The following is a 57,671-nucleotide window of genomic DNA, read 5'->3' as shown; positions in this document are numbered from 1 at the left end:
GCCCGCCTGGTCAACAGCCATTACTATAGCGCTGATAAAGACGACGAGGGCGGTGAACAGCTGAAGCGAATGCGCCGCCTGCTCGCCACTATGAAGCGTCAACTACGGAAGCGCCAATTGCGCAGATCAAGGACCCGGACAGGAAGACCTCGTGACTGATATTGCCCAAGACATGCCCTGGCTCAGCCGCGCCTGGCAAACCGTCCAGAGCCGGGTAGCAGAAGACAGGCTCCCGCACGCCCTTATCCTTGCGGGGGAGCGTGGTGTGGGTAAGCGTGCCTGGGCCGGGGCGGTCGGCGGATTGTTGCTGTGTGATAACCGTCTGAACCGGGATTCTGGCCAGCCAATCGCCTGTGGCCATTGTAAGCAGTGCGAGCTCCTGGCCGCTGCCAGCCACCCCGATATCCGGGTTTATACGCCGGAAAAATCCCGCATGGTGAAGGTAGACCAGGTGAGGGCGCTGTCGTCGTTTGCGGTGGCGTCTCCCCAGCTGGCACACCACAAAGTGGCGATCATTGATCGTGCGGATCAATTGAATATCAATGCGGCGAATGCGTTACTCAAAACGCTGGAAGAGCCGCTGCCGGACGTGACCCTGATCCTGTTGCAGGAAAGCGGGCGTCCGGTCCTGCCCACCATTCGGTCCCGATGCCAGACATTGACTGTGCCGGTGCCCGCTAACAGCGAAGCGAACCAGTGGCTCGCGAGCCGTGTTCGGGAACTGCCCGAGGATGCGCAACCGTCTTCGGAGGTTCTGGCCAAAGCCCTGATGCTGGCGGGGAATGCGCCGAGGCTGGCTCTCGACTATGCCACCGGCGATTTCATTGGTCTGCGGGATACGGCGCTGGAACGGTTCAAGGAATTCATGAAATCCCGGATTCCGGTGGGTGAAGCCGCCAAGGCGTTCAAGGCGATGGGCCTGGAGGACACCCTGTGGTTGTTCGAAACCTGGGCAGCGGATCTGGCCCGCCTGATTGTTGGCGGCAATGCGCGGGACACCGATGCGGCCGATATGCTCGGCTTCCTTGCCAGGACCACTTCCGCCTGGCGGGCCCATGAACTGCTTGATATGGTAAAGGACTCTAGGGCGGCAAGTGTTTATAACGCCAGCCCGGAGCTGGAAGCGAGCCGGCTTCTGATTGCCTGGCAAAAGCTGATGCCGGTCAAACGGCCGGCAGCTTAGTTGCCCGGCCTCCGCCGGATTGCGCCTTTGGTGCCAACAGCTGCTATGATTCCGGAATGAAAGGGATTTTCAGATCCCGAAAATTATTCAAAACGATCTATTAGAAAGGTGTCAGTTATGGGGCCAGGATTTGGCGCGCGCAGTGGCATTCTTACCCTGACGATTAAAGACAAAGCGGTACTTTACGCTGCGTACATGCCTTATATCCGTCAGGGTGGTCTGTTCATCCCCACCCAGAAACAGTACCAACTGGGCGACGAGGTTTTCCTGCTTCTCAATCTGATGGATGAGCCGGAAAAGATACCGGTCGCCGGCAAAGTAATATGGATAACACCCAAGGGTGCCCAGGGTAATCGGGCGGCGGGGATCGGCGTCCAGTTCAACGGGGATGACGAAACCGCCCGTACCAAGATTGAATCCTACCTGGCAGGCTCGCTGAGTTCGGATCGACCAACCCACACGATGTAAGGGTGAAGCCTGCATGAATGATATGGCGATGCTCACGGAAGCTTCGGAAGGCCAGGCAGGGAGAGAACTCACTGGGAAAACCTCTCAGGCCTTCAGGGAGTCTGAGTGGAAACTCAGGCACATCACCCTGGCCGGCCTTAGCTGGCCTGCCGCTACTGATGCCCAAGATAATACACCGATCATAATGCTGCATGGTTGGCTCGATAACAGCCTTACCTTTGTGAAGCTCGCACCGGAGCTGGCGCGACTCGGGCCCGTCTACGCGCTGGACTTCGCCGGGCATGGCCATTCCGGGCACCGGCCAGAGGGGCAGAGTTACCTCTTGATGGACTATGTGGCGGATCTTGCCGAGCTGGTTGAACGCTATTTCCAGGAAACACCGGATGGCAGGATCAACCTGGTCGGGCACTCGCTTGGGGGGATTGTCGGAGCGCTCTACGCGGCCGCCTTTCCGGAGCGAATTCGAAACCTTGTCATGATCGACAGCCTGGGCGCACTGAGCCGTCCGGTTAAGGAAACCATTCCCCAGCTCCGGAAAGCTGTGAAAAAACGCATTGCCGGCTCTGGCCGCCAGGTTGTCTATCCGGATATCGCCACGGCCGCCAAAGCACGGGAGGGCGGGCTGAGCCCGCTCAGCCCCGAGGCCGCGCTGACACTCATTCCGCGCAATATGAAACCCGAGGGAGAGGGCTACGTCTGGCAGACCGATCCCAGGTTACGGCACCCGTCTCCATTGATGATGACCGAAGAGCAGGTGCTGGCTTCGCTGTCTGCTATCGAAACCCATGTGCTTTTTGTCAGAGCCGATGCAGGACTTCTTTCGTACAGAAAGGATCTGGATAAACGCGCTGACGCTATCGCCAACCTCCAGATCGTAAACGTGCCGGGAGGTCACCATTGCCATCTGGATGGCGAGACCGGGCCGGCTGCAATAGCCATCAGACAATTCCTGGAAAATGAGTAATCGCTTGCTGAAATTACTGTTCACACGTTTCTTGGTACCGATCCTCGGATTATTGGCACTGTCTTCCGGTGTGCAGTCTGCTCCGGAGGATATGCCCGAGGCCTATCAACAGTCGACGCTTGAAGATACGGTCTCGATTCAGTCGTCGGGACACCTGGTATTGTTCAGCCCCGTGCGGGAAGTCAATAACGAGATTCGCTCCGAAACCCTGGCCCGCTTGCCCGTGACTGGGGAAGGGCGCCTGTACCGGATTGCCCGAGACTCAAGTCGCGAGGAAGCGCGGGACCACTACCTGGGTCTGTTGCGCCAGAGAAACGCCCAGATTCTGTTCGAGTGCTCCAGTATCCGTTGTGGAAGAAGCAACGTATGGGCGAACCAGATCTTTAATCAGGCCGTTCTCTATGGCCGTGATGCAACCCAGGATTATCTGGTGGCGGGCACCGTTGCCGAGGACGGCGCCCGTTGGCTGACCCTCATTTACACGGTGACTCGCGGCAACCTTCGGGAGTATGTTTGGGTGGAGCACCTGCGGGTTGAATCCGGCGCGACCATTCCCGGCTTTGGCACCATGGCCAACCGCGTCGAAGGGCCGATTATTGTTCCCTGGCAAGGCGGTGTAACCTACCGGTTCGATTGGCAGGCAACGGATCGTAGGCGGGTGAATGATCTGGCCCGTGAAGAGGGTACGGTGGTTGCACTGGTGGGCTATTCTGTATTGGAGACTGATGAGTCCTTCAGTGATGCGATGGAGCGTGCCCGCCTGGCTACCGAATCGTTGTCGGAGGTCCTGTCCAAAACGGGTGTCTCCCGGGCTCAACAGGAGATAATCGTTGTGGGGCCGGCAGGTGTCTTCAGTGATCCAGACAGGCAGGGCGACCGGGTAGAAGTGGTGGTGATCTCGAGGTAATGATTATGGGCACATCAAAGGATGACGATCAGGATCCAAAGGACAAGCCCTCAGAGAAAGATCCGCAGGACAACGTCTCGAAGGTCCTGAGCAGCTCGGATGTCTCCGCTACCCGTGCTCCGGCAAATCCGGAAAAAGGCAAAGACCGGAACAAACCGCGCAAGACCGTGGCTCTGACGCTGGGAAGTGGTGGGGCCAGAGGGTATGCCCACATCGGCGCCATCGAAGTTCTGGTGGAGCGTGGCTACGACATCGTTGCTATCTCCGGCTGTTCCATGGGGGCCCTCATCGGCGGTATGTTCGGAGCGGGCAAGATGCAGGACTACAAGGACTGGGTTACCGGTCTGGGCCAGTTCGATGTCCTCAAGCTCCTGGATGTAACGTTCAATTCCGTGGGCGCTATTCGTGGCGAGAAGATTTTTTCGGTTGTAAGGGAAATGCTGGGGGATACCAGGATCGAAAACCTGCCCATTGCCTTTACGGCCGTGGCGACAGATCTGCTCGCCCACAAGGAAATCTGGTTTCAGGAAGGGCCTCTGGATCAGGCTATCCGCGCTTCGGTGGCGATTCCAAGTGTTGTCACACCTCTCGTTCTCAATGGCAGAGTCCTCGTGGACGGTGCCTTGCTCAATCCTTTGCCGATCATCCCGACCATTTCCTCCCACGCTGACATCATCGTTGCGGTCAATCTCAGTGGCGAGGATGACCGCCGCCGACGGATTCCGGACGCTGCGTTTACTCCGGGCGAGGCTGAAAACACGGATATGGACGAGTGGGTGGATACCATCCGTGAGAAGGCCTCGCGCTGGTTTGATTGGGATGCCCTGAAATCCCTGACTGCCCGGAAGCCGGACAACGGTGACAGCCCGGAAGAAAAGATCAGCCGGGCAGTGCACAAGAAAGAGCATCAAAAGCAGACGGATAAGAAGCCGGCTGACAAGAAGAGCCAGGAGGAGCACGAAACCATCGACTGGGACAAGCTCGGGATCGGCAAATTCGATGTGATGAACCTCACCATCGAGACCATGCAGAGTGCGCTTGTGCAGTACAAGATCGCGGGCTACCCGCCGGATTTGCTGGTGAATATCCCGAAGAATGCCTGTCGGAGCTACGATTATCACAAGGCCCCGGAATTGATTCAGCTGGGCCGTGAGCGGATGGCTGCTGCGCTGGATCGCTTTGAAGAAAGCCGGAACAGCTCCGGGCCTCTGGCTATCTGAACAATTTGTTGGCGGGGGCGGGCTGCAGTCGAGCGGGTAAACAGCGTATAATCCCGCGCTAACACGCTCTTGCACAGGATGTACGTTAGTGACCAGCCCTATTGACGACCTTCACAGCGTTCGGGATTACCTCCGCTACGCCTCCTCTCGGTTTGCTGCTTCGCCGCTGTTTTTCGGGCATGGCACGGACAATGTCTGGGATGAAGCCGTTCAGCTGGTTATGCGTAGCCTGCACCTTCCCCTTGAAAACAACACTCTGTTCCTGGATGCCCGTCTAACGCGGGAAGAGCGGGAGCTGGTACTGGAAAGAATCGCCCGGCGCGTGGAAGAGCGCGTACCTCTGGCGTATCTGCTCGGTGAAGCCTGGTTTATGGGCATGCCCTTTCATGTTGACGAACGGGTGTTGGTGCCGCGTTCCCCCATTGGTGAACTGATCGAGAATGGCTTTCAGCCGTGGCTCGGAGACAAGCCGGTGGAACGCATCCTTGATCTTTGCACCGGGAGCGGGTGCATTGGCATTGGTGCGGCATCTGTTTTCGGCGAGGCGGAAGTCGATCTGTCGGACATTTCTCCGGATGCACTTGAAGTGGCTGAATCCAATATCGACCTGCACGGAGTCCGCGAGCGGGTCCGTACCGTACAATCCGATGTCTTTGACAATATTGAAGGTCGCTACGACGTCATCGTTAGCAACCCGCCCTATGTGGATGCAGACGATCTCTCCAGCATGCCGGATGAGTACCGCCACGAACCTGAGCTGGGCCTTGCCGCCGGTAAAGACGGGCTCGACATCGCTCACAGAATCATTGCCAAAGCGGCCGAACATCTTACTCCTGGTGGACTACTGGTCGTGGAAGTCGGTAACAGCTGGGTTGCAATGGATGAGGCGTATCCGGATCTGCCACTAACCTGGCTGGAGTTCGAGAATGGGGGCGATGGCGTCTTTCTGATCACCGAGCCGGACCTGCGTCAGTGGCAGGCTTCCAGTTAAACTGAATTCTCATAAAAGCTGAACAAGATACTGAATTATGTCGGGAAACTCTTTCGGAAAACTGTTTACGGTTACCTCATTCGGCGAGAGCCACGGGCCTGCGCTGGGGTGCATCATTGATGGCTGCCCTCCGGGACTTGAGCTTTCGGAAGCGGACATGCAGCGGGACCTGGATCGCCGAAAGCCAGGCACATCCCGGCACACAACCCAGCGTCGTGAAGCCGACGAGGTGAGAATCCTCTCAGGCGTTTTCGAGGGTAAGACCACCGGAACGCCGATTGGCCTGCTGATTGAAAACACCGATCAGCGGTCCAAGGATTACTCAAAGATCTCCGAACAGTTTCGGCCGGCTCACGCTGATTACACCTACATGCACAAGTATGGTGTTCGCGACTATCGCGGCGGTGGTCGTTCGTCTGCCCGTGAGACCGCCATGCGGGTTGCTGCGGGTGCTGTTGCGAGAAAGTTCCTAGAACAGCGCCTGGGTATCAGGATTCGCGGCTATCTGTCGCAACTGGGGCCCATCAAGGCCGAGAAACTGGATTGGGATCAGGTTCACCAGAACCCGTTCTTCTGCCCGGATGCGGACAAGGTTCCCGAAATGGAAGCTTATATGGATGCCCTGCGCAAGGAGGGTGATTCCATCGGTGCCCGGATCAACGTGGTTGCCGAAGGCGTGCCACCGGGTCTCGGCGAGCCGATCTTTGACCGCTTGGATGCGGATCTGGCTCATGCACTGATGAGCATCAATGCGGTGAAGGGCGTCGAGATTGGCGCCGGTTTTGACTGCGTCGACCAGAAGGGCACCGAGCATCGTGACGAGATGACGCCGGAAGGGTTCCTTTCGAATAATGCCGGTGGTGTGCTTGGAGGTATTTCCTCAGGGCAACCGATCGTGGCCAGTATCGCATTGAAGCCCACGTCGAGTTTGCGCTTGTCGGGTCGCAGTATTGATGTGAACGGCGATCCCTGTGAAGTTATTACCACCGGGCGGCACGATCCATGTGTCGGTATCCGGGCGACGCCGATTGCGGAGGCGATGATGGCCATTGTGTTGATGGACCATTACCTGCGGCATCGTGGGCAGAATGCGGATGTTTCTGTTTCTACGCCGGTGATTGGGCAGCTCTGATTTTGTTTGTCAGGCTTGGTGAAGCTGCTTCGGCGGCACTCACTGCCCAAAAAAAGCCCGTGAATACTTCCCTGTAGGGCTTGGTCGCGCCATCCTTGGCGCTCCACATTTTTGGGCAGTGAGTCCCGCCAAAACAGCCGGACTTGCGGGGTATTTCTATCTACTGGCGCCTCTCTAACCTCTATTTCTGGTTCTTCGCCCTCCTTGGCGGGCTCTTGCCGTATTGGTCCCTCTACCTTGAGGGCCAGGGCTTTTCCTACCTCCAGATCGCCACGCTCATGGCGACCATTCAGCTCACCAAAATCGTTGCTCCCAGCGTCTGGGGCTGGCTAGGGGACAGAACCGGCCAGCGTGTGCGTTTGGTGCGGTTCGGTGCCATTACCGGTTCGCTGTTTTTTGCCGGTGTGTTCATGGAGCCGGGGTTCTATGGCCTGCTGCTGGTCATGCTGGCGTTCACGTTTTTCTGGAATGCGATCTTGCCGCTGTATGAGGTGATCACGCTTCGAACCCTGGGCGAGCAGAAAGAGAAATACGGGCGGGTTCGGCTCTGGGGTTCGGTGGGGTTCATCGGAGCGGTTGCGCTGGTCGGCGGTTTGCTGGAACTGGTGCCGATTCAGAATCTCCCGTGGTTGTTGCTTCCGGTGTTTGCGGGCATTGCCGTATCCGCATTTCTGGTGCCTGCGGAGCGGGGTGAGCGAAAGGCGCCGGCTCCGAAAGGCAGTTTAAAGGCCATCGTCACGCACCCGGCAGTGGTGACGTTTTTTCTGATGAATTTCCTGCTGCAGGTTTCGCACGGAGCTTACTACACGTTCTTCAGTATCCATCTGGAGCAGCACGGGTACGGCAAGCTGTCGATTGGTTTGCTGTGGTCGCTGGGTGTTTTTGCGGAGATCGCACTGTTTCTGGTGATGCACCGGTTAACGCGCAATTTCACGGTTCGCCAGATTGCGATCGGCGCGCTTACGCTCACCATGATTCGATGGGTACTGATCGCGGAGCTGACGGATGTTGTCCTCGTCCTGCTGTTCGCCCAGCTGCTGCATGCAGCATCTTACGGTGCGCTGCATGCAATCTCTGTCCAGTACATCCAGGGCTTTTTTGGCAAGCACCATCACGGGCAGGGGCAGGCCCTCTACAGCGGCCTCACCTTCGGTGCTGGCGGTGCGCTTGGGGCCTGGTTGTCGGGGTTCCTGGTGGATGGGTTCAGTACCTCGGCGGCTTTCTGGGGTGGTGCGGCCGCCATGGCCGTCGCAATCGTGATCACCTGGCGAGGCCTTCGGCCGCCGCCAGCCCATGGCGAGGGTTAAACCTCAGGCGCTTTCCTCTTCCTGCACGATGGTGAGTAACGCTTTGGCCGCGTTGCTGAGCTGCCGCCCGGATAACCCGATCCCCCCGAGGACACGAGAAACTGGCTTGCCCACATCCAGTACCCTAAGGCTGTCGTCAATCATGCGCAGGGGCAGCACACTCCAGCCCAGGCCCACACTGGTCATCATCTTGATGGTTTCCAGGTAGTTGGTTGGCATTTGCGGGTTCAGGTGCAGATTCGCCTCCAGAAACAACCGGCTCACAACCCGATAGGTTGCGGTGCTGGTGTCGGGCAATAGTGCCGGGTGGTCTGCTAGGTCTGTAAGCCTCGGATTTTCGAGTGACGCCAGGGGGTGCTCGGCGCCCACCACAAACACCATCTGGTCCGGCCATTGGGCAAACACATGAAAGCTCGGTTCCATGCTGTCACTCAGCGTCACGAATGCCAGCTCCGCATTACGTTTACGCATCTGCTCGTAGGCGGCATCGGATTCCATGAACTGCAGGTTGATGGACACCTGAGGGTATTCCCGTTTGAACCGTCGTAGCCAATTTGGCAAATGATGCAGACCGATGTGATGGCTGGCGATGATTTGCAGCTCGCCCTGGACTTGTCCAGAGTCCGGCGACAACGCCACCCGGGCGTTGTGAATTTCATCGAGGATCCGACGTGCATGGGGAAGCAAACGACTGCCGGCATCGGTCAGACGAATCTGGCGGTGGCTACGATCGATCAGGCTGGTGCCAAGCTGGTTTTCCAGGGCAGCCAAACGTTTCGATATGGCCGGCTGTGTCAGGTGCAGGATTTCCGCGGCTTCTGAGAAGGAGCCCTGATCGACAATGGTCAGAAAAGCTTTTAATGCGTTTGAATCCATGCTTTCGTTCCTGATTTTCAATTTGGGCGAAGGTCCCGAGTTGGAACAGCGTTTTCAAAACACGCCAACAAGCACGTCCATGTGGGCTCGAATCGGGCCATCCCTGGCCCTCTACGGTTTTGAAAACGCTGTTCCAACTCGCTCCCCGAAGTCTGTTGAAAATCGCAGAGTCTGGGGAGCATGTAGGAGGCTGACTCCCAAAACCGTGGAGCGCCAGGGATGGCGCGACCGAGCCCTACAGGGATGTATTCACGGGCGTGTTTTGGTAGTCAGCCTGCTACATGCGACCTTCATCAAAGTATAACCAAAACGGATGCCAAAGATAAAAAACATGAATTGAGGTTATCCACTCCAAAGCGGTAAGATGTCGGCATCAAACGTCAGAACCAAAAACCCCCAGAGAGTGAGAGAGAACCATGGCGGGCAAAACCTTATACGACAAATTGTGGGACGATCATCTCGTCAAACAGCGCGACGACGGCTCCGCGTTGATTTATATCGATCGTCAGTTACTGCACGAAGTGACATCACCCCAGGCATTTGAAGGCCTGCGTCTGGCGGGGCGGAAGCCGTGGCGGATTGATGCCAACATTGCGACGCCGGACCACAACGTGCCTACCACGGATCGTGATCGTGGTGTCGAAGGTATTGTTGATCCGGTTTCCCGGATCCAGGTGGAAACACTGGACAAGAACTGCGACGAGTTCGGAATTCTTGAATTCAAGATCAAGGATCAACGCCAGGGCATCGTGCACGTTATCGGGCCCGAGCAGGGCGCAACGTTGCCGGGCATGAGTATTGTTTGTGGGGATTCCCATACATCGACCCACGGTGCTTTCGGTTGCCTGGCTCATGGTATTGGCACCAGTGAAGTTGAGCATGTGCTGGCTACCCAGTGCCTGGTGCAGCAGAAAATGAAAAACATGCTGGTGAAGGTCAATGGCAAGCTGGGGCCGGGCGTTACCGGCAAGGATGTTGTGCTGGCCATCATTGGCAAGATCGGGACTGCCGGTGGTACCGGGCACGCCATTGAGTTTGGGGGCGAAGCCATCCAGGGCCTGAGCATGGAAGGGCGGATGACCATCTGCAACATGTCCATCGAAGCCGGTGCGCGGGTTGGTATGGTAGCGGTTGATGACACCACCATCGAATACGTTCGCAATCGTCCGTTTGGGCCCAAGGGCGAGCAGTGGGATGCTGCAGTTGAATACTGGCGCACCTTGCATAGCGATAGCGATGCAGTCTTCGACAAGGTTGTTGAGCTCGAAGGCTCGGAAATCCAGCCGCAGGTGAGCTGGGGTACGTCGCCTGAAATGGTGGCCGGAATTGATGGCAAGGTGCCCGATCCGGAACAGGAAGCCGATCCGATCAAGCGTGAAGGCATTGTTCGCGCTCTCAAGTACATGGGTTTGCAGCCCAATATGGCGATTACCGATATCAAGCTGGATCGTGTGTTCATTGGCTCCTGTACCAACAGCCGCATTGAGGATCTGCGCGAGGCCGCGGCCGTGGTGAAAGGGCGGAAGGTGTCGCCGATTCTGAAGCAGGCCATGGTGGTACCCGGTTCCGGTCTGGTGAAAGCCCAGGCGGAGCAGGAAGGTCTGGACAAGATCTTTATCGAAGCCGGTCTTGAATGGCGCGACCCGGGCTGTTCGATGTGTCTGGCCATGAACGCCGACAAGCTGGGGCAGGGGGAGCATTGTGCTTCCACGTCGAACCGGAACTTCGAGGGCCGTCAGGGCTTTGGCGGGCGTACCCATCTGGTGAGCCCGGCCATGGCTGCTGCTGCCGCAGTGACCGGTCATTTCGTTGATGTCCGTGAGCTGATGAACTGATCCACAGGAGAGAACCATGCGCGCATTGAAGCAACACCAGGGCGTTGTCGCCCCCATGGACCGTTCCAACGTGGATACGGACATGATCATTCCCAAGCAGTTTCTGAAGTCCATCAAGCGCACGGGCTTCGGCCCGAACCTGTTTGATGAGTTGCGGTATATGGATGAAGGCAAACCGGATCAGGATTGTTCCACCCGTCCGATTAATCCGGATTTTGTCCTGAATCAGGACCGCTACAAGAACGCCAGTGTATTGTTGGCGCGACGTAACTTTGGCTGTGGTTCAAGCCGGGAGCACGCACCCTGGGCTCTGGAGGATTTCGGGTTCCGGGTGATTATTGCTCCGAGTTTTGCCGATATTTTCTATAATAACTGCTTTAAGAACGGGTTGTTACCCATTATTCTTCCAGAGGAAATTGTCGATCGTTTATTCCGGGAAGTGGAGCAGAGTGAAGGCTATCAGTTGGCAGTCGACCTGGAAGCCAGGACTGTAACTACCCCATCCGGCGAAACCTTTACCTTTGAGGTGGATGATTTCCGTCGTCATTGCCTGCTGAACGGCCTGGATGATATTGGCGTGACGCTGGAAGATGCTGAGCTGATCCGGTCTTACGAAGATAGCCGCCGTAAAACTGCGCCCTGGCTGTTTGGTGCTGGGCGGTAATAGGCAGTCCGATTACGCTGGCTCTAATTCGACCTAAAGGAATGGAACAAGGAAAAAACATGCCCAGAACTATCCTGATGCTTCCCGGCGACGGTATCGGTCCGGAAATTGTCGCTGAAGCGGAAAAAGTGCTCAACAAGATCAATGATCAGTTCAGTCTCGGCCTGAATTTCGAGTCCGGCCTCGTGGGCGGTGCGGCGATTGATGAAACCGACACACCGCTGCCGGATGAAACCCTCGAAAAGGCCACCAGAGCCGACGCGATCCTTCTGGGTGCCGTGGGCGGTCCTCAGTGGGACAGTCTGCCGATGGCCAAGCGCCCGGAGAAGGGGTTGCTGGGGTTGCGCTCTAACCTGGAGCTGTTTGCAAACCTGCGCCCGGCAATTCTTTATCCGCAACTGGCGTCCGCCTCTTCTCTGAAGCCGGAAGTTGTTTCCGGGCTGGATATCATGATTGTCCGTGAACTGACTGGCGGCATCTATTTTGGTCAGCCGCGCGGTGTGCGCGAACTTGAGAGCGGAGAGCGCCAGGGTTACAACACCTACGCCTACACAGAATCGGAAATTCGTCGTATCGGGCGGGTGGCTTTTGAGGCCGCGCAGCAGCGGGGCAAAAAGCTGTGCTCCGTGGACAAAGCCAACGTGCTGGAAGTGACTGTTCTATGGCGGGAAATCATGAACGATCTCCGCCGGGAATATCCGGACGTGGAGCTGTCTCATATGTACGTGGACAATGCCGCCATGCAGCTGGTCCGTGCCCCCAAGCAGTTTGACGTGATTGTGACTGGCAACATGTTTGGTGATATTCTTTCGGACGAAGCGGCTATGCTCACCGGCTCGATCGGCATGTTGCCATCGGCGTCGCTGAACTCCGAAAAGCAGGGCATGTATGAGCCCTGCCACGGGTCTGCGCCGGATATTGCCGGGCAGGGCATTGCCAATCCGCTGGCCACCATCCTCAGTGCTGCCATGATGCTGCGGTACAGCCTGAATGAGGAAAAAGCTGCTGAAGCCATTGAAGCGGCGGTCAGCAAGGTCCTGGATCAGGGTCTGCGAACAGCGGACATCATGTCTGAGGGCGCAAAGAAAGTGTCCACCCGGGAAATGGGGGAGGCGGTTCTGGCTGCACTGTAAAGAGGCCAGGCCCTGACAGGCGTATTTGAGACCCGACGGCAACGCGATGCAGTTGCCGCGGGATCACCCATCCTGTCCCTGCCAGCGATAAAGGCATGGGGCGGGCATAAAACGAGGTCTGAAGATCGCACATGAAGCGAGTTGGACTTGTAGGTTGGCGTGGCATGGTGGGCTCGGTCCTCATGCAACGCATGCGTGAAGAAAACGATTTCGCCGATATCGAACCGGTGTTTTTCACCACATCCCAGGCTGGCAAGCCTGCGCCGGACGTGGGAAAAGACGACGTTCCTCCTCTGCAGGACGCGTTTGACGTCGAGATTCTGAAAACCATGGATGTCATCGTGACCTGTCAGGGTGGCGACTACACCGGCGCGGTTTATCAGAAGCTCCGTGACGCGGGCTGGGAAGGTTACTGGATTGATGCAGCCTCCACCCTGCGGATGGTCGACCACTCGGTGATTGTTCTGGATCCGGTCAACCGAAACGTGATTGACGCCGCGCTTGAGAAAGGCGTCAAGGACTACATCGGTGGTAACTGCACCGTGAGCCTGATGATGCTGGCTTTGGGTGGCCTGCTTGAGCAGGATCTGATCGAGTGGGTGTCGCCCATGACCTATCAGGCGGCTTCCGGTTCTGGCGCTCAGAACATGCGCGAGCTGTTGAACCAGATGGGCGAGCTCAACAAAAGCGTCCAGTCTGAGCTGGACGATCCTTCCTCCGCGATTCTGGAGATTGACCGCAAGGTAACCGAAACCATGCGTTCGGACGGCTTCCCGACCGAGCACTTCCAGGTGCCCCTGGCCGGCAGTCTTATCCCGTTCATCGACAAGCAGCTCGACAACGGCATGAGTAAGGAAGAGTGGAAGGCGGGGGTCGAGACCAACAAAATTCTCGGGCGCTCCGATAACCCGATTCCCATCGACGGCATCTGTGTGCGGATTGGCGCAATGCGCTCCCACAGTCAGGCGCTGACTATCAAGCTGAAGAAGGATCTCCCGGTTTCTGAAATCGAGTCGATCCTTGCGAAAGCGAATGACTGGGTGAAAGTGATTCCCAATGACCGTGATGCGACCGTTGAGGAACTGACTCCAGCGAAGGTGACCGGTACCTTGAGCGTGCCGATCGGCCGTATCCGCAAGCTGACCATGGGGCCGGAATATATTTCCGCGTTTACGGTGGGTGACCAGCTCCTGTGGGGTGCCGCTGAGCCGCTGCGCCGTATGCTCCGGATCCTTCAGGAGCGTTAAAAATTGTTACACAGAGGCAATAAATGCCAACTGTGTCCGGTTTCGATAAACCGGTGAGGGGGCGGAGGCTGATTTCAGCCTCCGCCCCTGTTATTTTCAAGAGCGCTAGGTAGTTCCGCGTGATTGATAAAAAAATGGTACAAGGATTGCGGCTGATTGATTGATAAAAGAGGTTTTATCAACAATACTTGCCGGACTGAAAATTAAAAAGAACACATAATAACGAGAATTATCAAGACGAAAGTCATCCAACCTCGTCCGATTCTGTTTGAAAAAGAGCAGTAACGAATAACGGAGACTGGAAAGGAAAAAGCATGAAGGTACGCAAGCTTGCGGTTGCCCTGGCTCTGGCGGGAGGGCTCGGATCCGGCGTCGCACAGGCCCTGGGGCTGGGTGAAATAGAACTTCAGTCCTATCTGAACGAGCCACTGGACGCAGAGATTGTTCTGCCCCAAAGCCGTGGCGTCAATCCAGCGGACGTGTTCGTCAATATTGCCTCGGAACAGGCATATGAGCGGGTGGGGCTGGATCGCAACCAGTTTCTCAGTAAGCTCAGGTTCCAGGTGGTCACCGGCAATGATGGCAGTCTCATCGTCAATGTGTCCTCCCGTGAACCTCTGAGGGAACCGTACCTCAACTTCCTGCTTGAGTTGACCTGGCCAAACGGCCGGTTAATGCGGGAATACGCCGTTCTGGTGGATCCACCTGTATACGCGGAAGAGTCCGGCGTGCAGGAACAGGTCAGCACTCCAACAGTCTCCACTTCCCAGACAACCAGCCAGCCGACGACCACTCGCAGTGCAGAATCAGTTCGTCGCCAGGCTCAGGCCGAGCGGTCGCTGGGTTCCGGATATCAGGCTGATACATTCGGGCCCACCGGCGCTTCAGACACGTTGTGGACCATCGCGTCTCAGGTGCGTCCAGACAACAGTGTCTCTATGCAGCAGGTCATGCTGGCAATCCAGGACCTGAACCCGAACGCATTCATTGGCAATAACATCAATCGCCTGAAGCGTGGTGAAGTGCTGCGTGTCCCGTCTTTGGACCAGATCCAGAGTCGAACTCGCGCTGAAGCTACTCGCGTGGTTGCCCAGCAGAATCAGGAATTCCAGACTCCCCAGCGCACAGTGGATGCAACCGCCGAGCAGCAGGCAGCGTCCGCGCCCCAACAGCAGGCTGGCGCCGGAGGTGATGAACTCAAACTCGTGGTGTCCGAGGACGCCGGCAGTGAGGCCGGCGAAAGTGGCTCCGCGGGCGGTGACAGCGAACTGCCGGGCGGCGTTGATGCCGGCACAGCGGTCGCGATGGAAGAGCTCGAAAGCGCTCGCCGGGAGAACGATGAGCTGAACAGTCGTGTTGAGGACCTTCAGGACCAGGTGCAAACTCTGCAGCGCCTGCTTGAGCTCAAGAATACCCAGCTTGCTGAAATGCAGCAGACTGCTGGTGATGAAACGGCAGACCAGACCGCTCCCGTTGAAAGTCCGGCTGCCGATGACGGAGCAGCGGAATCTGTCGCCATGGACGAAGCCGTTGAAGGTGATACGGCACCCGTCGATTCGGACATGATGGACGGTGAAACTGGGGATGCGGAAGCTGCGGGTGAATCAGGCGACATGGCCGAGTCCGAGGCTATGGTCGATGAAACTGACGAAATGGCCGGTTCCGATCAGGCAACCGATGATCAGATGGGTGCCGATGCCGGTGACGCATCAGAACAGGCTGAAATGTCTGGAGCGGATGAGCCCGCGGTTGCGGCTACCGATGATGCGGTTGAAGCAACTGAGGCGGCGGAGCCAGCCCCGACACAAACAGAGCAATCTGCAGAGCCTGCGCCCAAGCCTGCTCAACAGGCTCCGGCTGCCGATAAAGGTTTCCCCGGTAACGTTATTGATGCCATAACTGGTAATCCGATGTATCAGATTGCCCTTGGTGGCGGTCTGATCGTTCTGCTGTTGCTTCTCCTGCTGCTTGCCCGCCGCAATGCAAACCGGGAAAAGGCGTTTTACGAACAACTGAACAATGAAACCGACGAAGAAACGGATTCCTTCGATCTGAGCCTGGATGAAGAGGATCAGCAATCTGCGGCTGGCGACGCCCTGGCCGAGGCTGACTCTTACATTGCCTATGGCCAGCATGATCGGGCTGCCCAAGCTCTGGAAACCGCAATTTCCCGTGAGCCCAGTCGCACCGATCTGCGCTTGAAGCTGCTCGGTGTCTACGCAGATACCCAGGATCGCGACTCTTTCGAAAAACAATTCGGAGAGGTCGAGGCTCTGGACGATGAAGAAGCGCTGACCACCGCGAACCAGCTGCGCGCACGGCTGGAAGAGGCGGAGTCGATGCCCAGCATCGATGACCTTGAGTCTCAGTTACGTTCCGATTCGTTTGCTACGTCCTATGATTCTGACGAAACCGGTGATGAGTCCATTGAGAAGCAGGACAAGCCTGAATCTGAAGAACTTCTCGCCGATCAGTTTGATGCTGAGAAAGAAGAGCCGGCCGAGAACGAGTTTGGCGACTTTGATTCGGAGCTTTCAGAGACTGACCTGTCTGATTTCGAGCTTGATGAGCTTGACGAATCCGAGGCCAGCAAGGAGGACGCATCCGGCGAGGGCAAAGAAGAAAGCCGTGACGATATGATCGAATACGATCTGTCGGGCCTGGAGCTGGAATCGGACGAAGAAAAGCCTTCGACCGAAGACACCTCCGAGCTTGAGGAGTCCACAGACTGGGATCTGTCTTCGGAATTCGAAGAGGACTCTGACAAGCCATCCGGCGCAGAGCAGGGGCTCGACGATTCTGATGACGACCTGAGCCTTGATCTGGAAGAGGGTGATCTGGACGAAGGAGACCTGGCGGAGGAGCTGCCAGACGAAAGGCCTAAAACTACATCCGAGGAAGGTACTGAGCAGAGTGCTGATACTGACGGCGAATCGGATATTGATTCGCTGGACGAGTCATTCCTGGATGAGCTCGATGCTGAACTGGACAAGGTAGCCGGTGAAGAAGACGAGCTTGGTGGCAGTGAGATGGAAGAATCTTCGCTGGATGACCTGGAACTGGACGTCTCCGATGAAGACCTGGCCCTGATGGAAGAGTTTTCCGATTCTGCCGATTCAGCCAACCCCGAGGAGAGCGAAGAGGCGTCACTCGATGAAGAGCTTGGTCTTGAGGACACACTCGGTGAGGGCGATGCAGAGGAAGCGGATCCTGAACAGACGGTTGAAGATGCCGAGGATCTCGAGCAACTGGGTGTAACCGATGAGCTCGAAGACTCGGAGACACCTGAAAGTGATCTTGATCTCCCGGTCGCGTCTGATGAGGTTTCCGATGAGTCGCGCAAATCGCAGGTTGCGGACATCGATGAAAGCGAACTCGGTGACGAGGACGATTTCGACTTCCTGGCCGGAACCGATGAGGCCGCTACCAAACTGGATCTGGCGCGGGCCTACATCGAGATGGGTGACACCGACGGAGCTCGCGACATCCTGGAAGAAGTCTCCCTTGAAGGAAACGAAGACCAGAAAGCAGAGGCGCAAGACCTCCTTAAAAATCTGTCCTGATCCGTTATAATCGGGTCTGACAGGTAGCAAGCGCCGGCCGCCGGGTAATCCTCCCGGCAATAAGGTCGGCGCTTTGTCTTTATAGAACCATTCTCTTCGGATTCGCACTTGTTTCTCGAGACTCAGCAGCTCTCCACCGATAACGCCGTAGGCGCGGGCCGCGTCGCACTTGCCTTCGAATATGATGGGCGTGGGTTTCACGGCTGGCAGCTCCAGAAATCCGGTGTTCGATCGGTGGAAGCAGAACTGACGGCAGCGGTGGCAAAGGTTGCGAACCATGCAGTTGATCTGGTGTGTGCGGGCCGTACCGATGCCGGGGTGCACGCTAGCTATCAAATCGCTCATTTCGACACTCCGTCTGTCCGTAACCTGCGCTCCTGGGTTATGGGTATAAACACGGCGCTGCCCGATGACATTTCCGTGCACTGGGCCGGAAACGGAGTCGGTGATTTCCACGCTCGATTTTCCGCGACCTATCGGCGTTACCGTTACATCATCTATAACCATCCAGTGCGTCCGGGTATACAGCGGGGCCAGGTAAGCTGGACCTTCCGCCCACTGGACGCAGATCGCATGCACAAGGCCGCGCAGGCATTGGCCGGAGAACATGATTTTTCCTCTTTCCGTGCGGCCGGGTGCCAGTCTCGAACACCGATTCGGTTTCTGGAGCGTATTTCGGTAACCCGGAAGCGGGATTTTGTCGTAATAGACGTTCAGGCCAATGCGTTTTTGCACCACATGGTCCGGAATATCGCCGGCGCCCTGATGGCGGTTGGTTCGGGAAAGCAGCGACCGGAGTGGATTCATGAGATACTGGTCGCCAGAGATCGGACAGCTGCAGGTGTAACCGCGCCTCCCCATGGTCTGTATCTGGTCGATGTGGGGTACCCGGACGAATTCGGGATTCCCGATGTCGAATGCGGCCCGGGCTTTCTGCGGCCCTGGTTCACTCGGGAAGAGAACAGTCCGTTCACCCCAACACACATCCATGTCAAACAGCGGGTTCCGAGCCAATGAGCGCAAGGGTCAAAATTTGCGGCCTTACCCGTCCCGAGGATATTGACGGGGCTGTTCAATTCGGCGCCGACGCCCTGGGTCTGGTTTTTTATGAACCGAGTCCCCGTTCCGTTTCTCTGGAGCTGGCCGCCGAACTGGCAAAGCGTGTTCCGGCGTTCATGTCGGTGGTCGGATTATTTGTTAATCCATCCAGGCAGGAAGTCGAGGCGGTTCTCGAGCGGGTGCCACTGGATTTGCTGCAGTTTCATGGCGACGAATCGGCGGATTTCTGTGCCAGTTTTGGTCGACGCTGGATCAAGGCCATCCGGGTCCGAAAGGCAGGGCAGATTGAAGCCGCCTTCGAGGAGTTTCACAACGCTTCCGGCCTGCTGGTCGATGCCTGGGATCCAGACCGGTACGGAGGCACAGGAAAATCGTTTAACTGGGATCTGATCCCTGACTACCGGCCGCTTCCGATCATATTGGCCGGGGGTTTGTCATCTGATAACGTATTTGCCGCTGTGAAACAGGTGAAACCCTGGGCTGTAGATGTCAGTGGCGGTGTTGAACAGGGCAAAGGCATCAAGGATATCCAGAAAATTTCTCATTTTATTAAAGAGGTTCACCGTGTCTGTAAAACTGACTGAAGAAATGCTGAGCGCACTGCCGGACGCGCGGGGTCACTTCGGGGCCTTTGGTGGGCGATTTGTTTCCGAGACTCTGATGGATTCCCTGATGACGCTCGAGAAAGAATACGCCCGCCTGAAGAAGGATCCGGAATTCCAGGCGCGGTTCGACAAGGAACTGGCGGACTATGTTGGCCGGCCAACCCCGCTGTATTTCGCCGAGCGTCTCAGCCGTGAAACCGGCGGCGCCCAGATCTGGCTCAAGCGTGAAGATCTTTGTCACACCGGTGCCCATAAGGTGAACAACACGATCGGCCAGGCGCTGCTTGCCAGTTTCCTCGGTAAAAAGCGGATCATTGCCGAAACCGGTGCGGGTCAGCACGGTGTTGCCACTGCCACTGTTTGCGCGCGTCTGGGTCTTGAATGCCATGTGTTCATGGGCGCGGAGGATGTCCAGCGACAGTCTCTGAACGTGTTCCGGATGAAGCTTCTGGGCGCGACGGTACATGCCGTTCAGGGTGGCACCAAAACCCTAAAGGATGCCATGAACGATGCGATGCGTGACTGGGTGGCTCACGTGGACGACACTTTCTATATCATTGGTACCGTTGCGGGGCCGCATCCATATCCGCTGCTGGTCCGGGATTTCCAGTCGGTAATCGGTCGGGAAACCCGTCGTCAGGCGCTGGAGAAAACCGGCAAGTTGCCGGATGCCCTGGTCGCTTGTGTGGGTGGTGGTTCCAACGCCATTGGCATGTTCTATCCGTTCCTTTCTGACGAATCGGTACAGCTTTACGGTGTCGAGGCTGGCGGCCTGGGCATTGATACTGGCAAACACGCGGCACCACTCTGTGCCGGTCGTCCTGGCGTGCTTCACGGTAACCGCACCTACCTGATGGAGGACGAAAATGGCCAGATCGCAGGTACGCATTCGGTGAGTGCCGGCCTGGACTATCCAGGGGTGGGTCCAGAGCACAGCTGGTTGAAGGACATTGGCCGTGCCAATTATGTGTCCGTTACCGATGACGAAGCGATGGAAGGGTTCCGGAAATTGACCCGCGTCGAGGGCATTATGCCCGCGCTGGAAACGGCTCACGCTGTCGCTTATGCCATCAAACTGGCGGCGACCATGGACAAAGACCAGACCGTTGTCATTAACGTTTCCGGGCGTGGCGACAAGGACATTAACACGGTTGCCAAGCTTGAAGGCATCGAGATCTGAAGAATTAACAGGAGCAGGCATGAGCCGAATTGAAGGGGTCCTCAAGGCCCTGAAAGGACAAGGTCGTAAGGCACTTATTCCCTATATTACTGCCGGTGACCCGCATCCCGATGTCACGGTAGATCTGATGCACACGCTGGTTGAGGCGGGGGCAGATATTATCGAGCTGGGGGTGCCGTTCTCTGACCCCATGGCAGACGGCCCGGTAATCCAGCTTGCCTGTGAGCGGGCCCTGGTGCACGGTACCTCGCTGAGGCAGGTGATTGCCATGGTCAAGGAGTTCCGGAAGTCAGACGACGCAACTCCGGTGGTTTTGATGGGCTACCTGAACCCGATGGAAGCCATGGGCTACGAGCGTTTTGCGGATGCTGCCAAGGATGCTGGCGTCGACGGCATTCTGACCGTTGACTTGCCACCGGAAGAGGCCGACGAGGTTGCTCCGCTGTTCACCCAGCGAAATCTCGACGCCATCTTCCTGCTTTCACCAACCACGACCGATGACCGGATCCGGGCAATCAGTGAGCACTCCTCCGGTTATGTGTACTATGTTTCTATCAAGGGTGTGACGGGATCGGCCACCATCAACGTGGAAGAGGTAGCTGCCAAGGTGAATCATATTCACGAACTGACAGCTCTCCCGGTGGGTGTTGGTTTCGGTATTCGTGATGCGGAAACTGCCGCGGCGGTCGGTCGGGTATCCGATGGTGTAATTGTTGGCAGCGTCCTGGTCGATACAATAGCCAGAAATCAGGCAGATACCGACCAGCTCAAGCGGGCATTGACGGATCTGCTCCACCCGATGCGTGAAGCACTGGACAGTCTCGCCTCCTGAATGAAGGGGAGGAGGGCAAACAGGCGTCAAAGGACAGGATGAGACCATGAGTAACTGGCTGGACAAGATAATGCCGAGCAAGATTCGCTCGGAGTCGAAACAGAGAACGGGCGTTCCGGAGGGGTTGTGGAAGAAATGCCCCAAATGCGGTGCCTTTCTCTACAAGCCGGAACTTGAGAAAAACCTGGATGTTTGCCCCAAATGCAACCACCACCTGAGGGTGACTGCACGTCGGCGCCTCGAAATTTTTCTTGATCCAGAGGGTCGTGAAGAAGTTGCCGCTGAGCTTGAGCCTTGGGACCGATTGAAGTTCAAGGATAGTAAGCGGTACAAAGATCGTTTGTCCCAGGCGCAGAAAGCCACTGGGGAAAAGGATGCCCTCGTAGCAATGAAAGGCACGACGCTCGGGGTTCCTTTAGTTGCCTGCGCGTTCGAATTTGGATTCCTTGGTGGCTCTATGGGGCAAGTGGTCGGGGAGAAGTTTGTCCAGGCCGCAAATGTTGCTCTCAAGGAGCGTATCCCGTTGGTCTGCTTCTCAGCCAGCGGCGGCGCCCGCATGCAGGAAGCGATCCTGTCGTTGATGCAGATGTCGAAGACAGCCGCTGTGCTTGAGAGGATGAAAGTTGAGGGTATTCCCTATATCTCTGTGATGACGGACCCTGTCTTCGGTGGCGTGTCCGCCAGTCTGGCCATGCTGGGGGATCTCAACATTGCAGAGCCAAACGCATTGATCGGCTTCGCCGGCCCCCGGGTTATCGAACAGACGGTTCGTGAAAAACTGCCGGAAGGTTTCCAGCGTAGTGAGTTCCTGCTTGAGCACGGCGCGATTGACATGATTCTCCATCGCCACCAGATGCGCGAACGCATTGCTCATGTGCTGGCCAAGTTTACCGGCCAGGAGCGCCCGGGAACCGAAGACCCGATCGAGTTTGAAGTCTCGGAGAAGCCCGAAACCGATGCCCCTGCCGAGTAACCCTGCAGACCAGCCCCCGGCATCGCCGGGGGCTGGTGCCACCGTCGATCAGTGGCTTACCTACCTGGAAGCGATACACCCTACAGAGATTGATCTTGGCCTGGACCGGGTCCTCGTGGTCCTGCGGCGGTTGTTCCGACGAAAGCCGTCCGCCCGGATCATCACTGTGGCTGGCACTAACGGCAAAGGCAGCGCGGTTGCTACTGTTGAGGCGCTTTTGCGCGCGGCTGGCCGCCGGACTGGCGCCTACACCTCGCCCCATCTACAACGCTATAACGAACGTGTGCGTCTTAATGGTGAGGATATCTCCGACGACGCGCTTGTCAGCGCATTCGAAGCCGTCGAAGAAGCACGCGGCAATGTCTCTCTTACCTATTTCGAATTCGGAACCCTTGCCGCTTTCGTGGCCTTTGCCGGTGCGGGCCTCGACGACTGGGTGCTGGAGGTTGGCCTGGGTGGGCGGCTGGATGCTGTCAATGTCCTGGACGCGGATTTTGCCATCCTGACATCGGTGGACATCGATCATGTTGCCTTCCTTGGCGACAATCGCGAAGTCATCGGGTTTGAAAAGGCCGGTGTCCTTAGGCCGGGCATCCCCTCGGTCTATGCCGATTCCGATCCGCCACGTTCGGTGCTCCAGCAGGCCACTGCGCAGAAAGTCGAACTGGCTCTGCTGGGGCGTGATTATGAGCTAGTGACTGAGCAGCAAGCAGGCGATGATGCTCCGGCGGTAGAGCTTCGCCATAAAGGCCGGGCGATTCGTCTGCCCGCCGGTCCATTGCCGATCAAAAGCGTGGCAGCCGCCGTGGTTGCCATACGCGAGCTTGAACCGAACCTGCCGGTACCAGTCATTGAGCAGGTGCTTTCAGGTCTGAGTGTACCCGGGCGTTTCGAGCGTGTTGGTTCCGCACCGGATATCTTCCTGGATGTTGGCCATAACCCTCATGCTGCCGGTTGGTTGTCTGGTCAGCTGAGTCAACTAAAATCCCCGGGCAGACGGGTGCATGGTGTTTATGGCGCCCTGGCGGACAAAGACGTGGCAGGTGTGGGCAGAGCCATGGTTGATGTGGTCGATGCCTGGTATCTGGCCGGTCTCAAGGTACCAAGAGGCCTGTCCGGTCAAGACCTGCAAGCAAGACTGTCCGATTCAGGGATCCAGGCGACGGCTTTCGAATCCGTGCGGGAGGCGTTAGTTTCAGCATTGGCCGTGGCTGACCCGAACGATCTTGTGGTTGTGTTCGGTTCTTTCTTCACGGTCGCTGAAGGACGCGAGATTCTGCTCGCTGGCAAGGTAGCCGGAAGCTAGGCAGGCCGCCTTAAACTTTGTCCATGGCCGTGCCTGACACTTTGAGTTCCGCTTGCCGGCCAGTTAGTATCTGCGCATGGGTGCCCGTCGGGGCGCAGTCATAACAGTTTGGAGCCTAGCAACGTGGATGGACTGAAACAGAGAATAATCGGGGCGCTGGTACTTGTTTCCCTGGCGGTTATCTTTGTTCCCATGCTTTTTGATGAGCCCCATTCCGAGCGCACGTCCACAACCATCAAGATTCCGGAAGAGCCGCCTTTCCCTGAAGTGGAAGCGCCCGAATCGGAATTGGCGCCGGCGCCGTCTTACGGTCTTGAGTCCAGCGATAGCGGCTTGGCAGCACCCTCAAGCGCGCAAGAAGCAGGGGATTCCCCGGGTTATCGTATCCTCGAAGAGGCGCCTGGCCAGGATGAGATGCAGGACGTAACCGATTCGTCCGATGCTGCCCAGCCCGAGAGCGGCAACGCTCAGGAATCCGCCAATGAGCCGGCTCAGACATCTGAACAGACCTCGGAGAATGCTGCCACAGAAGCTGCAGAGTATGAGCGGTCGCTGGATGGCGCCTGGGTGGTGCAGTTGGGCAGCTTTGGCAATGCCGACAACGCCCGACGCTTGAGAGATCAGGTCCGGGAAAAGGGCTATGGCTCGCATCTTCAGGAGGTTGTCCGCGGCGACACAACGCTGACAAGGGTCTTCAGCGGGCCCTTTGCGTCAAAAACCGAGGCCGAATCCGCCAAAAGGGCTCTGGACGATGCCTTTGGTCTTAACAGTCTGGTGACCTCCGGCGAAAAATAACGCCCGGGGTCCGGTTTATGTGTGTCTTGCGGTTTGGCGAACCGGGGTTTCCTGATAGAATTCGCGCTTCCTTTTCTCCACCGGGTTTTCAATGGAAGCGCTGATCTGGATTGACTGGGTCATTATCGCCCTGATTACAGTTTCCACCCTCATCAGTCTGAAACGGGGTTTTGTACGGGAAGCCCTCTCGCTGGTGACCTGGGTGGGCGCGTTTATCCTGGCCAGAACCTTCCACCCCCAGATGCAGTCCCTGCTGGAGAGCACGGTTGAAACACCGCTTGTCCGGCTGATTGCTGCTTTTGCCATACTTTTCTTTGGAACGCTCATCGTCGGTGCCATCATCAACAACATGATCGGTCATCTGATTCGAGCTACCGGCTTGTCGGCCACCGATCGGGTGCTTGGAATGGGTTTTGGCCTTTTGCGGGGCGTGGTGGTGGTGATCGTTGCGATTGCATTTACCCGTTACACACCGCTGGCCCAGGATACCTGGTGGCGAACCTCGATCATTATCGATCGCCTGGCGGTGGTTGAAGACTGGTCCAGACGGACCCTGGGCGATGAATTTGCGCGCTTTCTTGGGCCTGCGCCTGAAAACGCGCCGGAACCGGATTCCGTTACAGAGCAGGAAGGCGTGGAACCCGCGTCCGTGTCCCGCTAACATTCAGTTTTAACACTCGGAGATACACTTATCCATGTGTGGCATTGTCGGCATCGTCAGTACTTCCAACGTCAATCAGTCGCTCTATGATGCGCTGACTGTACTTCAGCACCGGGGCCAGGACGCGGCGGGCATTGTGACATTTCAGGATGAACGGTTTTTCCTCCGCAAGGACAATGGCCTGGTACGGGATGTTTTCCATACCCGTCATATGCGTCGTCTGGTGGGCAACGTGGGTATAGGCCACGTGCGCTATCCGACTGCTGGCAGTTCCAGCTCCGCCGAAGCCCAGCCGTTCTATGTGAACAGCCCGTATGGCATTACCCTGGCTCACAACGGCAACCTGACCAATGCTGATGATCTCAGCAAGGACCTGTTCCGGACCGATCTGCGCCACATCAACACGAACTCCGACTCGGAAGTGCTGTTGAACGTGTTCGCCCATGAATTGCAGAAGCTTGGCAAGCTGGACCCGACCAAGGATGAGATCTTTTCTGCGGTCAGCGCGGTTCATAAACGCTGCCGGGGTGCCTACGCCGTCATTGCAATGATTACCGGCTATGGCATTGTTGGCTTCCGGGACCCGAATGGTATCCGGCCTGCCTGCTACGGCGAACGCACCGACGAGAATGGCCGCAAGGAATACATGATTGCCTCTGAAAGCGTTGCCCTGAACGCAGCGGGCTACACCCTCGTGCGCGATATTGCCCCGGGCGAGGCGGTCTATATCGAAACTGACGGTACCCTATACACCCGCCAGTGCGCCGAGCAGCCGCATCTGTACCCGTGCATTTTCGAACATGTGTATTTCGCCCGGCCTGACTCCATCATAGACAAGGTGTCCGTTTACAAGGCTCGCCTGCGCATGGGCGAAACCCTCGCGGAGAAAGTGCTCCGCGAGACACCGGATCACGATATCGACGTTGTCATGCCGATTCCGGACACCAGCCGAACGTCGGCCATGCAGATGGCGCATCGTCTCGGGGTGAAATTCCGGGAAGGCTTTATCAAAAACCGCTACATCGGCCGGACATTTATCATGCCGGGCCAGAAAATGCGCAAGAAATCGGTCCGACAGAAGCTTAACCCGATCGATCTGGAGTTTCGTGGCAAAAACGTGATGCTGGTGGATGATTCCATCGTTCGCGGTACCACCTGCAAGGAAATCGTCCAGATGGCTCGGGATGCCGGTGCCCGTAAGGTCTATTTTGCGTCTGCGGCGCCTCCAGTTCGCTACCCGAACGTGTATGGTATCGACATGCCCTCCGCCAGTGAGCTGATTGCCCACGGGCGCACCGTAGAGCAAATCCGGGAACTGATTGGTGCCGACTGGCTGCTCTATCAGGATCTGGAGGACCTTATAACCTGCGTCAGTGAAGTGAACGATGACATTGAGGGATGGGAGTGCTCGGTATTCACTGGCGATTATGTGACCGGTGATGTCGATGAAGCGTATCTGAGCCGCATTGACGGCTTGCGCAATGACGAAAAGCGATCCGAAAGTGCCGGTGGTGCTGACGGGGACAATGGCATTATCGACTTGCATAACGACGAAGACTGAACGCCGCTTTCAGGCAGGAGATGTAGATGACTTTTCGCCGCGAAGAAACTGTCTGGATCCCGGAGTCCGACCTGGACGGGATGTCCGTGGACACCCTGGCCGTGAGGGCAGGGCAGATCCGCACCGGGCAGCTTGAGCACAGCGACGCGATATTCCCCACGTCCAGCTTCGTTTATGGCAGCGCGGCCCAGGCGGCGGCGCGATTTGGCGGCGAAGAGCCCGGAAACATCTACTCCAGGTTTACCAACCCTACGGTCCAGGCGTTTGAAGGTCGGATCGCGGCCATGGAAGGCGGTGAACGTGCCGTCGCCACCGCATCCGGTATGTCTGCGATCCTGAGCACCTGCATGGCGCTACTGAAGAGCGGCGATCATGTGATCTGCTCCCGGGGTGTGTTCGGCACCACCAACGTGTTGTTCCAGAAATACATGGCACGTTTCGGGGTGGAAACCACGTTTGTCAGTCTGACGGATATGGAAGAGTGGCAGGCTTCGATCCGTTCCGAAACCCGGATGCTGTTTATTGAAACGCCGTCCAATCCGCTCTGCGAAGTGGCCGATATGGAGATCCTGGGGCAACTGGCAAGAGACAACGACGCCCTGTTCGTGGTCGATAACTGCTTCTGCACGCCGGTGCTCCAGCGCCCGCTGGAGCAGGGCGCAGACATCGTGATTCACTCGGCGACCAAATATCTGGATGGTCAGGGTCGCTGCGTGGGAGGCGTCGTGGTCGGATCAGAGAAGATGATGGAAGAGGTCTATGGCTTCCTTCGTTCGGCCGGCCCCACCATGAGCCCCTTCAACGCCTGGGTGTTTCAGAAGGGCCTGGAAACCTTACCAATTCGTATGCGCGCCCACTGTGACAATGCGTTAGAGTTGGCACTGTGGCTGGAGCAACAGCCGGCAGTTGAACGTGTTTTCTATGCCGGGCTCCAGAGTCATCCGCAACATGAACTGGCGAAAAAGCAGCAGACCGGATTTGGTGGTGTGCTGTCGTTCCAGCTCAAGGGTGCGCGGGAGGAGGCATGGCGCTTCATCGATGGCACCCGGATGATCTCCATCACCGCAAACCTCGGTGACGTCAAGACCACGATCACCCACCCGGCCACAACCACTCACGGGCGACTATCCCCGGAGGATAAGGCGCGGGCCGGGATCACGGAGAATCTGATACGGATTTCCGTGGGGATCGAAGCCGTAGGAGACCTGAAAACCGATCTTGAACGCGGCTTTCAGGCGCTTCGGAACGAAAGCACCGATAACGTCTGAGCATTCATGGCCGAATCTGCAAAAGCGAAGAAAGCACCACAGGAACTGACAGAGAAGCAGCAGCGCTTTCGCCGGCTGGCCGCCCAGGGCGCTCGCGAAGGCGCCGTCATCGCGCTTATTGCCCTTTGCATTTACCTTTCCATGGCACTGGTTACCTTTAGCCCGTCAGATCCGGGCTGGGCCAGTATCGGTCATGATACCAGCGTGCAGAATTATGCGGGCCGCACTGGTGCCTGGCTCGCCAGCCTGTTCATGGATTTCTTCGGCCACGTTGCCTATCTGTTCCCGGTCATGATTGCGGGCTACGCGTTGATGCTCATCCGTCGGCGTAACGATTCCCTGGATCTGCACTGGCCACTCTTCATGATGCGCTTCGGTGGCTTCTTGCTGATTCTTCTCTCGGCAACCAGTCTGTTGTCACTGTATTCCGTGTTTGGTCTGGGGGCGTCCTCGGGCGGAGTCCTTGGAACGGCTGTTGCCGACGCTATGGTGCGGTTTTTCAACCTGCCGGCAACAACCCTGCTGCTGATTGCCATTTTCCTGTTCGCGTTAACGGTTACTACCGGTCTCTCCTGGTTCTGGCTGATGGATCAGGTGGGCGGTTTGACTCTCAGAACGGGCCTTGCCATCAAAGGCCTTTTCAAAGGCAAGCCCAAGTCGGAAAAGCCAGAGCCCAAAGCAGAACCGAAAGCTGAGCCACCTGTGGTCAAGGACCGTGTGCCGGCCATGGACAGCAAACGGCAAAAAGCAGATGCCGACAAACCATGCTGGTGGCAACGGATTCCAGGCTTTGGGCCGAAGAAGCCAAAAGCCCCGAAGCCCGAGTCGAAGCCAGAAACCGGTCGAAAAGAGCCCGCGTTGGATGGTCTCTCTGCCGAAGTTGACCCGGAACCTGCAAGGCTCGAAAGCTTCAGTTCACGGGATGAGGCTCCTGTCGCTAACGGGAAACCCGCCAAACCCGAGGCATCTCCTCAGTCTGCCGGACGGTCGCTGAAGATTTCGCCCTTCAAGAAGGACGAACAGCCGACCCAGTCCAAAGACAAGGGCAACAAGCAGCCTTCATTGCTGGAAGATATTGAAAGCCCGATTCCACCGATTTCTCTTCTGGACCCGCCGGAGGAGCATAAGGAAAGAGGCTACTCCGAAGAATCCCTGGAACATATGTCACGGCTGCTAGAGGAAAAGCTGGGGGATTTCGGGGTATCCGTTGAAGTAGTCGAGGTCAATCCCGGCCCGGTCATTACCCGGTTTGAGATCAAGCCGGCTCCAGGTGTGAAGGTCAGCAAGATTTCCAACCTCGCAAAGGACCTGGCCCGCTCACTGGCGGTACTGAGCGTTCGGGTAGTCGAGGTGATTCCTGGAAAGTCTGTGGTCGGTATCGAGATTCCCAACGAAGAACGGGAAATGGTCCGGCTCAGTGAAGTGCTTGGCGCGCGGGTGTTTCAGGAGTCGAACTCACCGCTGACCCTGGCACTGGGTAACGACATTGGCGGCAACCCGATGGTTGCCAATCTCTCCAAAATGCCGCACCTGCTGGTGGCGGGCACCACCGGTTCCGGTAAATCGGTCGGCGTCAATGCCATGCTGCTCAGCATGCTGCTGAAGGCAGGCCCGGAAGAGGTCCGCTTTATCATGGTGGACCCCAAGATGCTTGAACTGAGCATCTACGACGGCATTCCGCACCTGCTGGCGCCGGTGGTCACCGACATGAAGGAGGCGGCCAACGCACTACGCTGGTGTGTCGCTGAAATGGAGCGCCGGTACAAGCTCATGGCCAGCCTCGGGGTCCGTAACCTGGCGGGCTACAACCGCAAGATCAAAGACGCCAGGGCCGCCGGTGAACCATTACTGGACCCGTTCTGGAAGCCGGACGAATACCTTGCCAACGACGAGCAGGAGCGCCCCGAGCTGGACACTCTTCCCTTCATCGTCGTGGTGATTGATGAATTCGCCGACATGATGATGATCGTCGGCAAGAAAGTTGAGGAACTGATTGCCCGGATCGCGCAAAAGGCGCGGGCGGCCGGTATTCACTTGATCCTTGCCACCCAGCGGCCATCGGTGGATGTAATCACCGGCCTGATCAAGGCCAACATTCCGACCCGGATGTCGTTCCAGGTCTCGTCCAAGATCGATTCGCGTACGGTGCTGGATCAGGGTGGTGCCGAGCAGCTCCTGGGGCATGGTGACATGCTTTACCTGCCACCGGGTTCGGGCCTGCCGGTTCGGGTGCATGGGGCTTTTGTGGATGACGACGAAGTCCATCGCGTGGTCAGTGCCTGGAAAGCCCGGGGCGAGCCCGTGTATGTAGACGATGTTCTCAATGGCGCCGAAGGCGAGAGCCTGCCGGGCGTTCCCAACCTCTCGGAAGGAGGCGGGGATAGTGAAGTGGATGCCCTTTACGACGAGGCCGTTGCCTTCGTCACGGAAGGGCGCCGTGTTTCGATTTCCTCGGTACAGCGAAAATTCAAGATCGGGTACAACCGGGCAGCGAACCTGGTTGATGCCATGGAAGCATCCGGCGTGGTAAGCGCCGCAGGCCACAACGGGGCACGTGAAGTTCTGGCTCCGCCGCCACCCAGAGATTAGGAGTAACAAGCAATGGGACGATCTTTTGTGAAATGCCTGGCCACCCTGGTCATGGCGGTGTTTATTGCCGGCCCTCTGAGTGCGAGTGAGGGCAGCGACAGCGCGAACGAGTTGGCCTCGTTGCTGAAGGGCTACGAGTCCTACCAGGCGGATTTTATCCAGATTGTTGTTAACGAGAATGGCAACAAGGTTCAGGAAACCCGTGGCTCCCTGAAGGCCAAGCGCCCCGGGCTGTTCTACTGGGAGACCAGTGCGCCTTTGTCGCAGTTTATTGTCAGTAATGGCGAAACCGTGGAGGTTTACGATCCGGACCTGGAACAGGTCACGATCCACAATCTCGACGATCGAGTGCAATCCACACCCGCGCTTTTACTGAGCGGTGAGGTGGATAATCTGGAGGATACCTACAGGGTGTCCGGTCGCCAGATAGGCGACAACACCCGTGAATTTACTCTGGAGCCAAGAAGCCCGGACTCCCTCTTTACGTCCCTCAGGCTGACGTTCTTCAAGGGTGAGCTCCAGGAGATGCGTATGCAGGATTCCCTGGCACAGCTCAGCGTCCTGAGTTTCGACCGGATCAGGCTGAACGAACCGGTTGAAGCGGGTGCGTTCACCCTCGACTATCCGGAGGGTGTGGATATTATCCGGGACGGGGCCTGATGCAGGACAGTCTGTTCGCGGAATCCGCGGGTTTTCGGCCGCTGGCCGCGAGAATGCGGCCGGCAAGCCTGAATGACTATGTGGGCCAGGCTCATCTGGTCGGGCCCGGCAAACCGCTGCGGCGCGCTGTTGAGCAGGGCCAGCTTCACTCGATGATCCTCTGGGGCCCTCCCGGAGTCGGTAAAACCACCTTCGCCCAACTACTGGCCAATGTCAGCGATCTCAGTTTCGAGACGGTTTCGGCCGTACTGAGCGGTGTGAAAGAGATCCGGGCCGTTGTTGAGCGGGCACGTAATCGCAAGCAGTCACAGGGTCGGGACACTCTGTTGTTCGTGGATGAGGTTCACCGCTTCAACAAAAGCCAGCAGGACGCGTTTCTCCCCCACATTGAAGACGGTACCTTCATCTTCGTAGGTGCGACCACTGAGAATCCCTCTTTTGAGCTGAACAGTGCGTTGCTTTCCAGAACACGTGTCTACGTGCTCAAGAACCTTGAGGAAGAGGACATCCTTCAGCTGCTACGCCGCGCGCTGACAGTTGATGAGGGATTTGGCGGACGCCTGCGAGTTGATGAAGACGTGCTGACCCTGATGGCGGCAGCCTCTGGTGGCGATGCCCGCCGTGCTCTCAATATCCTGGAAGTGGCGGCTGACCTGTCAGAGCCGGATGAGGCCGGCACGGATCGGGTAACGGCGGATCAGCTTGAGCAGGTCATGCAGACCAGCCTCCGCCGGTTCGACAAGGGCGGTGACGTATTCTACGACCAGATCTCAGCGTTGCATAAATCCGTTCGCGGATCAGATCCGGACGGCTCGCTGTATTGGCTGTGCCGGATGCTGGATGGCGGCTGTGATCCTCTTTATGTCGCCCGGCGTCTAGTGCGAATTGCCAGTGAAGACATTGGTAACGCCGATCCCCGTGCTCTGCAACTCAGCATGGAAGCCTGGGACGCTCAGGAGCGGTTGGGATCTCCGGAAGGGGAGCTGGCACTAGCCCAGGCAGTGACCTACCTGGCCATGGCGCCCAAGAGCAATGCGGTTTACAACGCCTTCAACAGGTGCATGGCGGACATCCGCCAGGATCCGGACTACGAAGTCCCGGTGCACCTGCGCAATGCGCCCACCAAGCTGATGAAGAGCATGGGCCATGGGGATACTTATCGGTACGCTCATGATGAACCCGAAGCCTTCGCCGCCGGGGAGTCCTACCTGCCCGAGGCCATTCATGAGCGCCGCTACTACGAGCCCGTAAACCGCGGTCTCGAGATAAAACTGGCTGAAAAACGCCAGCGTCTGGATTCCCGCAACGCCGAAAGCCCCCGCAAACGCTACACCTGAGCCTTTTTTCGGCGGTAGCCACGAGCGCCAGTGCAGGTATAATGGCCAGTCATTCAAAACATCGCTAACCGGAAGATTCAGGATAATCATGCTCGATCCCAAACGTGTCCGCACCCAGACAGAAGAGATCGCCCGTCGGCTGACCATCAAGAATTTCGAATTCGATACCGCCACCTTCGAGCAGCTTGAGGAACGCCGCCGTGCCCTTCAGGTGAGCACGGAAAACCTGCAGAGCGAGCAGAACAAGCGGTCGAAGTCGATCGGCAAGGCCAAGGCTGCCGGCGAGGACATCCAGCCGCTGTTGGACGAGGTGGAAGACCTGAAGAAACAGAAGTCTGAAGCCGAAGACGAGCTCCGCACTCTCCAGGAGGAGCTCAACGCCTTCCTGGCCGGTATCCCGAATCTCCCGGATGAAGATGTACCAGCCGGCGAGAGTGAAGACGATAACGTTCAGATTCGCACCTGGGGCACGCCCAGGAGCTTTGATTTCGAGCCCAGGGACCACGTTGCCCTGGGTGAGAGTCTGAAAGGCCTGGACTTCGAGACCGCGACCCGCCTGGCCCATTCGCGCTTTGCCGTCATGCGTGGCCCGGTGGCACGGCTGCACAGGGCTCTGGCCCAGTTCATGCTGGATCTGCACACACAGGAACATGGCTACCTGGAGACCTACGTACCATATCTGGTTAATGCCGATAGCCTTTACGGAACAGGCCAACTGCCGAAGTTTGAGGAAGACCTGTTCAAAACGGAAGGCGAGCATCCGCTGTACCTGATTCCCACTGCGGAAGTGCCTGCCACCAACCTGGTATCGGATTCTATTCTTGATGCCGCTGAGCTGCCGCTGCAGATGGTTTGCCACACGCCATGCTTCCGCAGTGAAGCGGGTTCTTACGGCCGGGATACTCGCGGCATGATCCGTCAGCACCAGTTCGACAAAGTGGAGCTGGTACAGGTGGTTCGTCCGGAGGATTCAGATGCCGCGCTGGAAGCCCTGACTGGCCATGCCGAAAAGGTGCTGCAGTTGCTGGAGCTGCCTTACCGCGTGGTTGCACTCTGTGGAGGCGACATGGGCTTTTCGGCGGCCAAGACCTATGACCTGGAAGTCTGGCTGCCGGGGCAGGACAAGTTCCGTGAAATCTCTTCCTGCTCCAATACCCGTGATTTCCAGGCACGCCGCATGCATGCCCGTTGGCGTAACCCGGAAACCGGAAAGCCCGAACCCGTCCACACCCTGAACGGTTCGGGGCTTGCCGTTGGTCGTGCACTGATTGCGGTCATGGAGAATTACCAGCAGGCTGACGGCAGCATTGTGGTTCCGGAGGTTCTCAAGCCGTATATGGGAGGCGTCGACAGAATCCAATGAGTGATCAGCCAGATAACGCACCAGGGAAGGGCGTTGGTGCAACCCCTGCACCAGTAAGGTACAGGGTTAATCCGGTAACTTCGAACCCGAACACATCCGCGGGTGAGGTTGCCCTGGTCGGGGCCGGGCCAGGAGACCCTGAACTGCTGACACTCAAGGCCTGGAGGTTGATTACTTCTGCCGAGGTCGTGCTCTACGATCGTCTGGTTTCCCCGGAAATACTGGCCATGATCCCGGACACCGCCGAGATGGTTCACGTTGGCAAGCAGCGGGCCAACCACACCTTGCCCCAGGATCAGATCAATCAGCGACTGGTGGATCTGGCCAGACAGGGGCGAAAAGTGGTTCGTCTCAAGGGTGGTGATCCGTTTATCTTCGGTCGCGGTGGCGAAGAGATTGAAACCCTCGCCGATGCCGGCGTCCGATTTCAGGTTGTGCCGGGTATAACCGCCGCGTCCGGCTGCGCGGCCTATGCCGGAATCCCACTCACCCATCGGGATTATGCCCAGTCAGTCCGGTTCGTGACCGGCCATCTGAAGAATGATACCTGCGATCTACCCTGGAAGGACTTTGTCCAGAACAACCAGACCCTGGTGTTCTACATGGGGCTGGTTGGCCTGCCGATTATCTGCCGGCAGTTGGTCGCCCACGGTATGTCCCAGGAAATGCCCGTGGCGTTGGTCTCGAAGGGGACAACGAGGGATCAGCGCGTGGTTACAGGGAATCTCTGCAACATCGTTGAAAGAGTAGAGGCGGAAGCGGTCCAGCCGCCAACACTGGTTATTATCGGCCAAGTAGTCGCGCTGAGAGAAAGGCTGGACTGGATAGGTGGGGTTATGACAACGGGGAGCTGAGGCTCCCCGTTTTATATCATGCTTTGATCAGCCGATCTTGCGCTTGGGCAAGACATCCTTCAACTTATCGCGCATATCCCGAATGGCCTTTTCGGTGGTTGGCCAGTCGATACAGGCATCGGTCACCGATACGCCGTACTTGAGATCTGCCAGATTCTCGGGAATGGACTGGTTACCCCAGTTGATGTTGCTCTCCACCATCAGGCTCTGGATCGAGGTATTGCCTTCCAGGATCTGGTGGGTCACATCCTGCATGACCAGCGGCTGAATGGCCGGGTCCTTGCTGGAGTTGGCATGGCTGCAGTCAATCATCATCGACTTGCGCAAGCCTGCTTTATCCAGCGCCTGTTCGCACAGGGCGACGCTCACGGAATCGTAGTTGGGTTTGCCACCGCCGCCACGAAGAACAACGTGGCCGTAGTTATTGCCTTTGGTGCGGATAATCGCCACCTGTCCCTGCTGGTCGATGCCCAGGAAGCTGTGGGGGTGAGACACGGATTTCATGGCGTTCACCGCAACGTCCAGGCTGCCGTCGGTTCCGTTCTTGAAACCGATCGCCATGGACAGGCCGCTGCTCATCTCGCGGTGAGTCTGCGACTCGGTAGTACGGGCGCCGATGGCGGACCAGGCAATGGTGTCCTGCAGGTACTGCGGGGAGATCGGATCCAGCGCTTCGGTGGCTGCGGGCAGGCCAAGCTCGTTGATATCCAGCAGCAGACGACGACCGATGTGAAGGCCCTGCTCAATATCAAAGGTGTCGTTCAGGTGCGGATCGTTGATGAGGCCTTTCCAGCCAACTGTTGTGCGAGGCTTCTCGAAATAGACACGCATAACGATCAGCAGCGTGTCGCTGACTTCATCGGCAAGCTTCTTCAGGCGCGCGGCGTAATCTCTCGCAGCTTCAACATCGTGAATGGAGCAGGGGCCCACCACGACGAATAGCCGGTGGTCCTTGCCATCCATGATGTCATAGATCGCCTGGCGGCCCTTTGAGACGGTTTCTGCGGCCTTGTCGGAGAGCGGCATCTCCTTCTTCAGCGCTTCAGGAGTGATCAGTGCTTCCTGGCTCGCCACATTCAGATTCTCTAGTTTGTTGCCCGACATGTTGTTCTGCTTCCCCGATTCTGATCGTTGCAGCCCTGGTGGACGATAGAATATGCCAACAGGGCTGCAGATTAACGCGAATAGCGCCGGTGCACGGTTGCGGTAAACCCCGGCGAGTTGGTTATACTGCGTTATTTACAGGGCCTTTTCAACGCTTCTTAAGTACGGGGAACGGATGTCGCAAAACAGGCAGAGACCGAAGGATGTGCCTTCCGTTGCAGCGGTTTCAGGCAAGATTGACGATGTCCTGGCCGGCATTCGTGTTCCTGACCTTCCATACCCGGCTGGCAAGCTCGAACCAGACGCCGTCAGCGACTGGCGCCCACTGCTGGTTTCCTGCTGGTCCGAACAGCGTGACGAACGGGTTACCCATGTTATCCGATCTGTTCATCTGGAGTGGTCAGCCCGACAGGTGAACGCCGCCTATGTGGCTGACCGCATCATGGACGTGTTCCTGAAGACGAGCGGCCTGCATCCGAGCCTCGCCCGCCGGGTGGCAAGGCTGCGCTTCTATCTTGCCTGGCGCATGAATCTGGAGGGCAAGAAAGCCTTCAGCAAGGCGCTACTGGAGTGGCTGGACAGCCTTCAGGAGTGGCGCGGCTGGAGTGATTCCGGAGGCCGTTCCGCCAAGGTTCTGATGGATCAGCTGGATTCGCTGGTTATCGCCGTTTCCGCGAGTTTTGAATCCGGCAAGACGGAGCCGGTTAACGAATTCTGTCATCGCTGGCAGGAAGACGCCGGGAAGAGGAATGCCCAGGTTGGAAAGCTCCGCCAACGGCTGCTGGAAACCGAGCAGGGCGCTGCAAAGCAGCGCAAGGCAGAGCAGTCTTCCCGGGCATTAATCGGTCGGGCTCTCCAGGGGCGCAAGCTGCCGCTTCCGATCGTCCGCTTTATACTTGATCACTGGCAGGGTCTGCTGAAACAGTCGATCTGGGATTCCGGTCTCGACGGAGAGAACCTGCGACATGGCAGCAAGTTGCTGGAATGGCTGGTCTGGATTGGTGATCCGTCGCTTTCCGACAAGGACCGTAATCGGCTCTATCACGTGGGCGAACAGATCGGTGATCGGATCCTTGATGTCTGGAAACGGGTTTTTAATGAATCACTGCCTGCGGAGTCCCTGTCCGGGATCGAATCCGCTATGGTTTCCAGGCTGAGAGGGGAGGCGCCGGATCTTGTGGAGGCTCTGCCGGCGGCGGGGAGCTTCCACTGGGACAGCACCTGGCTCAGCTTCGAAGTGCCCGCGGCAGAAGCTTTTGAACCGTATGAGGGGCAATGGTTTGTCGAGGGCGAGGGTGTCGGAGAGCAGCGCCGTTACTTCTATGCGTTCTTGCCGGAATCGGCAGAAATCCTCTGGACGAACGGCGCCGGCGTGAAACTGGGGCTGCAGACCTGGGGCGAGTTTCAGAGGGCCCTTGAGCAGGAGCAGATCCGGCCATTGCCGCAGCTCACGCCGTTCGGAACGGTGCTGGCAGAAACCGTGGAACTGCTTGCCCGTGTCTGCGAGAAGCAGCGTCGGCAGAGGGAGCAGGCGGCGGAAGCTGCCAGGCTGCGCGCAGAGGAATTGAGGCGGGAAAAAGAAGTCGCGGAAGAACGGCGAAGGGCGGAGGAAGCGGAACGTGAAGCCGAGCTTGAGCGCCAGCGGCAAGCCGATGAAGAGCAACGACTCGCCGATGAACAGGCTGAAAAGGAACGGATCCGGAAGGAAAGGACGCTGCTGGCCGAGAAACAGGTGGATGCTATCAAGCTTGGTGGCTGGATTGTCGTTGAACCCGATGAAACGTCTGATGAACCTGCCCGTCTGAAACTGGCCGTGCGCATCAATGCGTCGAGAAAGCTCGTGTTTGTGGACCGTCTGGGCCTGAACAGGCGTGAATTTCTCGAGGACGCCCTGGTTGAAAGGATTGTCGAAGGACGGATCCGGGTTCTGGGAACCTCCGCGGAATTCGACGACACCCTTAGCAGGGTAGTCGGGCGGATTCGCGTTGGCCGCAACTGATATTGCCGAAGCAGGAAAAACAATAATGACAGATAATGACTATAGCTTTGGAACCCGGAATGAGCCGCCCGTTGATCAGGACAATCGGGCAGATTACCGTCTTACGGCGCGAGCCAGGGCAATACTCGAGCTTGAGTCCGGCTTGCCGGAAGAAACCGGAGCCGAGGAGCGGGACCTTGTCTGCGGTATTCGTGATATTTCGGCCAGTGGCCTTTGCCTGACAGCTGACGAACCCCTTTCCCTGGGGGCCCTGCTGCCGGCGAGCGTATTTCTTGGTAACCATGCCCAGCCTTTCGGTCTGATGGTCGAAGTGGTCTGGTGTCGACCCAACGAGTCGAGCTTTCTGGTGGGGGCGCGAATCATTGAGTCTGACGAAACCGCATACGTCGAGTGGGTGGAGGCCGTGGCCTCGGCGATGGCCCAGGATTGACTCTTGTCCGTGCAATCCAACGAAAAGAGCCGGCATAACGCCGGCTCTTTTACGTTCGGGGAGGGTGAGACTTACTCTTCAAGTTCACCCATTCCGGTAATGTTGAAGCCGCCGTCCACGTACATGATCTCGCCGGTAATACCGGAGGACATATCAGAGCCGAGGAATGCAGCAGCATTACCCACTTCGTCGATGGTGACGTTTCGCCGCAGCGGCGCACGCCTGGCATTTTCGGCCAGCATCTTACGGAAGCTCTTGATGCCAGAGGCGGCCAGGGTCTTGATCGGACCCGCGGAAATGCCATTCACACGAATGCCGTCCCGGCCCAGGCTGGCGGCCATGTAGCGAACATTGGCTTCCAGGGAAGCCTTGGCCAAGCCCATCACATTGTAGTTCTGCAGAACCTTCTCAGCGCCCAGGTAGCTCAGGGTAATCAGCGAGCTGCCTTCATGCATCATGCCGCGGGCACCCTTGGCCAGCGCGACAAAGCTGTAGGAGCTGATATCGTGGGCAATGCGGAAGCCATCACGGGTGGTCACGTCGACGTAGTTGCCGTCCAGCTCGTGTCCAGGCGCATAGCCGACAGCATGCACAATGATGTCGATGTTGTCCCAGTGCTTGCCCAGCTCTTTGAAGACGTTTTCAATTTCTTCGTCGCTTGCGACATCGCAGGGGAAAGTCAGCTTGCTTCCCCACTGTTCGGCGAACTTCTCAACCCGTGGCTGAAGTTTTTCATTCTGGTAGGTAAACGCCAGTTCGGCACCCTCGCGGGCGAAGGCCTCGGCGATACCGTAAGCAATGGACAGTTTGCTGGCTACGCCAACGATCAGTGCTTTCTTGCCACTGAGGATTCCCATGGGTCGTTCTCCCTGTGTTCCTGATTTGCGAGCATTATCCCTGAGTGCTCTGGTCGGGGTAACGCTCAAATAGTCGTAGTTGGTTTCTGGTAAAAGAACGCGGCGTTCAGCAGTTCACGGGTGTACTCCGCCTGCGGTGCATCGAAAATCCTGGCCGCGTCACCATATTCCACGATCCGGCCATGCTGCAGCACCAGCAGCTTATGGCTCAGGGCGCGCACCACAGCCAGGTCATGGCTGATAAAGATATAGCTTAGACCATAACGGGTCTGGATAGCCCTCAACAGTTCAATGACCTGCTTCTGCACGGTGCGGTCCAGGGCGGATGTGGGTTCGTCCAGAATGATCAGGTCGGGCTGCAGCACCAGAGCCCGGGCGATGGCAATGCGTTGGCGCTGGCCGCCAGAGAATTCGTGTGGATAACGATGCCGTGCCTCCGGATCAAGGCCAACGTCGGTGAGCGCGCGAATCACTTTGCTGTCGTGTTCGGCTGCGTTTTCCGCGTCGTGGATCTCCAGCCCTTCGCGGACAATTTCGGCAATGGACATTCTGGGACTGAGGCTGCCAAACGGATCCTGAAAGACAATCTGCACGCGCCTTCGCCAGGGCCTGAAATCCTTCTGGTTAAGAAACGCCAGCTCCTCGCCCGCGAGGCGGATACTTCCGGTACTGGCGGTAAGCTTCAGCAGCGCATGGCCGATGGTGGTTTTGCCGCTGCCACTTTCCCCGACGATTCCGAGCGTTTCGCCGCGATTGAGCTGGAAATCGGCGCCCTGCACAGCGTGAAAGGATTCCTTCACCTTGCCCAAAAGGCTCTTTCGTATCGGGAAACGCACGTCCAGTCGCTCAACAGCCAGCAACGGTTCTGCACGTTTATCGAGGGGTAGGGGCGCCTCCGGGGGCTCGGCATCCAGAAGCTTTCGTGTATAGGGGTGTTGTGGGCTGGCAAACAGGGCATCGGTATCGGCCTCTTCCACGAGTTTGCCATGTTCCATGACGGCCACCCGGTCGGCGTACCGGCGAACGATGGTCAGGTCATGGGTAATCAGAAGAATGGCCATACCCAGTTTCTTCTGAAGGTCCCTGAGCAATTCGAGAACCTGTTTCTGGACGGTTACATCCAATGCCGTCGTGGGTTCGTCCGCGATAAGGAGATCGGGTTCATTGGCCAGTGCCATGGCGATCATCACCCGCTGTTTTTGCCCCCCCGACAACTGGTGGGGATAAGCGCCAAGCTTGCTTTCCGGGTTCTGTATCCCCACGAGTTGTAGCAGTTCCAGGCAGCGCTGTTTTGCCTGTGGCCCGCGCATTCCCTTGTGCAGTTCCAGGGTTTCGCCAATCTGCTTTTCCACGGTATGTAGCGGGTTAAGGGATGTCATGGGCTCCTGGAATATCATCCCTATCTCCCGGCCGCGGATCTGGCGCATGCGCTTCTCGGTGGCGGGCAGAAGATCTTCATCGCGGTACCGGATCTGCCCGCTGGGGTAGCTGGTGTGCCGCGCATCAAGGAGGCGAAGAATTGACAGTGCCGAAATGGATTTTCCGGAGCCGCTTTCGCCCACCAGTGCGAGGGTCTCGCCTTCACGGATTGCCAGTGACAGGGATTCGACGGCTGGAAGCCCGTGATCAAAACAGATGGAAAGATCGGAAATCTGAAGTAACTGGCTCATATCAGCTCTTCCTCGGATCGAAGGCATCGCGTACGGCTTCACCCACGAACACCAGCAAGGTGAGCATCAGCGACAGCGATACGAAGGCGGATATGCCCAGCCAGGGCGCATGCAGGTTGGCCTTGCCCTGGGCAATCAGTTCCCCCAACGAGGGTGAACCGGAGGGCAGACCAAAGCCCAGGAAATCCAGGGAGGTCAGGCCGGTAATTGCCCCCGTCAGAATGAACGGGAGGAAGGTCAGTGTGGCTACCATGGCATTGGGGAGTATATGCCGGAACATGATTTTGCGGTTGTCCAGACCCAGTGCACGGGCAGCTTTGACGTATTCGAAGTTACGGGCACGCAGGAATTCCGCACGGACCACATCCACCAGCCCCATCCAGCTGAACAGCAGCATGATGCCCAGCAGCCACCAGAAGTTTGGCTGCACAATGCTCGAGAGAATGATCAGCAGATACAGTACCGGCAGGCCGGACCAGACCTCGATAAAGCGCTGGCCCAGTAGATCAATTTTGCCGCCGTAAAAGCCCTGGATGGCGCCGACCACTACGCCGACAATGCAACTGGCGATGGTCAGGGTAAGGCCGAACAGAACCGAAATGCGGAAGCCATAGATCACCCGGGCTGCAACATCCCGGCCCTGATCGTCGGTCCCCAGCCAGTTCTCTGCACTCGGCGGCGCCGGTGACGGAACCTCGAGATCGTAATTGATGGTGTTGTAGCTGAACCGGATCGGTGGCCAGACCATCCACCCGTTGGCGCTTATCTCATCGGCGATAAAGGGATCGCGATAATCGGCTTCCGTGGGCAGGAAACCTCCAAAGGTTTCTTCCGGCACGGATTGGACCACCGGGAAGTAGAGGTCGCCTTTGTACGACACGACCAGCGGTGAGTCGTTGGCAATGAGCTCGGCGACCAGTGACAGGCCGAACAGGGCGAGAAAAATCCACAAAGACCAGAAACCCCGGCGGTTTTTCCGGAAGTTCCGCAGGCGCCGCTGTTGGATCGGAGTCAGAGACCGGAAACTCACGCACCCTCCCGGCTTTCAAAATCGATCCGCGGATCGACCAGGACGTAGGTAATGTCGCTGATCAGCTTCAGGATCAGGCCCATCAGGGTGAAGATATACAGGGTGCCGAAGATCACGGGATAGTCGCGGTTCAGGGCCGCCTCGAAACCGAGCAGCCCGAGCCCGTCGAGGGAGAAGATCACTTCAATCAGCAGGGAGCCCGTAAAGAACAGAGCGACAAGGACGCCTGGCAGGCTGGCAATCACGATCAGCATGGCATTGCGAAATACGTGGCCATACAGCACTTCTTTCTGGTCCAGACCCTTGGCGCGGGCGGTTACCACGTACTGCTTTCCGATCTCATCCAGGAAGGAATTCTTGGTAAGCAGGGTCAGGGTGGCAAAACCGCCGATCACATTTGCGGTGACGGGCAACGCCAGGTGCCAGAAGTAATCCCCGATTTTCTGGTACCAGGTAAGCTCGTCGAAATTCGAAGAGGTCAGGCCCCGGAGCGGAAACCAGTCGAAATAACTGCCCCCGGCAAACAACACGATGAGCAGTATCGCGAAGAGGAAGCCCGGAATGGCGTAGCCCACCACAATGGCTGAGCTGGTCCAGACATCGAACCTGGAGCCGTCTGTAACGGCTTTCCGGATGCCCAGGGGGATGGAAATAAAATAGATGATCAGCGTCGACCACAGCCCCAGGGAGATCGAAACGGGCATTTTATCGATTATCAGGTCGATGACGCTTTTTTCCCGGAAGAAGGAATCACCGAAGTTGAACGTGGCGTAATCGCCAAGCATCTTGAAGAAGCGTTCGTGAGCAGGCTTGTCGAAGCCATACATGACTTCGATTTCTTTCAGAAGCTCATCGGGTATGCCGCGGGAACCACGCGTGTCGCCGGAAGAGTCGGCTACCTCGCCACCTGTTCCACCACCGGAAGCCCGGGCCAGCGCGCTGCCGCCGTGGCCTTCCATCTCAGCGATAAGCTGCTCAACGGGACCACCGGGGGCCGCCTGCACAATGACAAAGTTGAGCAGCATGATTCCGATCAGCGTGGGGATGATCAGCGCCAGACGCCTGAGTATGTAGATGCCCATTTGGCGGCGTTTTCCTCAGGGCTTCGCCCACCAGTTGTCCAGATCAATGCCGTTTTTCGGCGTCTCGGCTGGACGTTGCAGATGGTTCCAGTAGGCGACACGGTCGCTTCTCAGGTGCCAGTGAGGAATCACATAATAGTGGTGCAGCAGAACCCGGTCCAAGGCGCGAACCCGGTAAACCAGTTCCTCTCGGTTTGGCGCCTGAATGACCATGTTCACAAGCTCGTCGATCACCGGATCGCTCACGCCCATGTAATTCCGTGAGCCTTTGGCATCCACGGTGGATGAATGCCAGTATTCCCGCTGTTCATTGCCCGGGGAATCCGATTGGCCGAACACCTGGGTGATCATATCGAAATCGAATTCCCGCAGGCGCTGGATGTACTGGTTGCTGTCCACGAGGCGTACGGTCACATCGATACCGAGACGGCCGAGGTTGTTCTTGAAAGGCAGAACCACCCGCTCGAAGCTTTTCTGGAACAGCAGGATTTCGAACGCCAGTGGTTCGCCGGTTTCGCCGTGTACCATCTTGCCATCGCGGATGATATACCCGGCGGACTTGAGCAGACCCAGAGCCGTCCTCAGATTCTCGCGGAGGCCCTGCTGGCCTTCGGTGGTGGGTGGCTGGTACTCCTCGGTAAACACATCATCGGGCAACTGATCCCGGTAAGGTTCGAGTATTTCCAGTTCACGGCCGGTGGGGAGACCCGAGGAAGCGAGATCGCTGTTTTCAAAGTAGCTGTCAGTACGGGTGTACTGGTCGAAGAAGAGGTTCTTGTTGGCCCACTGGAAGTCGAAACCATAGGCCAGCGCTTCACGAACCAGCGGGTCGGAAAACACCTTTCTGCGGGTGTTGAAGGCAAAACCCTGCATGCCTGAAGGCCGGTGATGCTCGATGGCTTCCTTGATGATCGTGCCGTTTTCGAAACGCTCCCCGGTGTAGGCTGTGGCCCAGTTCTTGGCAGAAGACTCCAACCGGAAATCGAAACTGCCGGCCTTGAACGCCTCCAGCGCCACGGTGTCATCGGTGTAGTAGTCGTAGGTGATCTGATCGAAGTTGAAGCGGCCATTCCGGACGCCAAGATCCTGTGCCCAGTAATCGTCAACCCGTTCGTAAGTAATCGACCGGCCTGCTTCGAAGTCACCAATCCGGTAGGGGCCACTGCCCAACGGCGGGTTGAGGCCATTCTTGCCAAATTCGCGATCGGCCCAGTAGTGTTGGGGCAAAATGGGCATCTGGCCGAGGATCAGCGGCAGCTCCCGATTGCTGGTTTCCTTGAAGTCAAAACGTACTCGCTGAGGGCTTTCTATCGTGACTGTTTCGACGTCAGCGTAGTAGTTCCGGAAGAAGGGGTGCCCCTGGGTAGTAAGCGTGTCGAAGGAGAATTTCACATCCTCAGCGGTAATGGCTTCGCCATCGTGGAACCGCGCCTGTTCACGGATATTGAAAACCACATAGCTCCGGTCTTCGGGTGTCTCCAGGGATTCGGCAATCAGGCCGTAGGCCGAAAAGGGCTCATCGTCAGACGACTCAAGGAGTGTGTCATACAGATAGTTGCTGATGCCCGCGGCGGCAACACCCCGGATATCAAAAGGATTGAATGAGTCGAAGCCGTTGGCAACAACCGCCATTTTCAGGGTGCCGCCTTTCGGGGCTTCCGGATTCACGTAATCGAAGTGGCTGAACCCGGCGGGGTATTTGGTGTCCCCGTGCATGGCAATGCCATGGGCTGGCATTGCCTCGTCGGCGACGGAAAAGGGTGAGATAAGCGGTGTGGCAATAAGTGCCAGGGCTGATAAAAACGACGTAAGGGATGAGGCTTTCCGTGTTCTTGTCATAAGTCTCGCACGTCAGGGACTGTTTCGGATATCAACGTAGAGTACCAGACTTTGCCCGGGTTGCAGATAACGGGCGGTATTCAGATCGTTCCAGCTTGCGATGTCCCGCACATTCACGGAAAACCTGCTGGCAATCCGGGCAAGGGAGTCGCCTTTGCGCACCCGGTAGCCTACTTTCCGAACCATAGCCTTGCCACGGCCACTGTTGGCTGCCACAACCGTCGGCTGACTGGTTTTGGACCAGATGACCAGTTCCTTGCCGGGTATCAGCGGATCGCCCGGCGCCATACCGTTCCAGGCAGCAACTTCACGTACGGACACCCGGTGCTCGCGGGCAATGTCCCAGAAGGTGTCGCCCTTGCGCACCGTGTAACGAACCTTGTTACCGTCCCGCTTACGCTCCTGTTTGCGCTCAAGGCGCTGGGAGGCGCTCAGGGCGTAAGCATCGCTGCCCTTGGAAGCAAAGGGAATCATCAGGCGCTGGCCAATTCGTATCAGGTCGCTGTCCAGATTGTTGACCTGCTGCAGCACTGACGGCGTTGTGGAGAACTTGCGGGAGATCGAATTGAGACTGTCTCCGGATTTGACTTCGTAGTTGCGCCAGGACACCCGTTGATTGGCTGGAATTTCAGCCAGGGCGGCACGGAACGTCTCCGCATTCCCAACCGGAACGAGCAACCGGTGAGGTCCATCCGGCGAAGTTGCCCAGCGATTGTAGGAGGGGTTCAGGAGGTAGATCTCGTCGACATCTACTCCGGCCAGTTCTGCCGCCTGGGCAAGGTCGAGCTGGGAGCCGGTATCAACAACTTCGAAGTAGGGTTCGTCTTTCAGCGATGGCAGTTCGATGCCATAGGCCTCGGGATTGTCGAATATTTTCGCCAGAGCAATCAGTTTGGGGACGTAGTGTCTGGTCTCCCGGGGCAGGTGAAGAGACCAGAAGTCTGTCGGCTTGTTGGCGTTCCGGTTGCGGCGCATGGCGCTGGAAACCGTGCCGCCGCCGCTGTTGTAGGCGGCAAGGGCGAGCGTGTGGTCGCCATCAAACCGGTTTGCGAGGCGCTCGAGATAGGTCAGGGCAGCGTCGGTTGCGGCGATGACGTCACGACGGTCATCGTGCCACCAGCTCTGTGTCAGGCCAAAGTATTTGCCCGTGGAGGGAATGAATTGCCAGAGACCGGCCGCGCGCCCATGGGAGTACGCAAACGGATCGAACGCGCTTTCAACAACGGGGAGCAGAGCATATTCGGCAGGCAAGCCCCGCTTTTCGGTCTCGTTGACGATATAGTGAAGGTAGCGACTGCCGCGTTCCACAACCCGGTCAATGTAGCCGGGATGTCGGGCATACCAGTTCAACTGGTCCCGAACCCGTTCATTGTCGATATCGTGATCCAGAACAAATCCTGAGCGCAGTCTTGCCCACAGATCTTGCTCAACTGCCTCCGCCTCAGCGGTTTTCTGAACCGGATTGTCGAGCTTCTCCCGGGCATCCCTGGCAGCATCCTTCAATTCCGGAGCAATAGCTTCGTCCAGCGGCTCGTCGCGGGCAGCGTCACGGTTTTCTCCGGTCTCGACAGCTTTCTTGAGCCCTTCATCGCCCGCGGCGACCGTGACTTCCTGTGTGTTCAGCGGGCTTTGCTCTCCCTGGCTGATCAGGCTGGTGCAGCCACTTGCGAGGGCTCCGGCGAAAAACAAAAACGACAATCGTCTGGCCGACATAACAGCATCCGGGTTCAGGTTGAGGCCGGATTCAGCATCTGAAACTCCGGCATATTGAACAATTTACGGTCACAATTTTGAAATGATTCTATGGGACCGATTAAAAAGGGGTCAAGAAACCTCTCGTTACGGCTCTGAGAGGATTTGTTAAGTGCGTATCACCAGGCGTCAGAAATTATCCTTGCCGTGGCGAATGGCCGCAAAAATAGCGTTATCGGAATCGGCGGGCAGGCCGCGGCTTGAGCAATAGGCCCGGGCGGAGTCCACTACCGCCGGATCATCCCACCGCAGAAACGGATTGAGCCGTTTCTCGTTCTCGAGGATTGAAGGAACCGTCGGTTCTCCTGCATCGCGGGCGGCCTGACACTCCTGCTCGAACGTCCGGAGACCTTCGTCTTCCGGCAACCAGCTGCGGGCAAAGCGCAGGTTCGCGAGGGTGTACTCGTGGGCGCAGTAAACGGCGGTCTTGCCAGGCAGCGCCCGGAGGGTCTGAAGAGACTGACGCATCTGCTCCGGTGAGCCCTCGAACAGACGTCCGCATCCACAGACAAAAAGGGTATCGCCACAGAAGAGAACCGGCCGACCATTTACCTCGACGTCGGTGAAGTAGGCAATATGATCGAGAGTATGGCCGGGAACGCCCAGGACCTGGAAGGTGATATCTTCCCAGATCACCTCGTCACCGGGATGAACCAGGTTGGTACTGCCTTTGTAGGGCGAATCCGCGGGGCCCGTTACCCTGCAATCCGGAAAACGGGAGAGCAATTCTTTGACACCGCCGACATGGTCCGGATGATGGTGGGTCACCAGAATGGTATCCAGGGTCAGTCCGTTCTCGGCCAGATGGTCCAGGACCGGTTGGGCCTGGCCCGGGTCCACGATCAGCGCCTTGTCGCTGGCGGTGTCGGAAAGGCACCAGATATAGTTGTCACTGAAGGCGGGTATGGCGGAAATGGTCAGCATAGGGCCCCACATGTGCTTATCGAATGTGACTGATATGATAGAGCATTAAATACAAGGCCCCAACCATGGGAAAGGGCTTCCTGGAGTGGCGCATTGGTGAGTGAATCCGAGGCAGTTGATTATTCCGCCAGACATGAGAGCTTTGAGCGCTGGTTCCAGACCCCGCTTGGTCGGGCACTGTTGGCCGACCAGAGACGCTTTGTCGACGCCGAGCTACAGCGTCTGACAGGCGCCAGGCAGTTGCAGGTGGGGATCAGCCATCGGCTGCCATTGGCTACCGGCACGGATTTTTCCCAGAAGATCATGACAGCGCCAAGATGGTATCCCCATATTCCGGATGGAGTCGCCATCTGCGATGCCGACGAGCTGGCCTTTCCCGGTGACTCGATGGATCTTGTTGTGCTGCATCACACGGCCGATTTCTCTCCTTACCCTCACCAGGTGATTCGCGAGGCGGCGCGCGTGCTCCGGGGAGAGGGCACGATGGCGCTGTTTGGTTTTAACCCTCTGAGCCTCTGGGGCGCGCGCAAACTGATCTCCAGGAGCAGCGAGGGCCCGTGGGGCGGTCGCTTCCTCTTGCGCGGACGCATGGAAGACTGGCTGCACTTGCTGGGCTTTAATGTCGAAGCGTCGATTACCCGGTTTTTCAGGCCACCACTGCAGCGCAGTGGTCGCAAGCCGACGAGCCGGATTGACAACCGTTTGTCCGGAAATCGACTCCTGCCAGTAGGCGCCTATTACTGTATCCTTGCCAAAAAACGCGTCCACGCCCGGTTGCCAAGGCGCCCCGTCTGGCGCCAAAGCAAGGTGATTGCCCTGCCGGGCACCGGTACCGTTGGCGCCTCCCGAGGTTGCAGCCGCAGTGGCTCGCCGATTAACAGACCGAAGTGAATCACCGAAAATTAAATCAGGAGGCTGAATGGCCGGCAAGGTAACCCTCTATACGGATGGCGCCTGCAAAGGCAACCCCGGGCCCGGCGGCTGGGGCGTGGTTTTGCGCTATGGCGACAATCGAAAGACCCTGCACGGCGGGGAGACGAATACCACGAACAACCGCATGGAATTAATGGCAGCCATCCGTGGTCTGGAGGCCCTGAAGCGCCCGTGCGAGGTGGAGCTGTTTACGGATTCGCAGTACGTGCGTAAAGGCATTACGGAATGGATGGCAGGCTGGAAGCGGAACGGCTGGAAGACCTCCGCGAAAAAGCCCGTGAAGAACGAAGATCTCTGGCGCGAGCTGGATGCAGAAGTGGCCCGGCACCAGATTAACTGGCACTGGGTAAAAGGGCACTCTGGTGTTCCTGACAATGAGCTGGCGGATGAACTGGCCAATCGCGGCGTCGACGAGCTTTCCGGCGCATAGATTCAGAGCGCATAAATACAGATAACCAGGTACAGGCAATGAGACAGATCGTACTGGATACAGAAACCACGGGTATCGACCCGGCCGAAGGTCACCGGATCATCGAGATCGGTTGTGTTGAATTGATGGAGCGCCAGCTCACCGGCCGCAACTACCATGTCTATATCAACCCGGACCGGGAAGTAGAGGCTGAGGCGATCACCGTTCACGGCATCACCAACGAGTTTCTTGCCGACAAACCCCGTTTCGCGGAAATCGCCGATGAGTTCTTCGAGTTCATCAAGGGCGCCGAGCTGGTTATCCATAACGCTGCGTTCGACCTCGGCTTCATGGACTCGGAATTCGCCCGTCTCAAGCCGGTACGGAAAACCGCGGACCACTGCGGAATCGTGGACTCCCTCGCTATCGCAAGGGCCCGTCACCCGGGGCAGAAGAACAACCTTGATGCGCTCTGCAAGCGCTACGGTGTGGACAACAGCAACCGTGACCTCCACGGCGCGTTGCTGGATGCGGAGATCCTGGCCGATGTTTACCTCCTGCTTACCGGTGGCCAGACCGCGCTGTCACTGGATGCCGGATCCGAGAACGGCGGCGGTAACGGCGGAATTCGAAGGCTGCCTGCTGACAGAGCGCCTCTGTCGGTGGTTCGTGCTTCCAGTTCAGAGGCCGAAGCCCACGAAGAGTTCATGTCCCTGCTCGAAAAACAGGCGGGCGAAACTGTGTGGGGTAAACTCCAGAGCCCGGAATGAGAACTGGGTCGGGCTGTACCAAATGTTACATTCCGCCTTTCTTGAGGTACTTGAGTTTTATGTTATAAGTAATGATAAGTTCGCCAGTTTTTTGCGAACTGGCTTTGGCCGGAAAAGGGGTTAGCCGGCCCAGAACAAAAAGGCCTGGTACGCGACAGCCGGACCAGTGACCACCAAAGAGGATGCGGTAGTCTCCGCAACATTAACGGGAAGCGTTTATGGTTCAGTCGTCTCTCGCGACGAAATCGCAGTCGTTTGATCTGGTCAAAGGTGAAATAGAGCAGACCATCAAGCAGGCAGAATCCAGCCTTGAACGCTTTCAGGAAAACCGCGAAAGGGGTGAGGATCTCCAGAACTGTGTTGATTTCATCAACCAGTTGCGGGGCATTTTTATTCTGGTGGAGCTGCGGGGCGGAACCCTGCTGTGCCAGGAAGCAGTAACTATGGCCAACGACGTTCCCGTTGGCGCTAATGACGACAAAAACATCCTCCTTACTACCCTCAATAGCGCTCTGTTCATTCTTCGGCGCTATGTCGAGTACTATCATCAGCAGCGCGAAGACCATCCCGAGCTGTTGCTTCCCGTGATCAATGACCTCCGAGAGGCCCGCCGGGAAAAACCCTATCCCGAATCCTGTTTTTTTGATGTCGATGTCAAAGAGAGGCCGGATTTTTGTGCCGGTTTGTCATTGCAGCCGTTTGAAGGCAATGAGGCGGATTACGAAGTCATGGCGCGTCGCATGCGCCTGACCTTCCAGGTTGCGCTTTTGGGAATTCTTCGCGACCGGAACGATGTGGTAAACAAGAAATTGATTGGCCGCGCTTCGAGAGGACTTGCCCGCCTTTGCCAGGGCGCACCTATGGGGCAGATGTGGTGCCTTGTCGGCATTGTTGCGGACACCATGCTTGATCGCGCTATGGTCTTTAACAAGGCCCGCAAGCGCATGTTCATGCGGATCGAGAAGTACGCCCGGGAAGTGGTGTACGTGGGCAAGGTTGCCACGGGTAAAGACGCGCCGGATTCGCTGATTCGGGATCTGGTCTATCTGCTGTACCGCAGCGGGTCTGCTAACCCTGAAGTTACCGAGGTGTTATCCGCTTACCATCTCGCGCCGGCGGATTTTCCGGATTCTATGCTGGAAGCCCATGCGCGCAGGTTGTACGGTCCTGGCAGTGATGTCCTTAAATCCCTGTCAGAAGCGCTGCAGGATGAACTGAACCAGTTGAAGGACAAGCTGGACATCATTGAACGCGGTATCGAGCCGGATCTGGCGGAGCTGTCTTCGATTGCCGATGCCCTCGAACGACTGGCCAACACTTTGGTGATGCTTGACCTGAACAAGCTGGCGGGCGTTTCAAGAGAAGAGGCGAGCAAGCTTCGGGGTTGGGAAGCAGAATCTCGCTTGCCAGGTGATGATGAACTGTATCGACTCGCCGATTCCGTCCTGGGAATCGAAGACGCCGTCATGCAGATCGTGACCCGCGGCATCACGTCGGAAACCGACGCGTTGGCCGGTGGTGAACGCAAGCGGGAGGAGTCTGTCTACCTCCGTGAGGCGCTCTATGTCGTGGCTGACGAAGCCCGTGGGGCATTGACCCTGGCAAAGCGTGCAATCACCGCTTTTATCGAATCCGACTACGACAAACTGCATCTTGCCAATCTGCCTGCAACCCTGCACAGCATCTGGGGTGGCCTGCAAATGGTGAATGATCCTGGAGCCGCCGGGGTTCTCGAGCGGGTTGCGGCTTCAATCCAGGAGCGCTTGCTGGATGCGAAGGAAGCGCCAGCCGCCCAGGTGCTCGAGGCGCTGGCGGACGCTCTGACTTCGCTGGAGTACTACATCGAGAGTATTGGCAAAAGCGAAGACCGCAACGTAGATCTACTGAAACTGGCTGAATCGTCGCTGGACGATGTAGGTTTGTAGTTCCATGTCCCACACGCTCGCTATCATTGTACTGGCCGCTGCCGGCGCTGTGATGGTTATAGCGGGCCTGCTGTTTTTCAGGCACCCCCGATGGTTGCTCACCTGGATTAAAGGAACGGCGGTTTTCGGTGTCATTCTGGCCGGTTTATATGTCCTCGTGATTGCGGTAAATCTGAGCAGCTATCATTCACTGGTAGGCTTGCAGACCGCGGCAAGCATCTCCACCCAGAGACAGGCCGAACAGATCTGGCAGGTTTCCCTTCAGAGTCAGGATGGGTTGTCTGTGGTGAGAACGCTGCAGGGCGATCAATGGCAGATTGACGCCAGGATTCTCCGTTTTACCGGCCCCTTCCGTTGGCTTGATATCGCTCCCGGTTACCGGCTCGAGCAATTGAGTGGGCGTTACACGTCGCTTGAGCAGGAGAGGTCGGCTCCGAGGACTTCCATAGGCCTCGCTGAAGGCATCTGGCCTGATCTCTGGCAGTGGGACCGTCAATTCAACTTGCCGTTTGTGGAGGCCGTGGACGGAAGCATGACGTTCATGCCAATGCGGGATGGGGCTGTTTTCGAGGTAAAGCTATCCTCTTCGGGTCTGGTTGCTGTTCCGGTAAACGAGCAGGCGAGGGAAGCCGTGCAGTTCTGGAATCAATAGATTCTCGGGCATAAAAAAAGCCTGCGTCGAGACGCAGGCTTTTTTGTGCTTGACGGGGGGCAATCAGCCCATCTTGAACAGTTCGCCCAATTTGGTTGCCAGCATCATATCGCCTTCGGCGCGCAGTTGACCTGCCATGAATGCCTGCATGCCGTCGGTCTCGCCTGAAACGATGCCCTGCAGGGTTTCGGAGTTCATGATCAGGGTAACGGATGGATCGTCATGGGCGCCTTCGTGCATTTTGCAGGTGCCGTCATTAATAACGAGGTGGTAGGTCTTGTCGTCCTCGATGTCGAACTGGAATACCAGGTCCAGGCCTTGAGCTGCGTCTGCGTTGAAATTCTGTTCGAGTTGTTCAAATACCTGAGCTACAGACATTGTTTTACCCTTTTGATGGTTGTCTAGTCATGATCACGACGGCTTGATGTCCCTGGCTGCACGAGCCTGATCGGGTGCCCGGGTAGAGCCGACCTCGCAATCCGACTTTATGGTGAGTGGTCGGCCCTGTCAAGATCGATCGAACGCTTGTTTTAATTTTTTTGCTCTCCTTATCACCATAAATTCGGTAAGTTACACTCTTGTTCCCGCACACTGAGTTGGAGAAGCACTTTGGAGTTCCTGACAGAATACGGTTTGTTTTTGGCCAAGATCGTTACTTTCGTGGTGGCGGCCCTGGTAGTGATCTCTGTCATCATGTCCGCGGCCCAGAAGGATCGGGGCGATCATGAGGGCGAGGGAGAACTCAAGATCCGGAAACTCAACGAGAAATACGAAAAGCTGCGTGAAACGATTCAGTCACGGCTGATGTCTGATCACCAAAGAAAGGTGTTCCAGAAGGCCCGGAAAAAGGCTCAGAAGGCGGAGAAGAAAGCGGCCAAGGCCGCGAAGAATACCGATGAGCAGGATGACAGTCGTGGTCGCGTCTATGTTCTGGATTTCGACGGCGATATCAAAGCCAGCGACACAGATCCGCTTCGCAGGGCAATTACTGCGGTGCTGAGTATTGCCGATCCGGAAAAAGACGAAGTGGTTATCCGCCTCGAAAGCGGTGGTGGGCTGGTTCATTCCTATGGCCTTGCGGCCGCCCAGCTGGACCGGATTCGCAGCAAGGGTCTTCGCCTCACCGCCTGCGTTGACAAGGTGGCGGCCAGTGGAGGCTACATGATGGCCTGCGTCGCAGACAGGATCGTTGCTTCGCCCTTTGCCATCCTGGGCTCGATCGGTGTGGTTGCCCAGCTTCCGAATTTCCATCGTTTCCTCAAGAAGAACGACGTGGACTTCGAAGTGCTCACCGCTGGAGAGCACAAACGCACCATGACTATATTTGGTGAAAACACCGATAAAGGACGACAGAAATTTCTGGAAGATCTTGAAGACACTCACGGTCTTTTCAAAGAGTATGTCAGCGAACGCCGGCCGGACCTGGACATTGCAGCCGTTGCCAATGGAGATATCTGGTTCGGCAAGCGAGCGCTCGAAGTGAAACTGATCGACGAGATCAAGACCTCCGACGAATATCTCATTGAAGCCTGCGACCGGGCAGACGTAGTCTCAGTGGCATATCAGCGCAAGCGGACCCTTCCGGAAAAACTCGGATTGGCCACCAGTTCGGCGCTTGAACACACTGTCTGGAAAGTCCTGGGCGCCTTCCGCAACCAGAAGTTCCAGTAGACCACCGAAAGCGGAGAAGAATGATGACCACCAATTCCGAATTCAAGGCCTGGCGCGTTGAAGAGCAGAACGGCGAGTATGTCGGTGCGGAGAAATCTTTGAGTACTGCCGACCTTCCTGATGGTGACGTCCTGATACGGGTAAGCCACTCTTCTCTCAACTACAAGGATGCGCTGTCGGCTTCCGGCAATAAGGGCGTTACCCGTTCCTTTCCCCATACCCCGGGTATTGATGCAGCAGGAGAGGTCGTCGATTCCGCCACTGGCAACCCCTCGAACGGCAGTCCGGTTATCGTGACCGGGTACGACCTGGGCATGAATACAGACGGCGGTTTTGGCGAATACATCCGCGTACCTGCCGCCTGGTGTGTTCCCATGCCGGAAGGATGGAACGCTCGTACCGCTATGATCTATGGCACCGCCGGCCTCACCGCCGGTCTCTGTGTTCAGAAGCTTCTGACTATGGGCGCCAAGCCGGAGCAGGGCAAAGTCGCTGTTTCAGGAGCCTCCGGTGCCGTTGGCACCGTTGCGGTGGAACTGCTTGCCAAACTTGGGTTCGACGTCGTCGCCATAAGCGGCAAGGCCGACCATGCAGACGATCTCAAAGCTCTTGGGGCTAAAGAAGTTGTGGGTCGTGAAACCCTGGCCGAGGATAAGAAACCCCTCGTTAAACCGGCATTTGCGAACGCTGTCGATACGGTGGGTGGTAGCCCATTGGCCGAACTGCTCAAGCAGATCAAGCCTGGTGGCTCAGTATCCTGTTGTGGTCTCGTAGCCGGTCCGGGCCTTCAGACCACCGTGCTGCCGTTTATCCTGCGAGGCGTGAATCTGCTGGGTGTCGATTCGGTAGAGATTCCCCTGCCAGAGAAAGAAGCGGTATGGAAGAAATTCTCCGGGGAGTGGGCGTGTCCGAAGACCGAAGCGTCTGCCCGGGATATCGGTCGCAGTGAGCTGGATGGGGCGCTGAAGGCGTTCTTGAAAGGTGAATCAGCCGGCAAGATTGTCCTGGATCACTCTAAATAAGAAGCGACTCCAACCGATAAGATGGAATAGAAGAGAGGGAAAAGCCCCTCTCTTCGTACTCTAAAGCTTGATAACTAGGAGGCCCGACGCCGGAACAGCGGGATCTCCGTATCGGTCGCGGCCTGGTAGCCCTGGCTGAAGAAGTTCAGGCACCGCGCAGCTTTGTTGATGTCCTTGTCAGCCCGAAGGACATAAGCATCGAATCCGCAGCGCTTCATGAACTGCAGCTGATCCAGCAACACGTCTCCAATCGCCCGAAGCTCATTCTTGTAGCCGAAACGTTCACGCAGTAGCCGGCCAATGCTGTAACCACGCCCGTCACTGAACTTCGGAAAATTCACAGCAATTACCGGCAGTTCGTTCACCCGACCGTCCAGAATCTCCGGCTCGTCGTGGCTGTCGAACCACACGCCAATCTCCTGCCGTCCGGTAAAATGCTCATAGCCTGCCAGCCAGAGATCCGCAGGGATTAACGCCGGCTGGTCCGCCGGAATATCCAGCGATTCGCCCTCGGCGGGGCGGGGCACCACTACCCAGTTGTCCTGGCGGATGCTGCCATCCGGAGAAATAACGTTAGGCATAAACCCGCTCCTTGAATGGATCAATTCCTACGCGGCGATAGGTGTCTAGGAAGGTTTCCTCTTCCGTGCGCTTGTCCACGTAGACATCAATGATCTTTGAAATCACCTTGGGCATCTCATCCCGTGCAAAGGAAGGCCCCAGAATCTTGCCGATTGAGGCATCATGATGGGACGACCCGCCCAGACTGATCTGATAGAACTCCTGGCCTTTCTTGTCGACACCGAGAACACCAATGTTGCCGACGTGGTGGTGACCGCAGGCATTCATGCACCCGGAAATGTTCAGATCGATATTGCCCAGGTCGTACAGGTAATCCAGATCATCGAACTGCCGCTGGATGGCCTCGGCCACCGGGATGGACTTGGCGTTGGCCAGGGCGCAGTAATCACCGCCGGGGCAGCAGATAACATCAGTCAGGGTATTCAGGTTCGCGGTACCGAAACCCATGGGCGTAATCGCCTGCCACAGTTCAAACAGCCGATCCTGGCGCACATCGGCCAGCACCACGTTCTGTTGGTGAGTGACCCGGATTTCACCGAAGCTGAACTCGTCTGCCAGATCGGCAATCTGTTCAAGCTGCTTGTCACTGACATCGCCAGGAGGAGTGCCGGTTTTCTTCATCGTCAGGGAGACGATGGCATAGCCTGCCTTCTTGTGGGTGTCCACGTTGTGGGTCAGCCACTGGTCAAAGCCCCGGTTCTCAAATCGCTGGCTGGCCAGCAGGTCCGTGGCATTGTCGATAGCCGCGTAATCCGGTTCGGTAAAGTAGGCCTGGATGCGTTGAATCGCCTCGGGCGTCAGCCGGGTCGGGGATTCCTTGATATGCTGCCACTCTGCTTCCACCTTTTCAGCAAAGCCCTCAGGGGTCAGAGCCTTCACCAGAATCTTGATCCGGGCCTTGAACTTGTTGTCGCGCCGACCGTATCGGTTATAGACGCGAAGCACGGCCTCCAGGTAGGTCAACAGATCCAGTTCCGGCAGGAAATCGCGAATTACCGGCCCGACCATGGGCGTACGGCCAAGACCACCGCCCACGTGTACCCGGAAACCGAGATCGCCGGCCTCGTTGCGTACCATCTGAAGCCCGATGTCGTGCACCTGGATGGCGACTCGATCGGTTTGCTCGGACGCGTTTACGGCAACCTTGAATTTCCGCGGCAGGAAGGCAAATTCCGGATGGAACGTGGACCACTGGCGAATGATTTCGCAGTAGGGCCGCGGATCCGCAATCTCGTCCGACTGAACACCGGAGAACTGGTCTGTGGTGGTATTACGAATGCAGTTGCCGCTGGTCTGGTTGGCGTGCATTTCCACTTCAGCGAGTTCTGCAAGAATGTCGGGAACGTCTTCCAGCGCCGGCCAGTTAAGCTGCACATTTTGGCGAGTGGTGAAGTGCGCATAGCCTTTGTCGTAGTCCCGGGTGATTCGCGCAAGCCGGCGAAGCTGGTCTGAGCGCATCATGCCGTAAGGAACACAGATCCTGAGCATGGGGGCAAGACGCTGAACGTACAGGCCGTTCTGCAGGCGAAGGGGAAGAAACTCGTCTTCAGCCAATTCTCCGGCCAGCGCTCTTTCTGTCTGGTCACGGAACTGGGCAACCCTCTCGGCAGCCATTTGCCGATCGTGTTCATCATATACGTACATAGTGGGAAGATCCTGCTTGAAAGCGACATATCCAGGCCGACGGCCTTATATCTGACGGGAAGGATAACAGCGGGTTTTTATTCTTAAAATGATTATTTCAAAATATGTTTATCGACTCAGGCGATAAGCAGAAGGAACAAGGGACTGGACGAATATCAATTAACTGCTTAACTTGGAGGATGACGTTAGCAGTGTGCGCTGCTGCCGTGATAACAAGAAAAACACGAGACAAAAACTCGGAAAGAGGAACAGACATGAAAAAGACCGCACGTTCTGACAGTCAGGCCGATGCCGTTGCCGCAGTTCTGCTGGTGGTTCTTGCCGTGGCTTTCGCGGTGGTCTGGGTAGCTGGCCAGTAGTCTACTGGCTCGCCAGGACCAGATTTACAATAACGATCAGGCCTACAACAAAGCTGGCTGTGAACAGAATGCCGGCAATGATGTAAGGCCAGGGGCTATGGCTTGAAAAGTCCTCTTCCCGGCGCTTGTCGGACTGAACTCCGAACGCGCCTGCGAGTATGCTTTGCATGACTTTCAATACGCCAGGTCCACGCGGCTTTTTTTCGTCCCGTTTTTCCGCTTCTGAAGATTCAGTCATACATCCGCCCCTGATCTGTGCTTCACCCGAAGCTTACTCTGCCGGATCGTACGCCAGGCTTGGCGCAAGCCAGCGTTCTGCCTCGGCCTTGGAAATGCCTTTGCGTTCAGCATAGTCCTCAACCTGGTCAGCGCCAATTTTCCCTACCGCAAAATACTTGGATTCCGGATGCGCAAAGTACCAGCCGGAGACGGCAGCGGTCGGGAACATGGCAAAGTGCTCGGTCAACTCAATGCCTGCAGTATC

Annotated in this window: 52 protein-coding genes (2 of these 52 only partly in view); 38 read left to right on the top strand and 14 right to left on the bottom strand. The window is 57.3% G+C overall.

Annotated features, from left to right (window positions below):
• From ACP86_RS21615 to ACP86_RS21575, 9 genes are all read left to right on the top strand, one after another.
• On the top strand, window positions 1-159 hold the 3' portion of the coding sequence (locus tag ACP86_RS21615; RefSeq protein ID WP_053115590.1) for a DUF3488 and DUF4129 domain-containing transglutaminase family protein. It extends 1,923 nt beyond the left edge of the window; 159 of the gene's 2,082 nt are visible here — the last part of the coding sequence; its start codon lies off the left edge, out of view; its stop codon occupies window positions 157-159.
• Window positions 152-1,183, top strand: a complete 1,032-nt coding sequence (locus ACP86_RS21610) for a DNA polymerase (RefSeq protein ID WP_053115376.1) — start codon at window positions 152-154, stop codon at window positions 1,181-1,183. Before ACP86_RS21615 ends, ACP86_RS21610 begins: the two co-directional genes overlap by 8 nt.
• A 117-nt stretch (window positions 1,184-1,300) precedes the next feature.
• Window positions 1,301-1,651 (top strand): PilZ domain-containing protein, encoded by a 351-nt coding sequence (locus ACP86_RS21605; RefSeq protein ID WP_008171779.1) that lies wholly within the window; start codon window positions 1,301-1,303, stop codon window positions 1,649-1,651.
• Window positions 1,652-1,679: 28 nt separating this feature from the next.
• Entirely contained in the window at window positions 1,680-2,615 is a 936-nt protein-coding gene (locus ACP86_RS21600) for an alpha/beta fold hydrolase (protein WP_094182551.1), read from the top strand.
• Window positions 2,608-3,522, top strand: a complete 915-nt coding sequence (locus ACP86_RS21595) for a DUF4892 domain-containing protein (protein ID WP_014577198.1) — start codon at window positions 2,608-2,610, stop codon at window positions 3,520-3,522. The genes ACP86_RS21600 and ACP86_RS21595 overlap by 8 nt, the downstream gene beginning before the upstream one ends.
• 5 nt (window positions 3,523-3,527) lie before the next feature.
• Window positions 3,528-4,742: a patatin-like phospholipase family protein gene (locus ACP86_RS21590; RefSeq protein ID WP_053115589.1), complete on the top strand. Its 1,215-nt coding sequence runs from the start codon at window positions 3,528-3,530 to the stop codon at window positions 4,740-4,742.
• 88 nt (window positions 4,743-4,830) lie between these two features.
• Entirely contained in the window at window positions 4,831-5,733 is a 903-nt protein-coding gene (gene prmB / locus ACP86_RS21585; protein WP_053115374.1) for a 50S ribosomal protein L3 N(5)-glutamine methyltransferase, read from the top strand.
• 37 nt (window positions 5,734-5,770) lie between these two features.
• A complete protein-coding gene (gene aroC, locus ACP86_RS21580) occupies window positions 5,771-6,865 on the top strand; it encodes a chorismate synthase (RefSeq protein ID WP_008171766.1) in 1,095 nt (364 codons plus the stop codon).
• Between the two features lie 143 nt (window positions 6,866-7,008).
• A complete protein-coding gene (locus ACP86_RS21575; protein ID WP_008171764.1) occupies window positions 7,009-8,172 on the top strand; it encodes an MFS transporter in 1,164 nt (387 codons plus the stop codon).
• 3 nt (window positions 8,173-8,175) lie between these two features.
• Here ACP86_RS21575 and ACP86_RS21570 read toward each other — a convergent pair whose 3' ends face one another.
• Window positions 8,176-9,048, bottom strand: coding sequence for a LysR family transcriptional regulator (locus ACP86_RS21570; RefSeq protein ID WP_008171762.1), 873 nt, complete (start codon window positions 9,046-9,048; stop codon window positions 8,176-8,178).
• Between the two features lie 416 nt (window positions 9,049-9,464).
• Here ACP86_RS21570 and leuC point away from each other — a divergent pair, with 416 nt between their 5' ends.
• From leuC to cobA, 20 genes are all read left to right on the top strand, one after another.
• Window positions 9,465-10,883 (top strand): 3-isopropylmalate dehydratase large subunit, encoded by a 1,419-nt coding sequence (gene leuC, locus ACP86_RS21565; protein ID WP_053115373.1) that lies wholly within the window; start codon window positions 9,465-9,467, stop codon window positions 10,881-10,883.
• 16 nt (window positions 10,884-10,899) lie between these two features.
• Window positions 10,900-11,547: a 3-isopropylmalate dehydratase small subunit gene (leuD, locus tag ACP86_RS21560; RefSeq protein ID WP_008171758.1), complete on the top strand. Its 648-nt coding sequence runs from the start codon at window positions 10,900-10,902 to the stop codon at window positions 11,545-11,547.
• A 59-nt stretch (window positions 11,548-11,606) separates the two neighbouring features.
• A complete protein-coding gene (leuB, locus tag ACP86_RS21555; RefSeq protein ID WP_053115372.1) occupies window positions 11,607-12,680 on the top strand; it encodes a 3-isopropylmalate dehydrogenase in 1,074 nt (357 codons plus the stop codon).
• Between the two features lie 131 nt (window positions 12,681-12,811).
• A complete protein-coding gene (gene asd, locus ACP86_RS21550) occupies window positions 12,812-13,927 on the top strand; it encodes an aspartate-semialdehyde dehydrogenase (RefSeq protein ID WP_053115371.1) in 1,116 nt (371 codons plus the stop codon).
• Between the two features lie 314 nt (window positions 13,928-14,241).
• The gene (locus tag ACP86_RS21545; protein ID WP_053115370.1) at window positions 14,242-17,490 is read left to right on the top strand and encodes a FimV/HubP family polar landmark protein; all 3,249 of its coding nucleotides are present in this window, start codon (window positions 14,242-14,244) and stop codon (window positions 17,488-17,490) included.
• A 108-nt stretch (window positions 17,491-17,598) separates the two neighbouring features.
• Window positions 17,599-18,507, top strand: a complete 909-nt coding sequence (gene truA, locus ACP86_RS21540; protein ID WP_053115369.1) for a tRNA pseudouridine(38-40) synthase TruA — start codon at window positions 17,599-17,601, stop codon at window positions 18,505-18,507.
• Window positions 18,504-19,133 carry a phosphoribosylanthranilate isomerase gene (locus tag ACP86_RS21535; protein WP_053115368.1) on the top strand — a complete coding sequence of 210 codons (630 nt, stop codon included), beginning with the start codon at window positions 18,504-18,506 and terminating at the stop codon, window positions 19,131-19,133. The genes truA and ACP86_RS21535 overlap by 4 nt, the downstream gene beginning before the upstream one ends.
• Window positions 19,126-20,334 carry a tryptophan synthase subunit beta gene (trpB, locus tag ACP86_RS21530; RefSeq protein ID WP_373274847.1) on the top strand — a complete coding sequence of 403 codons (1,209 nt, stop codon included), beginning with the start codon at window positions 19,126-19,128 and terminating at the stop codon, window positions 20,332-20,334. The genes ACP86_RS21535 and trpB overlap by 8 nt, the downstream gene beginning before the upstream one ends.
• A 19-nt stretch (window positions 20,335-20,353) precedes the next feature.
• Window positions 20,354-21,166 carry a tryptophan synthase subunit alpha gene (gene trpA, locus ACP86_RS21525; protein WP_008171746.1) on the top strand — a complete coding sequence of 271 codons (813 nt, stop codon included), beginning with the start codon at window positions 20,354-20,356 and terminating at the stop codon, window positions 21,164-21,166.
• Window positions 21,167-21,212: 46 nt separating this feature from the next.
• Window positions 21,213-22,139 (top strand): acetyl-CoA carboxylase, carboxyltransferase subunit beta, encoded by a 927-nt coding sequence (gene accD / locus ACP86_RS21520; RefSeq protein WP_008171745.1) that lies wholly within the window; start codon window positions 21,213-21,215, stop codon window positions 22,137-22,139.
• Window positions 22,123-23,445, top strand: coding sequence for a bifunctional tetrahydrofolate synthase/dihydrofolate synthase (folC, locus tag ACP86_RS21515; RefSeq protein WP_053115367.1), 1,323 nt, complete (start codon window positions 22,123-22,125; stop codon window positions 23,443-23,445). The genes accD and folC overlap by 17 nt, the downstream gene beginning before the upstream one ends.
• A gap of 123 nt (window positions 23,446-23,568) precedes the next feature.
• The gene (locus ACP86_RS21510) at window positions 23,569-24,240 is read left to right on the top strand and encodes an SPOR domain-containing protein (protein ID WP_014577183.1); all 672 of its coding nucleotides are present in this window, start codon (window positions 23,569-23,571) and stop codon (window positions 24,238-24,240) included.
• A 91-nt stretch (window positions 24,241-24,331) separates the two neighbouring features.
• Window positions 24,332-24,901 (top strand): CvpA family protein, encoded by a 570-nt coding sequence (locus ACP86_RS21505; protein ID WP_008171742.1) that lies wholly within the window; start codon window positions 24,332-24,334, stop codon window positions 24,899-24,901.
• A 34-nt stretch (window positions 24,902-24,935) separates the two neighbouring features.
• Window positions 24,936-26,462: an amidophosphoribosyltransferase gene (gene purF / locus ACP86_RS21500; RefSeq protein WP_014577182.1), complete on the top strand. Its 1,527-nt coding sequence runs from the start codon at window positions 24,936-24,938 to the stop codon at window positions 26,460-26,462.
• A gap of 26 nt (window positions 26,463-26,488) precedes the next feature.
• Entirely contained in the window at window positions 26,489-27,730 is a 1,242-nt protein-coding gene (locus tag ACP86_RS21495; protein WP_053115366.1) for an O-succinylhomoserine sulfhydrylase, read from the top strand.
• A 6-nt stretch (window positions 27,731-27,736) separates the two neighbouring features.
• Entirely contained in the window at window positions 27,737-30,319 is a 2,583-nt protein-coding gene (locus ACP86_RS23565) for a DNA translocase FtsK (RefSeq protein WP_053115365.1), read from the top strand.
• Between the two features lie 12 nt (window positions 30,320-30,331).
• Window positions 30,332-30,979 carry an outer membrane lipoprotein chaperone LolA gene (lolA, locus tag ACP86_RS21485; protein ID WP_008171735.1) on the top strand — a complete coding sequence of 216 codons (648 nt, stop codon included), beginning with the start codon at window positions 30,332-30,334 and terminating at the stop codon, window positions 30,977-30,979.
• Complete coding sequence (locus ACP86_RS21480; RefSeq protein ID WP_053115364.1) at window positions 30,979-32,316, top strand: replication-associated recombination protein A; 1,338 nt, start codon at window positions 30,979-30,981, stop codon at window positions 32,314-32,316. The genes lolA and ACP86_RS21480 overlap by 1 nt, the downstream gene beginning before the upstream one ends.
• Window positions 32,317-32,404: 88 nt before the next feature.
• Window positions 32,405-33,679 (top strand): serine--tRNA ligase, encoded by a 1,275-nt coding sequence (serS, locus tag ACP86_RS21475; RefSeq protein WP_008171730.1) that lies wholly within the window; start codon window positions 32,405-32,407, stop codon window positions 33,677-33,679.
• Window positions 33,676-34,533: a uroporphyrinogen-III C-methyltransferase gene (gene cobA / locus ACP86_RS21470; protein WP_008171728.1), complete on the top strand. Its 858-nt coding sequence runs from the start codon at window positions 33,676-33,678 to the stop codon at window positions 34,531-34,533. The genes serS and cobA overlap by 4 nt, the downstream gene beginning before the upstream one ends.
• A 27-nt stretch (window positions 34,534-34,560) precedes the next feature.
• Here the strand turns inward: cobA and ACP86_RS21465 are convergent, their stop codons facing one another.
• On the bottom strand, window positions 34,561-35,637 hold the full coding sequence (locus ACP86_RS21465) for a 3-deoxy-7-phosphoheptulonate synthase (RefSeq protein ID WP_008171726.1): 1,077 nt from the start codon (window positions 35,635-35,637) through the stop codon (window positions 34,561-34,563).
• Window positions 35,638-35,812: 175 nt separating this feature from the next.
• Between ACP86_RS21465 and ACP86_RS21460 the strand changes: the two genes are divergently transcribed.
• Both ACP86_RS21460 and ACP86_RS21455 read left to right on the top strand, forming a co-directional pair.
• On the top strand, window positions 35,813-37,636 hold the full coding sequence (locus ACP86_RS21460) for a DUF1631 family protein (protein WP_053115363.1): 1,824 nt from the start codon (window positions 35,813-35,815) through the stop codon (window positions 37,634-37,636).
• A 25-nt stretch (window positions 37,637-37,661) separates the two neighbouring features.
• Window positions 37,662-38,066, top strand: a complete 405-nt coding sequence (locus tag ACP86_RS21455) for a PilZ domain-containing protein (protein WP_008171722.1) — start codon at window positions 37,662-37,664, stop codon at window positions 38,064-38,066.
• Between the two features lie 71 nt (window positions 38,067-38,137).
• On the opposite strand, the gene ACP86_RS21450 is transcribed toward ACP86_RS21455, so the two are convergent.
• From ACP86_RS21450 to gloB, 7 genes are all read right to left on the bottom strand, one after another.
• Window positions 38,138-38,923: an enoyl-ACP reductase gene (locus tag ACP86_RS21450; RefSeq protein ID WP_008171720.1), complete on the bottom strand. Its 786-nt coding sequence runs from the start codon at window positions 38,921-38,923 to the stop codon at window positions 38,138-38,140.
• A gap of 65 nt (window positions 38,924-38,988) precedes the next feature.
• Window positions 38,989-40,593 (bottom strand): ABC transporter ATP-binding protein, encoded by a 1,605-nt coding sequence (locus ACP86_RS21445; protein ID WP_008171718.1) that lies wholly within the window; start codon window positions 40,591-40,593, stop codon window positions 38,989-38,991.
• 1 nt (window position 40,594) lies between these two features.
• Entirely contained in the window at window positions 40,595-41,623 is a 1,029-nt protein-coding gene (locus ACP86_RS21440) for an ABC transporter permease (protein WP_008171717.1), read from the bottom strand.
• On the bottom strand, window positions 41,620-42,705 hold the full coding sequence (locus tag ACP86_RS21435; protein WP_008171714.1) for a microcin C ABC transporter permease YejB: 1,086 nt from the start codon (window positions 42,703-42,705) through the stop codon (window positions 41,620-41,622). The genes ACP86_RS21440 and ACP86_RS21435 overlap by 4 nt, the downstream gene beginning before the upstream one ends.
• Before the next feature lie 15 nt (window positions 42,706-42,720).
• Window positions 42,721-44,544, bottom strand: coding sequence for an extracellular solute-binding protein (locus tag ACP86_RS21430; protein ID WP_039881892.1), 1,824 nt, complete (start codon window positions 44,542-44,544; stop codon window positions 42,721-42,723).
• A gap of 12 nt (window positions 44,545-44,556) precedes the next feature.
• Window positions 44,557-46,257, bottom strand: a complete 1,701-nt coding sequence (locus ACP86_RS21425; RefSeq protein WP_008171711.1) for a LysM peptidoglycan-binding domain-containing protein — start codon at window positions 46,255-46,257, stop codon at window positions 44,557-44,559.
• A 168-nt stretch (window positions 46,258-46,425) separates the two neighbouring features.
• Window positions 46,426-47,220: a hydroxyacylglutathione hydrolase gene (gloB, locus tag ACP86_RS21420; protein ID WP_008171709.1), complete on the bottom strand. Its 795-nt coding sequence runs from the start codon at window positions 47,218-47,220 to the stop codon at window positions 46,426-46,428.
• A gap of 96 nt (window positions 47,221-47,316) precedes the next feature.
• On the opposite strand from gloB, the gene ACP86_RS21415 reads away from it, so the two are divergent.
• From ACP86_RS21415 to ACP86_RS21395, 5 genes are all read left to right on the top strand, one after another.
• Entirely contained in the window at window positions 47,317-48,111 is a 795-nt protein-coding gene (locus ACP86_RS21415; protein WP_014577168.1) for a class I SAM-dependent methyltransferase, read from the top strand.
• Window positions 48,112-48,139: 28 nt separating this feature from the next.
• Window positions 48,140-48,583: a ribonuclease HI gene (gene rnhA / locus ACP86_RS21410; protein ID WP_053115362.1), complete on the top strand. Its 444-nt coding sequence runs from the start codon at window positions 48,140-48,142 to the stop codon at window positions 48,581-48,583.
• 38 nt (window positions 48,584-48,621) lie between these two features.
• Window positions 48,622-49,332 (top strand): DNA polymerase III subunit epsilon, encoded by a 711-nt coding sequence (dnaQ, locus tag ACP86_RS21405; protein WP_053115361.1) that lies wholly within the window; start codon window positions 48,622-48,624, stop codon window positions 49,330-49,332.
• A 218-nt stretch (window positions 49,333-49,550) separates the two neighbouring features.
• Window positions 49,551-51,257: a hypothetical protein gene (locus ACP86_RS21400; protein WP_053115360.1), complete on the top strand. Its 1,707-nt coding sequence runs from the start codon at window positions 49,551-49,553 to the stop codon at window positions 51,255-51,257.
• 4 nt (window positions 51,258-51,261) lie between these two features.
• The gene (locus ACP86_RS21395) at window positions 51,262-51,909 is read left to right on the top strand and encodes a hypothetical protein (RefSeq protein WP_008171698.1); all 648 of its coding nucleotides are present in this window, start codon (window positions 51,262-51,264) and stop codon (window positions 51,907-51,909) included.
• 63 nt (window positions 51,910-51,972) lie between these two features.
• On the opposite strand, the gene ACP86_RS21390 is transcribed toward ACP86_RS21395, so the two are convergent.
• Window positions 51,973-52,287, bottom strand: a complete 315-nt coding sequence (locus tag ACP86_RS21390; RefSeq protein ID WP_008171697.1) for an SCP2 sterol-binding domain-containing protein — start codon at window positions 52,285-52,287, stop codon at window positions 51,973-51,975.
• Between the two features lie 231 nt (window positions 52,288-52,518).
• Here ACP86_RS21390 and sohB point away from each other — a divergent pair, with 231 nt between their 5' ends.
• Together sohB and ACP86_RS21380 are read left to right on the top strand one after the other, a co-directional pair.
• Window positions 52,519-53,580 (top strand): protease SohB, encoded by a 1,062-nt coding sequence (gene sohB, locus ACP86_RS21385; protein WP_014577164.1) that lies wholly within the window; start codon window positions 52,519-52,521, stop codon window positions 53,578-53,580.
• A 23-nt stretch (window positions 53,581-53,603) separates the two neighbouring features.
• Entirely contained in the window at window positions 53,604-54,602 is a 999-nt protein-coding gene (locus tag ACP86_RS21380; RefSeq protein ID WP_053115359.1) for a YhdH/YhfP family quinone oxidoreductase, read from the top strand.
• Between the two features lie 74 nt (window positions 54,603-54,676).
• On the opposite strand, the gene ACP86_RS21375 is transcribed toward ACP86_RS21380, so the two are convergent.
• The 4 genes from ACP86_RS21375 to metH form a co-directional block, all read right to left on the bottom strand.
• On the bottom strand, window positions 54,677-55,183 hold the full coding sequence (locus ACP86_RS21375; RefSeq protein WP_008171689.1) for a DUF934 domain-containing protein: 507 nt from the start codon (window positions 55,181-55,183) through the stop codon (window positions 54,677-54,679).
• Entirely contained in the window at window positions 55,176-56,828 is a 1,653-nt protein-coding gene (locus ACP86_RS21370) for a nitrite/sulfite reductase (RefSeq protein ID WP_053115358.1), read from the bottom strand. The genes ACP86_RS21375 and ACP86_RS21370 overlap by 8 nt, the downstream gene beginning before the upstream one ends.
• A 360-nt stretch (window positions 56,829-57,188) precedes the next feature.
• Complete coding sequence (locus ACP86_RS21365; RefSeq protein WP_008171686.1) at window positions 57,189-57,425, bottom strand: DUF2970 domain-containing protein; 237 nt, start codon at window positions 57,423-57,425, stop codon at window positions 57,189-57,191.
• Between the two features lie 33 nt (window positions 57,426-57,458).
• Window positions 57,459-57,671: the final stretch of a methionine synthase gene (metH, locus tag ACP86_RS21360; RefSeq protein WP_008171685.1), read on the bottom strand. Its footprint extends 3,486 nt past the window's final position; only the last 213 of its 3,699 coding nucleotides appear in the window; the start codon falls outside the window, past its right edge — the gene reads right to left on this strand; it ends in the stop codon at window positions 57,459-57,461.

The organism is Marinobacter sp. CP1, assembly GCF_001266795.1.
GTDB lineage: Bacteria > Pseudomonadota > Gammaproteobacteria > Pseudomonadales > Oleiphilaceae > Marinobacter > Marinobacter flavimaris.
Note: the sequence above shows the minus strand (reverse complement) of the source record. Positions and strands in the feature narration are given on the sequence as shown.

Coding starts and splice junctions, on each gene's coding strand:
- ACP86_RS21605 (WP_008171779.1), top strand. CDS start 1,301: ATGGGGCCAGGATTTGGCGCGCGCAGTGGCATTCTTACCCTGACGATT.
- ACP86_RS21600 (WP_094182551.1), top strand. CDS start 1,680: ATGCTCACGGAAGCTTCGGAAGGCCAGGCAGGGAGAGAACTCACTGGG.
- ACP86_RS21595 (WP_014577198.1), top strand. CDS start 2,608: ATGAGTAATCGCTTGCTGAAATTACTGTTCACACGTTTCTTGGTACCG.
- ACP86_RS21590 (WP_053115589.1), top strand. CDS start 3,528: ATGGGCACATCAAAGGATGACGATCAGGATCCAAAGGACAAGCCCTCA.
- aroC (WP_008171766.1), top strand. CDS start 5,771: ATGTCGGGAAACTCTTTCGGAAAACTGTTTACGGTTACCTCATTCGGC.
- ACP86_RS21570 (WP_008171762.1), bottom strand. CDS start 9,048: ATGGATTCAAACGCATTAAAAGCTTTTCTGACCATTGTCGATCAGGGC.
- leuC (WP_053115373.1), top strand. CDS start 9,465: ATGGCGGGCAAAACCTTATACGACAAATTGTGGGACGATCATCTCGTC.
- leuD (WP_008171758.1), top strand. CDS start 10,900: ATGCGCGCATTGAAGCAACACCAGGGCGTTGTCGCCCCCATGGACCGT.
- leuB (WP_053115372.1), top strand. CDS start 11,607: ATGCCCAGAACTATCCTGATGCTTCCCGGCGACGGTATCGGTCCGGAA.
- asd (WP_053115371.1), top strand. CDS start 12,812: ATGAAGCGAGTTGGACTTGTAGGTTGGCGTGGCATGGTGGGCTCGGTC.
- ACP86_RS21545 (WP_053115370.1), top strand. CDS start 14,242: ATGAAGGTACGCAAGCTTGCGGTTGCCCTGGCTCTGGCGGGAGGGCTC.
- ACP86_RS21535 (WP_053115368.1), top strand. CDS start 18,504: ATGAGCGCAAGGGTCAAAATTTGCGGCCTTACCCGTCCCGAGGATATT.
- trpA (WP_008171746.1), top strand. CDS start 20,354: ATGAGCCGAATTGAAGGGGTCCTCAAGGCCCTGAAAGGACAAGGTCGT.
- accD (WP_008171745.1), top strand. CDS start 21,213: ATGAGTAACTGGCTGGACAAGATAATGCCGAGCAAGATTCGCTCGGAG.
- folC (WP_053115367.1), top strand. CDS start 22,123: ATGCCCCTGCCGAGTAACCCTGCAGACCAGCCCCCGGCATCGCCGGGG.
- ACP86_RS21505 (WP_008171742.1), top strand. CDS start 24,332: ATGGAAGCGCTGATCTGGATTGACTGGGTCATTATCGCCCTGATTACA.
- purF (WP_014577182.1), top strand. CDS start 24,936: ATGTGTGGCATTGTCGGCATCGTCAGTACTTCCAACGTCAATCAGTCG.
- ACP86_RS21495 (WP_053115366.1), top strand. CDS start 26,489: ATGACTTTTCGCCGCGAAGAAACTGTCTGGATCCCGGAGTCCGACCTG.
- ACP86_RS23565 (WP_053115365.1), top strand. CDS start 27,737: ATGGCCGAATCTGCAAAAGCGAAGAAAGCACCACAGGAACTGACAGAG.
- lolA (WP_008171735.1), top strand. CDS start 30,332: ATGGGACGATCTTTTGTGAAATGCCTGGCCACCCTGGTCATGGCGGTG.
- ACP86_RS21480 (WP_053115364.1), top strand. CDS start 30,979: ATGCAGGACAGTCTGTTCGCGGAATCCGCGGGTTTTCGGCCGCTGGCC.
- serS (WP_008171730.1), top strand. CDS start 32,405: ATGCTCGATCCCAAACGTGTCCGCACCCAGACAGAAGAGATCGCCCGT.
- cobA (WP_008171728.1), top strand. CDS start 33,676: ATGAGTGATCAGCCAGATAACGCACCAGGGAAGGGCGTTGGTGCAACC.
- ACP86_RS21465 (WP_008171726.1), bottom strand. CDS start 35,637: ATGTCGGGCAACAAACTAGAGAATCTGAATGTGGCGAGCCAGGAAGCA.
- ACP86_RS21460 (WP_053115363.1), top strand. CDS start 35,813: ATGTCGCAAAACAGGCAGAGACCGAAGGATGTGCCTTCCGTTGCAGCG.
- ACP86_RS21455 (WP_008171722.1), top strand. CDS start 37,662: ATGACAGATAATGACTATAGCTTTGGAACCCGGAATGAGCCGCCCGTT.
- ACP86_RS21450 (WP_008171720.1), bottom strand. CDS start 38,923: ATGGGAATCCTCAGTGGCAAGAAAGCACTGATCGTTGGCGTAGCCAGC.
- ACP86_RS21445 (WP_008171718.1), bottom strand. CDS start 40,593: ATGAGCCAGTTACTTCAGATTTCCGATCTTTCCATCTGTTTTGATCAC.
- ACP86_RS21435 (WP_008171714.1), bottom strand. CDS start 42,705: ATGGGCATCTACATACTCAGGCGTCTGGCGCTGATCATCCCCACGCTG.
- ACP86_RS21430 (WP_039881892.1), bottom strand. CDS start 44,544: ATGACAAGAACACGGAAAGCCTCATCCCTTACGTCGTTTTTATCAGCC.
- ACP86_RS21425 (WP_008171711.1), bottom strand. CDS start 46,257: ATGTCGGCCAGACGATTGTCGTTTTTGTTTTTCGCCGGAGCCCTCGCA.
- gloB (WP_008171709.1), bottom strand. CDS start 47,220: ATGCTGACCATTTCCGCCATACCCGCCTTCAGTGACAACTATATCTGG.
- rnhA (WP_053115362.1), top strand. CDS start 48,140: ATGGCCGGCAAGGTAACCCTCTATACGGATGGCGCCTGCAAAGGCAAC.
- dnaQ (WP_053115361.1), top strand. CDS start 48,622: ATGAGACAGATCGTACTGGATACAGAAACCACGGGTATCGACCCGGCC.
- ACP86_RS21400 (WP_053115360.1), top strand. CDS start 49,551: ATGGTTCAGTCGTCTCTCGCGACGAAATCGCAGTCGTTTGATCTGGTC.
- ACP86_RS21395 (WP_008171698.1), top strand. CDS start 51,262: ATGTCCCACACGCTCGCTATCATTGTACTGGCCGCTGCCGGCGCTGTG.
- ACP86_RS21390 (WP_008171697.1), bottom strand. CDS start 52,287: ATGTCTGTAGCTCAGGTATTTGAACAACTCGAACAGAATTTCAACGCA.
- ACP86_RS21380 (WP_053115359.1), top strand. CDS start 53,604: ATGACCACCAATTCCGAATTCAAGGCCTGGCGCGTTGAAGAGCAGAAC.
- ACP86_RS21375 (WP_008171689.1), bottom strand. CDS start 55,183: ATGCCTAACGTTATTTCTCCGGATGGCAGCATCCGCCAGGACAACTGG.
- ACP86_RS21370 (WP_053115358.1), bottom strand. CDS start 56,828: ATGTACGTATATGATGAACACGATCGGCAAATGGCTGCCGAGAGGGTT.
- ACP86_RS21365 (WP_008171686.1), bottom strand. CDS start 57,425: ATGACTGAATCTTCAGAAGCGGAAAAACGGGACGAAAAAAAGCCGCGT.